Genomic DNA, 55,041 nt, shown 5'->3' with positions numbered 1-55,041 from the left:
TCCAGTGGGTGGTGGCCGCACGACCGGCCAGCAGCCCTGTTTCCGCTAGCAGGAACGCGCCCACACAGACGGAACCGAGGGTTGCCCCCGCGGCGTGGCATTGCCTGAGCCAGCGCGTGTAACTCAGGGTGGTTTCGCTGGACGGCAGGTCGGCGAGGGAGGGCGGTACGATGACAACGGTTGGATGGCTGGCAAGGGTCGGATGGCTGTCGAATACGCACTCGATCTCGCGACCTTCCGACTGCGCGCGCCAATGGCTGACCCGCAGCGTGGGCCGCTCCGTTGCGGCGTGCTGAGCGAGCATGCGGTTGGCCACGTTGAACAGGTCGGTCAAGCCATGCACGGCCGCGAGTTGCGCGCCGGGGTAGATAAGCAGGCCGATCTCGGTCATCTCGATACGGGTGTTCATTGTCAGTTTCCCCACCGATATTGTCGGTTCCACCAATCCCCGGTTTGCAACGATAGGCCTATTAATTCAGTGCAAGGCCAATGCCTTTAACCGTTGAAGGAGAAGGATATGTCCAAGCAAGCGCTTATCGTAGTCGACATTCAGAATGACTATTTCCCCGGTGGCAAATGGACGTTGAGCGGGGTTGAGGCCGCCGCTGACAACGCTGCACGGATGATCGCCGCCGCACGGGACGATGGTGATCTGGTGGTGCATATCCGCCATGAGTTTTCCAGCGCCGATGCGCCGTTCTTCGCGCCCGGTTCCGACGGCGCGCAGATACACCCCAAGGTGCTGAACCGCCCCGACGAGCACGTCGTGCTGAAAGCGCACATCAACTCGTTTCGCGATACCGATCTGAAACAGGTGTTGGAGCGTAACGGTGTTGAAGACGTGGCGATCGTCGGCAATATGAGCCACATGTGCGTAGACGGTATCACGCGCGCGGCGGTTGACTACGGCTACAAGGCCACGGTCATCCACGATGCCTGCGCCTCGCGGGACCTGGAGTTCAATGGCGTGAAGGTGCCCGCCGCACAAGCCCACGCGGCGTTCATGGCAGCGCTCAGCTTCGGTTATGCAACCGTGGTTTCCACCGATGAATACCTGGGCAGTCAGGCCAAATAATCAGGCTGGGGGGCAAACGGACGTCGGCTCGACGCGCTTGCCCGGCTTGGGTTCTATTCGACCCCAGCGTTTTTTGCCCGCCGACACTTGGCTGAAACCTGGCAGCGACTAGAGTTATGGTTCCGAGCGCAAAGCCGGGCAGTCTGCGTTCGATAACAATCGGGTTACCGGTCAATCAACCGTCGTGTTCAGGGTGCCACTGCGTGCGCTCTGGATACGTTGTTTGCTGGAGCAGAGATGAACATCAGGTCGTCTGGAGAAAGCATCGATGAGGCGCGTCGCCAGCTTCTGATCGGCGGCGCCGTCGTGGCGGCGGGGGTCGGCCTTGGTTTGCCGATGAAAGCAATGGCGGCTGAAGGCGATCAAGCCGAGGCGGCCCAATTGGGTTCCATCAACGAGGGAGTGCGCAACATGGGTACTATCACGACGAAGGACGGCACCGAGATTTATTACAAGGACTGGGGCTCCGGGCAGCCGATCGTCTTCAGTCATGGCTGGCCGCTGTGCTCCGACAGTTGGGAGTCGCAGATGTTTTTCCTGGCCTCGAACGGTTATCGCTGCATCGCCCACGACCGTCGCGGCCATGGCCGCTCCAGTCAGCCCTGGACTGGCAACGAGATGGACACCTATGCCGACGACCTGGCGCAACTGATCGAGACGCTGGATCTGAAAGACGCGATCCTGTTCGGTTTTTCGACCGGCGGTGGCGAAGTCAGCCGCTACATCGGCCGGCACGGGACCAAGCGGGTGGCGAAGGCCGGATTGATCTCGGCCGTCCCGCCACTGATGGTCAAGACCGAGAAGAACCCGAAAGGCACCCCGATCCAGGTTTTCGATGATATTCGCGCCGGCTCCGTCGCCGATCGTTCGCAGCTCTACAAGGACGTGGCCGGTGGGCCGTTCTTCGGTTTCAACCGCCCGGGCGCCAAGGTTTCGCAAGGGTTGATCGACTCGTTCTGGATGCAGGGGATGATGGCCGGCCACAAGAACGCCTATGACTGCATCAAGGCCTTTTCGGAAACCGACTTTACCGAGGACTTGAAGAAGTTCGACGTGCCCACGCTGGTTATCCACGGTGATGACGATCAGATAGTTCCCATCCAGGCGGCCGGGCTGGAGTCGGCCAAGCTGATCAAGAACGCCAAGCTGATCGTTTACCCTGGCGCCCCGCACGGGCTGACGGATACCCACAAGGAAAAAGTGAATGCCGATCTGCTGGCCTTCATCAAGAGCTAGCGTTATCGCCCGGGGCGCCGGAGCGCCCCGATCCCAAGCCTAATGACGAGGAAACTGCTGATGAGTACGCCCATTGTGATCAACACGGCCGATGGCGAGTTTTCCGCTTTCGTCGCCTTGCCGGCGACGGTTCCTGCCCCGGTCATCGTGGTGATCCAGGAGATCTTCGGCATCAACGAGGACATGCGCGAAACCTGCCGCCAACTGGCGGGCCATGGCTATATCGCGGTGTGCCCGGACTTGTACTGGCGCCAGGAGCCCGGGGTCAGCTTGAGCGACAAAACCCAGGAGGAGTGGAGCAAGGCGATGACTTTTTATACCGCCTTCGAGGTCGACGCCGGGGTGTCCGACATCGCCGCCACGATTGGCGCGGCGCTCAAACTGCCCGGCGCGTCCGGTAAGGTCGGGGCTGTGGGTTACTGCCTGGGTGGGTTGCTGGCCTACCTGACCGCCACCCGCGCGGATGTCGATGCAGCGGTGTCCTACTACGGTGTGGGCATCGACCAGCACCTGAGCGAAGCGCCACAGCTGAGCCATTCATTGCTTATGCACATCGCCGGGCAGGATGAATTTGTCTCGCCCGAGGCGCGCCAGAAGATCGTGGCTGAGCTCGAAGGCAACCCGCAGGTCGATATCCATGTCTATCCGGGCTGCAGCCATGCGTTCGCGCGTAATGCCGGCGTGCACTATGACGCGGCGGCCGCGAAATTGGCCAATGGCCGTACGGCGGAGTTCTTCGACCGGCACCTTAAGTAACCCGCTTGGCGCGCGCCCATGCTCCGGCATGGGCGCGCCGCGCCAGCTGCTGGGTTATCCGCCAGGCCGGTAACCGGCAACTAAAGGCTAGCGTTTGGCGGTTACGCGCCAGATCACGTTGCCCACGTCGTCAGCCACCAGCAGCGCACCCTGCTTGTCGAGCACCACCCCGACCGGTCGGCCATAGGCGTCGCCGTCCTTGCTGAGGAAACCACTCAGCAGGTCGATGGGCATGCCGGAGGGCTTGCCGTTTTCGAAGGGCACGAAGATCACTTTATAGCCACTGTGCGGCGTGCGATTCCACGAGCCATGCTGGCCGATGAACATACCGCTGGCAAAGGCCGCCGGCAGCGTATTGCCGGCTGAGTGAGCCAAGCCCAGCGAGGCGGTGTGCGAGCCCAGGGCATAGTCCGGGACTATCGCCTTGGCCACCAGTTCGGGTTGCTGCGGCGTCATCCGCGGGTCGACATGCGGGCCGAAGTAGCTGTAGGGCCAGCCGTAGAAGCCACCGTCGCGCACGGTGGTCAGGTAGTCGGGCACCAGGTCGTTGCCGATCTCGTCGCGTTCGTTCACCACCGTCCACAAGCGCGCACTGAGCGGCTCCCAGGCCATGCCGTTGGGGTTGCGCAGGCCGGAAGCGAAGATGCGCTGTGCGCCGCTCTTGCGCTCCACTTCCCAAATGGCCGCACGGCCTTCCTCCGCCGCCATGCCCCGTTCGCCGACGTTGCTGTTCGAGCCCACGGTCACGTAGAGCTTGCTTCCATCCGGGCTGGCAATGAGGTTCTTGGTCCAGTGGTGGTTGATCGGGCCGGCCGGCAACTCGACCACCCGAGTACCCGGCGCCGTAATGCGGGTGTCGCCTTCGGCATAGGGAAAGCGCAGCAGCGCATCGGAGTTGGCGACGTAGAGCTCGTTGCCCACCAAGGCCATGCCAAAAGGCGAGTTCAACCCGGCCAGCAGCACCGAGCGCAGGTCCGCGATCCCATCGCCATTGGTGTCGCGCAGCAGCGTGATGCGGTTGGCGCTGGGCACCGCCGCCCCGGCTTTTTTCATTATCATGCCCGCGACCCAGCCCTTGATGCCCTGGTCGTCGTCAGGCTTGGCCGGGGCGTTGGTCTCCGCCACCAGCACATCGCCGTTGGGCAGCACATATAACCAGCGCGGATGGTCCAGGTCGGTGGCGAATGCGGCCACCGCTGCGCCCGCTGCCGGCAGCGGCGTGGAGCCGCTCGGCCAACCGATGGCGGGTGCGATATTCACGATCGGAATCAGCGTCGGCTGGGGCGGTGGCAGGGTCGGCTGTGGCCCGGTGCCGGCCGATACCGGCAGTTTGGCCACATCACCGCAGGCGACCAGCGTCAAAACCAGTGCTCCAAGCAACGGTACACCTACAGGCAGTCGAACCTGCCCGAGAGTAGAGCGGGAGCGCCCCAGCTGGATTTCCTGGCTCATGATTCTCCTCGATGCAGTGGGTGGGCCGAGTTCGCGGACGCTGGAGAGGCGTATGGGTAACACGTCCGCTCTGAACGGCTGACAACGCTCGGCCACGACATAGCGATTAATTTGCTCGCCCGAGCCTACGCCGTATGCAGTGTTCCCGATAGCATCCGCCAGTCGAGGTGCATGGGGCGGTGGAGTCTGCTGCGGTTTGCACCCGAGTCGGGCCACCTACAGCAACCGACATGCCGTTGAGCTGATCGTGCAGTGCAGCAGATGGTAAGGCGAAAGCATTGGCAGCCAGTACGGACAGGGTCAGGCTCAGCAGCAGTCGGCGTTTCATGGTGGTTGCTCCACGTTCTTCTCAGTGGCTGTGGGTTTTATCCTGATCAGATGAATTTGATTGAAATGTGCAAATAAACGCTTAGAAAAATCCAATAAATAGATATTTTATTGATCCATGGCGCGCGCGCGATAAGCGCAGGTCGAGCACCAGGGTGCTGAGCGCAATCCTGCTATTCCCGTGGCATGCGCCACCGGATTGCGGGTCGGCGAGAAGAGAAAACGTCGATTGCCATGTACCAAGACCTATACACTTGCCGCACTTTTGGGCTGTAGGTCATGAGGCAATGTCTACTCGCAACTCCTTACCTGTACCGACTGAAGAGCGCGAGGTGACACTCAAGGTCCGCCATGCGATCTTTTTTGTCGTCGCGGTATGCCTGTCGCTGGCGGTAGTGGCTGTCTGGGGAGGCTGGACCTCCCGCCAATATCGATTGCATGACAAAGAAATCGCGATGTCGAATCTTGCGCAGACCCTGTCTTCGCAAGTGCAGGCGACGATCAAGCAGGTAGACACTGTTCTTCTGGGGCTGGTGGAACGACTTGAAACGGATGGCACAGGTCCTGCGCAGTTGCAAAGAATGCAGCGCCTGCTCAGCACTCAGCGTGCCGAGTTGGCTCAGATGCACGGGCTGTTCATCTACGACGAGCAAGGGCGCTGGCTGGTGAATTCGAGCGGTGTCATCCCGCCTAACGCCAACAACGCCGACCGCGAATACTTTATTTTTCATCGTGACCATCCTGACCGAGGGCCGCACATCGGGCCGTCGATCCGCAGCCGCTCCACGGGGGATTGGATCCTGACCGTCTCGCGCCGGATCAATCATCCGGACGGCAGTTTCGCCGGTGTGGCGATAGCCACCATCTACCTGGAACACTTTCTCAAGCTGTACAAAAGCCTCGATGTCGGCGGCAACGGGGTCATCAGCCTGATCTCGGCTGACGCCAGGATCCTGGTGCGTCGCCCGTTCAACGAGGTCGAGATCGGCAGTAGCGTCGCCAAAGGCCCGTTATTCACTCAACTGCTCCCCAAGGCTTCTTTTGGCACGGCAACCGTCAAATCGATCGTCGATGGTGTTGAACGGGTGGTGGGCTTTCGCCGGGTCGATGGCTATCCCTTGGTCATTTTCGCGGCATTCGAAAAGCACGAAATTCTGGCCAGTTGGCGTAAAGAGTCGCTGCTCAGCGCGGCGATAGCCTCACTGCTATTAGCGATTCTAGGCACGCTCGGCTATCGACTTATTCGCCTCATGAAGCAGCAGAATCATGTGCAGAACGCATTGCGCAACGCCCAGGAGAAACTCCTCGAGGTGAATCGAACCCTCGAGTTGCTGGCCTTGGAGGATGGCTTGACGGGTCTTGCAAACCGGCGCCAGTTCGATCTTTTCATCCACGCCGAGATGGGCCGGGCGAGGCGCAATCAGGAAACGGTTGCCTTGCTGATGATCGATGTCGATCACTTCAAGCGCTTCAACGACGAATACGGCCATCCCGCCGGCGACGAGTGCCTGCGGGTCGTCAGTGCCGTCGTCAGGGACAGCATCAAGCGCCCTGGCGATCTGGCCGCCCGCTATGGTGGCGAGGAGTTTGCCGTGGTGCTGCCCGGTACCGACTCGGTGGGCGCGTTTCTAGTCGCGGAGAAAATCCGCCGGGCCGTGCAGCAGGCGCAGATCCCGCACAGCGAAAGCCCGGCGGGCCTGGTCACCGTCAGCGTGGGCGTCAGTGCCCGCATCCCGGTGCAAGAGGACTCGCCGGAGGTTTTGATCGGTGCGGCGGATAAAGCGCTCTATGTGGCCAAGGCCAGCGGCAGGAACATGAGTGTGATCGTCAACTGAGCTCACCGATAGCGGGCCCGAATCGTTTCGAATTCACCGGCCTGTTTCATCTGCCCCCGGGTGCCTGGCCTTGAGTGCGTAATTGCATTTAGTCGACCTGCAGCCAAAAAGGCTGGCGCATTGTTCATGGACGCCCGACGGGGTTCGTTGTAAACATTTCGACCGCTTGATTTTAGAGGAGACGCAGCATGGACCGATTCACAGGCGGTTGCCTGTGCGGCAACGTCCGAATTGTGGCGTCGGGGCTCCCATACCGGGTCGGCCTTTGTCACTGTCTCGACTGCCGCAAGCATCATGGGGCCCTTTTTCACGCTTCCGCGGTGTTCCCTCAGGATGCGGTGACGATCGATGGCGAAACACGCGACTACGCCGGGCGGTTTTTCTGTCCCCGCTGCGGCTCGTCCATGTTCGCCCGCACCGCAGACGAAATCGAAGTGAACCTGGGATCCCTGGATGCCCCTGACCAACTGATGCCAACCTACGAAAGCTGGATCGTCCGTCGCGAGTCCTGGTTGCCGCCGTTTCCGCTCATGAGACGGTACGAGCGCGATCGTGACGCCACGGGTCGCTTTGAGGAGTAGGTGGCACGGTAATCCCCCCACTTTGTGTGCGTCTCAGCGTGGATACAGAGAGCAGAACTGAATCGAGTGGGGGAAGGGTATTCAAGGGCAAGGCATGCCTTGGGAAAATCACTTGGCTTCACAGCTGCCGGCAGGCTCACAGATAATTCACTCCGACCCCTTTCGATAGCACCTTTCGATAGCAAGGCGGCTATCGTGAACCGGATTATCCGCTCAGGCGAATTCCCGAAAAATTCTGAGGGGTAGGTTTAAGCCAATCTGCGCTGTACACCAAAGGACCAAAGTCCTATGAGCCATTCGGATTCTTCGCCCCCCCTCCCGGAACCGGGCCGGATTGCGCGCAGGGATACGGGCGACGATCAGACCGGTTGGGGCCGCTGGCTGCCGGGACTGCGCACGCTGCGCGGATACCAAATGGCTTGGTTGCGACACGACATTGTGGCCGGGCTGGTGCTGACCACGATGCTGGTGCCCGTCGGCATCGCCTACGCGGTGGCATCGGGCGTACCCGGCATCTATGGCCTCTACGCAACCATCGTTCCGCTACTCGCTTATGCGTTGTTCGGCCCCAGCCGGATTCTGGTGCTGGGGCCGGATTCCTCGCTGGCTGCCGTGATCCTCGCCGTCGTCCTGTCGCTGTCCGGTGGCGACCCGCATCGCGCAGTCGCCCTTGCGGGCATGATGGCGATCGTGTCGGGGATGGTGTGCATCCTGGCCGGCGTAGCGCGCCTGGGCTTCGTCACCGAGCTTCTTTCCAAACCGATCCGCTACGGATACATGAACGGCATCGCGCTGACGGTATTGATCAGCCAACTGCCCAAGTTTTTCGGCTTTTCGATTGAAACCGACGGACCGCTGAGAAACGTATGGGCCATCGCCACAGCGGTGGTGGATGGAAAGACCAACTGGACCACGTTCATGGTCGGCGCAGCCACCCTGGTGGTGATCCTGCTGCTCAGGGGCAGCAAGCGCTTGCCGGGCATCCTGATCGCCGTGGCAGGAGCGACCGTCGCCGTAGGCATGCTGGATCTTGCGGCGCGTGCTGATGTGTCGGTCCTCGGCTCGCTTCCACAAGGCCTGCCTGCGTTCGCCATCCCTTGGATCACCACCGCCGATATCGTCCCCGTCCTGATCGGCGGTTGCGCCGTCGCCCTCGTCTCGTTCGCCGACACCAGCGTGCTCTCTCGTGTCTATGCGGCGCGGACCCGTACCTATGTCGACCCGAACCAGGAGATGGTGGGGCTCGGCGTCGCCAACCTGGCCGCCGGATTTTTTCAGGGCTTCCCGATCAGCAGCAGTTCGTCGCGCACCCCCGTAGCCGAGGCCGCAGGCGCCAGAACCCAGCTGACCGGAGTCGTCGGCGCGCTTGCTGTTGCCTTACTGCTAGTGGTGGCGCCGGACCTGTTGCAGAATTTACCCACCAGCGCACTGGCTGCCGTCGTGATCGCATCGGCCATCGGCCTGATCGAGGTCACCGACCTGCGACGAATCTATCGCATCCAGCGTTGGGAGTTCTGGCTATCGATCGTCTGCACGGTCGGCGTGGCCATGCTGGGCGCGATTGAGGGCATCGGCCTGGCCATCGTGATTGCCGTCATCGAATTCCTGTGGGATGGCTGGCGGCCGTACTCCGCGGTACTGGGACGTGCCGACGGCGTCAAGGGCTACCACGACATCACGCGCTATCCCGATGCGCGCCTCATCCCCGGCCTGGTCCTGTTTCGCTGGGATGCGCCCTTGTTTTTCGCCAACGCCGAGTTGTTCCATGACCGAGTGCTGGACGCAGTGGCTACATCGCCTACGCCAGTGTGCTGGTTGGTCGTTGCGGCGGAACCCGTCACCAGCGTGGACGTGACCTCCGCCGACATGTTGGCCGAGCTGGACGAAACCTTGCGCGCGGCTGGCATCGAGTTGTGCGTGGCCGAGATGAAGGACCCCGTCAAGGACAAGCTGAAGCGATTCGGGCTTTTCGCGCGGCTTGGCGAAGCGGCGTTCTTTCCGACAATGGGGGCCGCCGTCAGCAGCTATCTCATGACTCATCCGGTGGACTGGGTGGACTGGGAGGACGGGGGGCGCTGAGCGGCGAGGCAATCCTCGACCGGCGGCTTCCATCGATTTCGGCGACGGCTCCTCATCTCCCAAGGAGGCTTCTGTGAGCACCGCCCCCTTCCGAACGCGATGCCGTTCTACCCGGTTTGGCCCTCAAGAGTGAGCTGGCCGAAGCTGGTTCACTGAACCTCATCAGCACGGTGGAGTTCTTCACGATGATGGGGCGTCAGCAAGCTGCTCACCCGCTGCCCCATAAGGCAGCGGGTAACTGGGTGTTGGCATTTCAGGCGGTTTCAAACAGTCAGCTGCGAGCGGCACTGACGCCTTCCAGCGTGGCGAAGGAGGTGTCCTTGGCGGTGAGCAGGAAGTCGCGCATGAACGGCGCATCCAGCATGTCGGTGCGGATGCCGGCGTACAGGGTAGCGAACAGGCCTTTGTCGCCGAGGCGTTTGGCCGTCACGTAGCCGCGCGAGCTGTACTCATACAGCGCCCAGTTCGGCAGGCCGCAAACGCCGCGCCCACTGGCCACCAGCTGCATCATCATCACCGTCAGCTCCGAGGTGCGCACCTGCGCCGGTTCGATATCGGCCGGTTCAAGGAAGCGGGTGAAGATATCCAGGCGATCGCGTTCCACCGGGTAGGTGATCAGGGTTTCCTTGGCCAGGTCGCCGGGCACGATGTATGGCTTGTTCGCCAGGCCGTGCTGGTTGGCCACCGCGAGCATGGCCTCGTAGGTGAACAGCGGCACATAGGTGATGCCGGCCAGCTCGATCGGGTCGGACGTCACCACCAGGTCCAGGTCGCCACGGGCCAGGGCCGGCAGCGGCGCGAAGGAGAAACCCGAGGCCAGGTCCAGCTCGACTTCCGGCCAGGCATCGCGGAACTGGTCGATGGTTGGCATCAACCACTGAAAGCAGCTGTGGCATTCGATCGCCATGTGCAACCGGCCGGCGGTGCCGCCGGCCAGCCGCGCCATGTCACGTTCGGCGGCACGCAGTTGCGGCAATAGCGCGTCGGCCAGTTGCAGCAGGCGCAAGCCGGCGCTGGAGAAGCGCACGGGCTTGGTCTTGCGCACGAACAACGGCATGCCCAGGCGCTCCTCCAGCTCCTTGAACTGGTGAGAGAGGGCGGATTGGGTCAGGTGCAGACGCTCGGCGGCATCCACCAGGCTGTCGGCCTCGCGCAAGGCGTGCAGGGTTTTGAGGTGGCGAAATTCCAGCATGCAGCGTGCCTCATGGTGATGTGGATATGCGTCGAGCTTTTTGTAGGCGCGGGTAAGTTGACTATGAATTAATCTATCGATGAACGCGAATACGTTGAGTTTGTCTCATGAAGCATGGCTTGTCGACAATGGCCCCCATCATTTGCATGGAGGTGTTTTGACATGGCCCTGGCACACAACCTTGGTTTCCCCCGTATCGGTCGCGACCGTGAACTGAAGAAGGCGCTGGAAGCCTATTGGCAAGGCGATCTCGACGAGGCCGGTTTGCGTACCGTTGGCCGCGCGTTGCGCGCCGCCCATTGGCAGGTGCAGAAAGACGCCGGCATCGAGCTGCTGCCGGTGGGCGATTTCGCTTGGTACGACCAGGTGCTCACCCATTCGCTGACCTTCGGTGTGATCCCCGAGCGGTTTCGCCCGCCGGCCGGGCTGCCGACCCTGGAGACGCTGTTCGCCATGGCGCGCGGCGCTGCTGGCAGCACGGGCGGGCAAGCCTGCTGCGGCGGCGCCCATGCGCAACCCCAGCTCGCACAAGAGCTAACCAAGTGGTTCGACAGCAACTACCACTACCTGGTCCCCGAGTTCAGCCAGGACCAGCAGTTCAAACTGAGCTGGGAGCAGTTGTTCGAGGAGGTCGAGGAGGCGCAGGCGCTTGGCCACAGCGTCAAGCCGGTGTTGATCGGGCCGCTGACTTACCTGTGGCTGGGCAAGGCCAAAGGCGCCAGTTTCGACAAGCTGGAGCTGCTCGAGCGCCTGCTGCCGCTCTACGGCGAAATCCTCGGGCGCCTGGCCGCCCAAGGTGTGGAATGGGTGCAGATCGACGAGCCGATCCTCGCGCTGGACCTGCCGCAAGACTGGAAAAATGCCTTCGAGCGCGCCTATCACCTGTTGCAGTACTCGCCGTTGAAGAAGCTGCTCGCCACCTACTTCGGTGGCCTGGAAGACAACCTCGGGCTGGCCGCCGGGCTGCCGGTGCAGGGCCTGCATATCGACTTGGTACGCGCACCGGAACAGCTGGGCGCGGTGCTCGACCGGCTGCCGACCTACAAAGTCCTGTCGCTGGGCGTGGTCAACGGGCGTAACGTCTGGCGTTGCGATCTGGAACAGGCTCTGGCGCAGCTGCAGGAGGCGCAGCTGCGCTTCGGCGACAACCTCTGGGTGGCCGGCTCCTGCTCGCTGTTGCACAGTCCGGTGGACCTGGGGCGTGAAGAGCAGCTGGATGCCGAACTGAGCAGTTGGCTGGCCTTCGCCGTGCAGAAGTGCGACGAAATTGCCGTGCTGGCCAAGGCGCTGAGCGCGCCGCAAGCCCCCGCCGTGCTCGCGGCCCTGGCTGAAAGCCGCGCGGTGCAGGCGAGCCGCGCGCAATCACCACGCATCCACAAGGCCGAGGTGCAGGCCCGGTTGGCGGCGATCACGGCCGCGGACAGTCAGCGGCGCTCGCCCTTCAGCGCGCGCATCGAGGTGCAACGCGCCCGCCTGCAGCTGCCGGCGTTTCCCACCACGACGATCGGCTCCTTCCCGCAGACCGCGGCGATTCGTCTGGCGCGCCAGTCGTTCAAGCGTGGCAAGCTCTCCCTCGGCGAGTACACCGAGGCCATGCACAACGAAATCCGCCATGCGACCGAGGCGCAGGAGCGTCTCGGCCTGGACGTATTGGTGCACGGCGAGGCGGAGCGCAACGACATGGTCGAGTACTTTGCCGAGCAGCTCGACGGCTATCTGTTCACCCGCTTCGGTTGGGTGCAGAGCTACGGTTCGCGCTGCGTCAAACCGGCGGTAATCTACGGTGACCTGAGCCGCCCGCGACCGATGACGGTGGCGTGGATCAGCTACGCCCAGGGCCTTACCGACAAGGTGATGAAAGGCATGCTGACCGGCCCGGTGACCATGCTGATGTGGTCCTTCGCCCGTGACGATGTGCCGCGTGACGTGCAGGCCCGGCAACTGGCGCTGGCCATCCGTGACGAGGTGCTCGACCTGGAAGCGGCGGGGATCAAGATCGTGCAGATCGACGAAGCGGCGTTCCGCGAAGGTTTGCCGTTGCGCCGGGCACAGTGGCAGGCCTATCTCGACTGGGCGGTGGCGGCCTTCCGTCTGACGGCCAGCGGCGTGCGCGACGAAACCCAGATCCACACGCACATGTGCTACAGCGAGTTCAACGATGTGATCGAGTCGATCGCGGCGATGGATGCCGACGTCATCACCATCGAGACTTCGCGCTCGGATATGGAGTTGCTGGATGCCTTCGAGGCGTTCGACTACCCGAACGATATCGGCCCGGGCGTCTACGACATTCACTCGCCCCAAGTGCCGGACACCGCGGCGATGGTCAAACTGCTGAGCAAAGCGGTACAGCGCATCCCCGCCGAACGGCTGTGGGTCAACCCGGACTGCGGCTTGAAAACCCGTGGCTGGCCGGAGGCCGAGGCGGCGTTGATCAATATGGTCGCGGCGGCGCGGCAGTTGCGCAGCCAGTTGGCCTGAGCCTAATGCCTGTGCGAGCTGCGCCCTGGATTCCCGCGCAAACGGGAATCCAGGGCGCAAGGTTTGTAGGCTGGGAGCCGACACGGATGAATTGGCGACAGTGCGGCGGCGTCCTTCATAGGTGCGCGCCAGCTCGCGCATACCCGTGAGGCGAAAGCAGCGCGGTCAAGTCCGCTTCCGTTGGGTTTGCGCTTTCCGCCGCACGTCTTTCAGCGGTTACTCGTCACCGATGGCATGACCGCTCGGCGGCCTTCATCAAACTGTCACGGTTCTGTGGCAGCGCGCTCGATGGAATATCACCAAACTCGCGTCCTACTGGGGTTCTGCGTTTTGGTGTTTTCTATGCGTGCGCTACTTTTCCTGGCTGCACTGGTGTGCGGCTTGCCGTCTTTTGCGGCTTCTCGCTGCGATGTCGATGTGCCGACGCAAATGGCCAACGTGGGCGAGGTGAATCTCGCTTACCAGAGCATCGGGCGCGACTCCGACCCGGCGCTGTTGCTGGTCATGGGCCTGGGTGGGCAGTTGATCCACTGGCCGGATGAAGTGGTGGCGGCTATGTGTCGGCAAGGTTTTCGGGTGATCCGCTACGACAACCGCGATGTCGGCCTCTCGACCTGGGCGCACGGCACCCCCATGGTCAATCTGACCTATGAAGTGTTGCGTTATCAGGTCGGTCTGTCGGTGTCGGCGCCTTATCAGCTGCGCGATATGGCCAGCGATGCGCTGGGCCTGATGAGTGCGCTGCAGGTGCAGAGCTTCCATGTGTTGGGCGCGAGCATGGGCGGCATGATCGCCCAGCACATGGCCGACATGGCTCCTGCCCGGGTGCAGAGCCTGACATTGGTGATGACCAGCTCCGGCGCCCAAGGCCTGCCCGCGCCGAGCCCGGCATTGATGCACTTGCTGGCCCGGCGCGAGGCACCGAGTCGCGCCGTGGCCATCGAACAGCAGGCTGATCTGCTTGCGGCCCTGGGCAGCCCGGATGTCAGCGACGAGCGCGAATTCCTCCGCCAGCAGGCGGCCATCGCCTACGACCGCGCCTTCAATCCGGAAGGGGTGCAGCGGCAGATGCTCGCCATTCTCGCCGAGCCGAGCCGTGTCGAGCTGCTCAATCGCCTGCGCGTGCCGACCCTGGTGGTGCATGGCACCGCTGACCCGCTGTTGCCGGTGATGCATGGCGTGCATGTCGCCGCGCATATCAAAGGCGCGAAACTGAAGTTGATCCCAGGCTTGGCCCATCGTTTTCAGGAGGCGTTCAAGGCGCCGCTGCTGGCCGCGGTGTTGCCCTATCTCGCGGCCCATCGGCAGCCGGTCGGGTTGGCCCAGCTATAAAAAAGCCCCGCATGAGCGGGGCGAAGGGGCTTGCAATTCAAATTTGGGAAATGGTTCAGGCCGCGTGGCTGTTTTGCGGGCGGTGCGGGTGCTCGGTCTGCAGGTAGTTGGCCAGCCGGGTTTTCTGTCCCGGGGTCATGAACAGCCCCAGCTTGGTTCGCCGCCAGAGGATGTCGGCGCTGTCGCAGGCCCACTCTTCGCGGCACAGATAATCCACTTCGCGGGTGTAGAGGCCGGCCCCCAGGTGTTCGCCGAGATCGCTCAGTTCATGCACGCCGTCGAGCAGCACCCAACTGCGGCTGCCATAGGTGCTGGCCCAGCGGCGGGCCAGTTGCGTGGGCAGCCAGCCGAAGCAGTCGCACAATGCCTCGACCAGCGCGCTGCGGCTTTCCAGCTGTTCACCGCCGGGTAGCGGAGCGTTGGCGGTCCAGCTCGGTTTCAGGTTCTGGAAATACGGAGCGAGTTGCGCCAGGGCCGACTCGGCGAGCTTACGGTAGGTGGTCAGCTTGCCGCCGAACACCGACAGTAGCGGCGCCTCGCCTGGGTAGGCCGACAACGCCAGGGTGTAATCACGGGTCACGGCGGACGGCTCATCCGATTCGTCGTCGCACAGCGGCCGCACCCCGGCAAAGCTGTGCAGGATGTCGGCACGGCTGAGCGGGTGCTTGAAGTGGGCATTGACCACCTCCAGCAGGTAGCTGGTTTCTTCCTCGCTGATTGCCACCTTGGCCGGGTCGCCCTGGTATTCGCGGTCGGTGGTGCCGATCAGGGTGAAGCGTTCCAGGTAGGGAATGGCAAAAACTATCCGGCGGTCTTCGTTCTGCAGGATATACGCCTGCTCGCCCTCGAACAGGCGCGGCACGATGATATGGCTGCCCTGGATCAGGCGGATGCCGTAGGGCGACTTCTGCTTCAGGTCATCCTGGATAAAGCGCGCCACCCAGGGACCGGCGGCGTTGACCAGGGCGTGAGCGCGAATCGAATAAAGACTGCCGTCGGCGCGTTCCAGGTGGATATGCCACAGGCCTTTGCTGCGTCGCGCGCTGACGCAGCGGGTGCGGGTATGTACATGGGCGCCATTCTCCCGTGCGGCCATGGCGTTGAGCACCACCAGGCGCGCATCGTCGACCCAGCAATCGGAGTATTCGAAGCCACGGCTGATCTCGGCTTTCAGCGGGCTGCCAGCGCCGAACCGCAGGCTGCGCGAACCGGCCAGTTGCTTGCGCTTGCCGAGGTGGTCATAGAGGAACAGGCCGGCGCGAATCATCCAGGCCGGCCGTAGGTGTGGCCGATGGGGGAGGATGAAACGCAGCGGTTTGACGATGTGCGGGGCCTTGGCCAGTAGTACCTCGCGTTCGGCCAGGGCTTCGCGCACCAGGCGGAACTCATAGTGTTCGAGGTAGCGCAGGCCGCCATGGATCAGTTTGCTGCTGGCGGACGAGGTGTGCTGGGCCAGATCGTCCTTTTCGCAAAGGAACACCGACAGGCCGCGCCCGGCTGCATCCGCAGCGATGCCGACACCATTGATGCCGCCCCCGACCACCGCGAGGTCATAGACTTCGGCAATCGAGTTGCTGGAGTTGGGGTTTGCGCGCATTGCGGGCCTCTACAGTCGAAAGTGAACGTTGTTATGTTCATTTCCGAAAATGGTAGTCGAATAGTTCGCTATTGGCCAGCTGTGCGTTCGCTTACAGGCCGAGTGGGTGTTCGCAGGGTTCCGGTGGGGCGCGGTCAGACCAGTTGCAGTTGGATCTTCTGCTGTGTCAGCAAGCGGGCCACCGCGATGGGCGGCGCGCTGTCGGTGAAGACCCGGTCGACCAGGCCGATGGAGCCCAGGCGTACCACCGCATTGCGGCCGAACTTGCTTGAGTCGGCGGCGAGGAAGACCTGCCGGGCGTTGTCGATGATCGCCTGGGAGACGCGGACTTCCTGGTAGTCGAAGTCGAGCAGGCTGCCGTCGTCATCGATACCGCTGATGCCCATCAGGGCGAAGTCGACCTTGAACTGCTGAATGAAGTCGACCGCGGGCTGGCCGACGATGCCGCCATCGCTGCGCACCGTGCCGCCGGCGACCAGGACTTCGAAATCGGCTTTGTCGCTGAGCTGGGCGGCAACGTGCAGGTTGTTGGTGATCACCTTCAGCCCGCGGTGATTGAGCAGGGCGCGGGCGATGGCTTCGGTGGTGGTGCCGATGCTGATGAACAGTGAGGCGTGGTCGGGGATCTGGGCGGCGATGGCCTCGGCGATGCGCTGCTTTTCTTCGCGCATCAGCCCGGCGCGCATGGCGTAGGCGGTGTTCTGGGTGCTCGATGCCTCGCTCGCGGCGCCGCCGTGGGTACGGCGCAGCAGGCCCTGTTCGGCCAGCTGGTTGATGTCGCGGCGAATGGTTTGCGGGGTCACGGCGAAGGCTTGCGCCAGTTCGTCGATGCTGACGTAGCCACGCTCGCGGGCCAGGTCGAGAATGTTTTGCTGCCGGGGCGCCAGGTTCATGCAGGCTTCCTTGTTTTGCTCGGCATTATAGGCTGCCAGTGTCAGAATTTTCGGCTAAGGTACGCGAACTTTGTCAGATTATTTTCACATTCGAACATGACGCCTGCCATCGACCTGTTGAAAAAAGCCCGTGCCGAGCATCGGGTGCTGAGTTACAGCCATGATCCCAAGGCCGCGTCCTATGGCCTGGAGGCGGCGCAGAAGCTTGGGCTGGAGCCGGCGCGGGTGTTCAAGACCCTGCTCGCGGCGAGCGAGAAGGGCGAGTTGCTGGTCGCTGTGGTGCCGGTTGCCGGTACCTTGGATCTCAAGGCGCTGGCCCATGCCGCTGGGGTTAAAAAGGTCGATATGGCCGATCCGGCGGCGGCGCAGCGCTCGACGGGTTATCTACTCGGCGGTATCAGCCCGTTGGGGCAGAAGAAGCGTCTGCGGACCTTTATCGATGAATCGGCCAAGTTGCATACGACGATTTATGTCAGTGCCGGGCGCCGAGGTCTGGAGGTCGAGTTGGCTGCGGATGTGCTGGCGCAGCACTGCCAGGCACAGTTCGCCGGCATCGGCCGCGATTAGCCGTTTACCGCTAAAGCGTTCGCCAGGAAACTGCTGCAACGGTTTTCAGTAAGCTCCAGCGCCGTGAAACCCCGCGTGCGCCGACGTTGTCGCACTTTTTACGCGGCCAAAATAATAAGGAAGCCATGATGTCCCAGTACCTTCTTGCCATCGACCAAGGCACCACCAGCAGCCGTGCGATTGTCTTCAGTGCCCAGGGCTTGCCGGTGGCGCGGGCGCAGCAGGAGTTCAAACAGTACTTTCCCAAGGACGGTTGGGTCGAGCATGACGGCGAAGAGCTGTGGCTGAGCACGCTCAAGGTCTGCCGCGAGGCGTTGCAGCAAGGCGGTTTGAATGCCAGTGAGATCGCCGCCATCGGCATCACCAATCAGCGGGAAACCACGCTGGTCTGGGATGCGCTCAATGGTACGCCGATCCATCCGGCCATCGTCTGGCAGGATCGACGTACCGCCGATTACTGCGCCGAACTCAAGGCGGCTGGCCATGAGGCGACGGTGGCGGCCAAGACCGGGCTGCTGATCGACCCTTATTTCTCCGCCACCAAATTGCGCTGGATTCTCCAGCAGGTGCCGGGCGCCCGCGAGCGTGCCGAGCGCGGCGAATTGCGCTTCGGCACGGTCGATAGTTTTCTGCTGTGGCGCCTGACCGGCGGCAAGTCGCACAAGACCGATGCGACCAATGCTTCGCGCACCCTGTTGTTCAATATCCATACCCAGCAATGGGATGCCGACCTGCTCGCCCTGTTCGAGATCCCGGCCAGCCTGCTGCCGGAGGTACTGGATTGCGCGGCGGACTTCGGCAGCACCGAGGCGAGCCTGCTCGGCGCCAGCATTCCGGTGCTGGGCATGGCCGGCGACCAGCAGGCGGCCTTGATCGGTCAGGCCTGCTTCCAGCCCGGTATGGTGAAAAGCACCTACGGCACCGGCTGTTTCATGATCCAGAACACCGGCGAGCAGCCCGTCGTCTCGCAGAACCGTCTGCTCACCACAGTCGGTTATCGCCTCGGCGGCAAGGTCACCTATGCGGTGGAGGGCAGTATTTTCGTCGCCGGCGCGGCGGTGCAATGGCTGCGCGATGGGATCAAGCTGATCAGCCATGCGCGCGACACCGAAGCCATGGCCGAGCAGACCGGCGATGCCTGCGGCGTGTACCTGGTGCCGGCCTTTACCGGGCTCGGCGCCCCGTACTGGGACCCGAAGGCGCGGGGGGCGATCTTCGGCCTGACCCGCGATACCGGGATCAAGGAAATCGTCACCGCCGGCCTGCAGTCGGTCTGTTACCAAACCCGTGACCTGCTCGAAGCCATGCGCCAGGACGGTGCCGCCGCACCCAGCGCGCTGCGGGTCGACGGCGGCATGGTAGAGAACAACTGGGTCATGCAGTTTCTCGCCGACATCCTCGGCGTGCCGGTTGAGCGCCCGGAAGTGACCGAGACCACGGCATTGGGTGTGGCCTACCTGGCCGGGTTGCAGGCCGGTCTCTATCCTGACCTGGAGGCTGTCGCCAGGCACTGGCATCGGCAGAAGCGCTTTACCCCGAGGATGGCCGAGGATCACCGCCGCAAGCTCTACGCCGGCTGGTTGGATGCCGTGCAGCGGGTACGCAGCGAAGGCTGAGCAGGCCCGCTCCTACGGGGATGTAAGGGCTTTGGGCGTTTTAGGAGCCCGCCTGCATCACCCCTTCATATGCGGTGGTCAGCTCGTTCATCTGCATCAGCAGGGTCTCGGTGCTGGTGGTGATCACCGTTGGCACGTAGCGCGAGTCCGCCGAGAGGCGGAAGCCGGCGCGGCAGAAGCGCCACTGCGCATCCGCCTGTTGCAGGGCCTTGCTGATCGCCGGGGTGTTCTGCTCGGCGCCCTGCAACTCCTTCAGCGCCACGTCGAACTCATCCACCGAGTTCTGGAACTGCGCATCCAGCGCGCTGACCGGCAGGTGCCAGCTCATGGCCACATAGAGTTTGGCGATACGCTGGCTGAGCATGCGCTGGCGGCCACTGCGGTTTACCAGGCGAGCATTGCTGCTGCCGGTATGGCGCTCGATCAGTTGCACCAGCTTCTCGCTCTGGGCCAGCAAGCGGTCACTCAGCTCCAGCAACTGCATGGCCCGTGGCTTGTCCGGTGTAGACAACGCCAGTTCACGGTAGTCGTTCCAGGTCAGCCGCGCGTCGTTCAACGCACTGCGAATATCAGCGGTAGGCGCGTAGTCACTGAGCGCCTGATAGTTGCTCTCGAACTTGGCCACACTCTGGTCAAGCTGCCGAATGGCCACTTCGGCCCGAATCTGTGCCCCGATCATCAGGTAATTCTTGGCGATGCGCTGACTGAGCATGCGCTGCATGCCTGACAGGTTCATGGCTTCTGCATCGCTGATCACGGCCCAGCTCGGCAGGCTGATCAGGCTGAGGCCGAACAGTAGAAGGAAACGTTTGAGCATTTGAGTGCCTCCTGCGGCGCGGTGGCATCGCCACCGCGCAGATTCAACGGTAAGCCCCGGCATGCCGGGGCTTGGGCCATCAGTAGGTGTATTGCAGTTGGGCCCAGAGCTTCTGGGTATCAACGGCAAAATCGTCGGCATCGTAGTCGGCGTATTTCAGCATCCCGACCAAGCCCTTGACCCCTGGAATCGGGTGGCTGTAGGCCACATCGAATTCCTCGCCGTACTGGCTGCTACCTTGTTCGGCGCGGAAATCGTGGTACCAGGCCTGTGCGCTGCCACCCCAGAGCGGCAGTGTGCCGCCGAAGTAGGCATCCTTGATGCCGCCTGCTGGCGTGGTGAGGAACAGGTCGGCCCAGCCCTGGAAGATGTGCTTGGTCGCCAGCGGCGTCTGGAAGGCGCGGTTGCCCGTGCCGTTGTCGCCGCCGAGCACTTCATAGCCCGCTTTCAGTGCCGCGCCTTTGACCGTGTAACCCAACTCGGCCAGGTAGTAGTCGCTGTCCAGTTCCAGCGGGTTGTCTTCGTAGTCCTTCTGCTGCGCGTATTCGAGGGCGTAGCTGACGCCGGAGAGGACGCCGTTCAGGCGCAGGCCGCTGGTCTTGCTCGACGAGGTCTCGAAGGGCGCCGCGGCGGACACCGCCAGGTTGTCCAGGCCGAGCAGGTAGTGGTAGGCCGTCACGGTCAGTTCCGGCATGGCCACGTACTGGGCGTTCAGCAGGTGGCTATGGCCTTCGATATTTGCCGGGTTGGTCTTGAAGCCGTGTTGCCCCTCCGGGCCGAAGATGCTGTTGATGTTGTCCAGGTAGGCATAGGTCAGGGTCAGCCCGCTGAGCGGTTTGAGTTGCAGCAGGGCGGCATCGTAGGTCTGCTCGTTCTGCCGCCAGGCCGAGCCGCCGACGAAGCGCTGATTGTCCAGGTTGATGCGTTGGCGGCCGACGACCGCGTTGCCGAGGCTATGGTCGTAGCGCAGCAGAGCTTGATTGATCTCGCTGCCGTCCGGGTCGGCGACCACGGCGTATTCGCTCTGACCGTTGCGGGTGTCGTTGTAGGCGGCATCACCGATGCGGCTGACATTGTCCGCCTCGACCAGGCCGGAGAAGCCATACCACTTGCCGCTCTGGAAGCCGACGCGGGTACGCAGGGTCTGGGCGTTGGCATGCTTGAGGGCGTTGTCCTGATCGACGTGCTCGTAGCGATAACGGGCGTCGAAGATGGGTTTGCCCTGGCTGAGCAGGTTACTGAAATCCTCCTCGGTGGCGGCATAAGTCAGGGCGGGGCTGGCGATGGCGAGGAACAACACGGTGCGTTTGATTGAGCACATGGGGATCTTTCCTGATGGGCCAAAATCGAAAAAAAAACGCCACAGTGCCCAAGGCTCCAAAGGAGAGGGCTACTGTGACGTCGTTGTCGGTTGTGGCAGACACGCCGTTGTGCTGACCGGGGGCTGCAATAGCAGGCACCATGCCATCTTTTGTAAGCTGCTGATTTGTTAAGTAATTGTGACTGTTGTCGATGATCTTTGGCGGGCATGGTGCACCGTGCTCGCTCAGCCCGCCTTGAGACAGTGCAGTTTTCCAACTGGTTTTTGATGGCTCGCGCGATAGGCTTGTGTAGCTGTAGCGTTGCAAAAAATCTCGACTGTATTGTTCGCCCGCCGCCTCGACGAGGCATGCTGGGCGTCGTTTTCCCTCTCAGGAATCTAAGGCCATGCACCTCGAGTTTCATCAGATCGATGCTTTCAGCGCGCGCCCGTTCGGTGGCAACCCGGCGATTGTCTATCGTCTCGATGCCTGGCTGGCGGATGAGCTGATGCAGAAGATTGCCGCCGAGCATAACCTGGCAGAAACCGCCTTTTTGGTGAAAGAAGGGGCGGCCTGGCATATTCGCTGGTTCACGCCGACGGTCGAGGTGCCGCTCTGTGGCCACGCCACGCTGGCCAGCGCCCATGCCTTGTTCGAGCTCTACGACGAGCCGGGTCAGCAGATCGATTTCATCTCCAAGTCCGGGGCGCTGAGCGTCAGCCGCGAGGGTGAGCGGCTGGTGCTGGATTTCCCCGCGCAGGTGCCGCAGCAAGCGGGTGTGACCCTGGCGCTCGAGCAGGCGCTGGGCGTGCCTGTCGTCGATGCCCTGAGTACCGACAAGCTGCTGGTGTTGTTGGACTCCGAACATGCCGTGCGCGCCTGTCAGCCGGATTTCGCGGTGTTGGCCAAGCTGCCCTGGCTGGGGGTGATTGTCAGCGCGCCGGGTGAGCAACATGACTTCGTCTCACGCTTCTTCGCTCCGGCGATTGGCATCAACGAAGACCCGGTGACCGGTGCGGCGCACTGCAGCCTGATCCCCTACTGGGCACAACGTCTCGGTAAGCAGACGCTGTCGGCCTATCAATGCTCGGCCCGTGGCGGCGAATTGCACTGCCGGCTGGAGGGCGAGCGGGTGAAGATCGCCGGGTACTCGCACTTGGTGGCCAGCGGACGTCTCTGGTTGAGCTGAGTACGTATCGACTGTCGCACGGAGCGGGTCTGGGTATACTGCCGCACCGTCCTTGGGGAGTAGGGAAGCTGATGCAGTCTCGCCACCAACTGTTGCGTGTACGCCGTATCCTTCTGGCCAGCAGCGCTTCGCTCGGCTATCTGCTGCTGTGCTGGCTGGCCTTCGCGGCTGGCTTCATGCAGTTGCAGCTAGCGGGCATGCTGCTCCTGACCTTCGCGGTGCTGGTCAGCGCCGTCGGTTTTCTGCTGTTTACCTGGACTGGCCTCAATCTGCGTTTTCGCGACCCCAGCCTGACGCTGGCGCAAATGTGCTGGGCGATCGGCATGGTGTTCGTCAGCGCCTACTTCGCCGATGGCCTGCGCTCGCTGTTTCTGACGATGGCGCTGGTGGCGTTGATGTTTGGCGCCTTTCGCCTGAGCTTGGCGGGCTTCGTCCGCGTCGGGCTGTTCACCGCGGCCTGCTATGCCGTGCTGATCATGGCGCTGCTCAAGCAGGGCGCGGCAATCGATTTGCGCATCGAGCTGATCCGCGCACTGGCGTTCTTCGTGCTGATGGGCGGGGTGTCGATGCTCGGTCTGGAGATGAGCCGGCTGAGCGAAACCCTGCAGGAGCGCAACCGCGACCTGCAGCTGGCGCTGGAACGCATCCAGCAACTGGCGATTACCGATGAGCTGACCGGGTTGTACAACCGACGCTTCGCCAAGGACATTCTCAGCCAGCAAAAGGCCTTGGCCGACCGTGGCAGCTATGACTTTGTCCTGTGCCTGGTCGATCTGGATTTTTTCAAAAGCGTGAATGACCGCTATGGACATGCCGGGGGCGACAGCGTGTTGTGTCAGTTGGCGCGCTTGTTCGAGCAGGTGGTACGCGACGTGGACTTCGTCGCGCGTCTGGGGGGCGAGGAGTTTCTCTTGGTGTTCTCTTGCACCGACGTGGCGGGCGCCCGGCAGGTGCTTGAGCGCTTGCGGCAAACCCTGCGTGACACCCATTGGCAGAACTGCCCGGAGTTGCGCCTGACCCTGTCGGTCGGCGTGAGCCGCTATTGCTCCGCGGAACCGTGGGAAGACACGATGCAGCGGGCCGACAGCGCCTTGTACCAAGCCAAGGGCAACGGCCGCGATCAGGTGGTGGTGTTGTAGCGGCGTACGCCGGAGTCTGGCCGCGCGATATGCGCGGCGACACTGCCCGGCGCCGGGAATACCACCAGGTGGTCAGCGGCGACGCGGATGCCGACGTGTTCGCCGGGCTGGTGATCGGCGTGGCTGGGGAAGATCGATTCCAGCTGGCTGCCGGTGGCGAGTTGCAGGCGGTAAAGGGTCGCGGCACCGAGGAAGGTCTTGGCGACGATCAGCGCTTTTTGCTCGCTGTCCGGGGCATAGACGATATCGTCCGGGCGTAGCAAGACATCCACTGCGCTGCCGGTTGGCCAAGTGTAGGCGCGGTTGCCGCGGATCACGCCCAGCTCGGTCTGCACCGAGTCGTGAGTCAGCAACTGCCCGCGAATGAAATAACCCTGGCCGATAAAGCTCGCGACAAAAGGTGTCAGCGGCTCGTGGTAGAGGTTGTAGGGCGTGTCCCACTGCTGCAGTTGGCCTTCATGAAAGACCCCGACGTGATCGCTGACGGCGAAGGCTTCTTCCTGGTCATGGGTGACCAGAATCGCGCTGGTGCCACGCGCCTTGAGAATGTCGCGCACTTCATGGCTCAGGCGCCGACGCAGCTCGCCATCCAGGTTGGAGAAGGGCTCGTCGAGCAGCAGCAGTTGCGGTTCCGGGGCCAGTGCGCGGGCCAGGGCCACCCGCTGTTGCTGGCCGCCCGAGAGCTCGTGGGGGTAGCGTTTGCTCAGTGCCGAGAGCTTGACCAGCTCCAGCAGTTCGGCGGTTACCCGCTCGTGCTCGGGGTGTTTGCGGATGCCGAAGGCAACGTTCTCGGCCACATTCAGGTGCGGGAACAGCGCGTAGTCCTGGAACACCATGCCGATCCGGCGCTTTTCCGGCGCCAGGGTGAAACCGGCGCGCGAGATGACCTGGTCGGCCAGTTGAATCTCGCCTTCGAGCACCGGTTCGAAACCGGCGATGGCCCGCAGCGTAGTGGTCTTTCCGCAGCCGGAAGGCCCCAGCAGGCAGCCGATATCACCGACATTCAGGTGCAGATTGAGGTGTTGCACGACGCGTTGTTCGCGGTAGCCGCAAACCAGGTCGCGCAGATTGAGCAGCAGTGGGTGGCTCATGCGTGGTGGTAGGCCGGTTCGACCAGGAATTCCAGCAGCGCCTTCTGCGCGTGCAGGCGGTTTTCCGCTTGATCCCAGGCCGCCGAACGCGGGTCGTCGAGCAAGTCCTCGCTGATTTCTTCGCCCCGGTGGGCCGGCAAGCAGTGCAGGAACAGCACGTCCGTGGCGGCCAGATCGAGCAGGGCACGGTTCACTTGATAGGGTTTGAACAGCGCCAGACGCTTGGCGGTTTCTTCTTCCTGACCCATCGACGTCCATACATCGGTGCTCACCAGGTGAGCGCCGGCCACCGCCGCACGCGGATCGCGGACGATGGTCACGCGATCGCCGGCCTGGGCGAGGAACGTGGCGTTCGGCTCATAGCCTTCGGGGCAGGCGACACGCAATTGGAAGTCGAACTGCTGGGCGGCCTCGATGTAGCTGTTGCACATATTGTTGCCGTCGCCGATCCAGGCCACGGTCTTGCCTTGGATCGAGCCGCGCTGTTCGTAGAAGGTCTGCATGTCAGCCAGCAGTTGGCAGGGGTGCAGGTCGTCCGACAGGCCGTTGATCACCGGAACCCGCGAATGCGCGGCGAACTCGGTCAGGGTGCTGTGGGCGAAGGTGCGGATCATCACGGCGTCGAGCATGCGCGACATGACGATGGCACAGTCGCTGATCGGCTCGCCGCGACCCAGTTGCGTGTCGCGTGGGGAGAGGAAGATCGCCTGGCCGCCGAGCTGGATCATGCCCGCTTCGAAAGACAGGCGGGTACGGGTCGAGGCCTTCTCGAAGATCATCCCCAGTACGCGATTTTTCAGCGGCTCGAACAGCACGCCGCGATTGCGCAGGTTTTTCAGCTCGATGCCACGACGGATCAGGCCCAGCAGTTCCTGGGGCGTGCAGTCCATTAGCGAGAGAAAGTGCCTTGCGCTCATCATTAACTACCTTTTGTACAACAGTTGCGTCGGTCGATAAGCCTGGTTTTCCGAGAAAATAGGCGGGACCGGCGGCTGGGGGCCGCATGCGGCGACGAAATGGGGAAGGCGCGATCTTATAAGTAAATGTCGCGCCCTGTCATCAGGGTTCAATAGCTGCGCGGTCTGCAGCGGCTATCGAGGTGCCTGTACCACGGGGTGTCCTTGTGCTTATTGCTCAGCAATTGCGGCCAGTGGACGTTGGAATTGCCCCTGCCCACATTCCCGAGGGGGAGCATTTGTACACTGTGGCCCGACAGGTTGGCAATGAACGCGAGCGGCAGCCGGGCTTTCGAGGCCTGTTTACAGCGGGTTGCCAGCCGGGCATCGAGCGCGCTGGGCTCAGGTTTCTGCCCATCCGTCCGGGAGCTGTGGCCGCGCCCGGATACCGCGCATACTCAACGCTAGAGCCGACCTTTTGTCGGCGAGCCTCGAACAGGAAGTCTTATGAGTCAGCGCTCTTTTGCCCATCATCTCGTCTGGAATGCGGCCAAAATCGTCGGTAAGGAGCCGCAGGCTTTTCTCGCCATCCGTCGTCAGGGCGATGACTCCGATGCGGTCTACCACCGTATCTGCACCGATCAGCGTTTCGAGTACAAGATCGACGCCGAGACCGCCGCACTGGAGGCGCTGGCCAAGGTCACCAGCATCGACAAGAACGATAACCCAGTGTTCTGAACGGCGGCTTGGCTACTCGGCATGCCCGGGTTCTGCTCGCGGGGCTGAACGTCAGGCATAAAAAAGCCCCGCACGAGGCGGGGCTTTTTTGAATCGGAACCGGGAGTCTTAGACTACCTGAACTTCTTCAGCTTGCATGCCTTTCTGGCCTTTAGCAGCCACGAAAGAAACGGTTTGGCCTTCTTTCAGGCTCTTGAAACCGTCGCTTTGGATTGCTTTGAAGTGCACGAACAGGTCAGCGCCGCCGTTGCTTGGAGTGATGAAGCCGAAGCCTTTTTCATCGTTGAACCATTTAACGGTGCCAGTTTCGCGATTAGCCATGGTGTTTCTCCTTGAACAGAGTGGATTGCGGCACGGGAAGTAACCCGGCCAGTACTGAGTGCAAAGAGTTATCGGATTCGTGTAGATGGTTGGATCGAGATCTAAACACCAAGTTGCGATTCGCGGTACACATGCAGCACAGTGGCCCAAAGATACGCACTTTGTGCGATTAATGCGACTAGCTAGAGCGTGGATATTTCATTTCTACGCAAAAAATACGCATAAAAGGGGGGGCGATGAGCTCTCCCGGGGCGGCGGCAACCCCATGAACCTCAGTGCTGGCGGTACTGGGCGGCGGTTAAATCGGTAGGCCTGATGCCTGTCGATTCATAAGACGAACGCTTCTGGCGAAGTCGTGCGGCTGGCTCCATAGTCTTCATTCCACGACCTGACGGTCGTCTCGAATAAGAAGGCCAGGCCATGACCAAGACCCTCCATCACCGTGCGTGCCACCTCTGCGAAGCCATCTGTGGTCTGACCATCGAGACCATAGCCCTGGAGGGCGGCGGCCAGCAGATTCTCTCGATCAAGGGCGACGCCCAGGACAGCTTCAGTCGCGGTCATATCTGCCCTAAGGCCGTCGCTCTGCAAGATATCCAGAATGACCCCGACCGCCTGCGCCAGCCCATGCGCCGCGTCGGCAGCGAATGGCAGGCCATCGAGTGGGATGAGGCCTTCGAGTGGGTCGCCAGTCGCTTGGCCGATATCCAGGCCCGTCATGGGCACAACGCGGTGGCCACCTACCATGGCAACCCCAGCGTGCATAATTATGGGGTGATGACCCACAGCAACTATTTCCTCGGTCAGCTGAAAACCCGCAACCGCTTCTCCGCCACCTCGGTGGATCAGTTGCCTCATCACCTGGTCAGCTTGCAGCTGTATGGCCATGGCCTGCTGTTGCCGATCTGCGATATCGACCATACCGACTTCATGCTGATCCTCGGCGGCAACCCCTTGGCCTCCAACGGCAGCATCATGACCGTGCCGGATGTCGAGAAGCGGTTGAAGGCGATCAAGGCCCGCGGCGGCAAGATCGTGGTGGTCGACCCACGCCGCAGCGAGACCGCTGCGATCGCTGATCAGCACCTGTTCGTGCGTCCGGGCCAGGACGCGGCGCTGCTCTTTGGCATATTGAATACCCTGTTCGAGGAAGGCCTGACCCGTGCCAGCCATCTGCCGGTCGAGGGGCTGGACGAGGCGCGCCAGGCCATCGCCGGATTCACCGCCGAAGCCATGAGCGAGCGTTGCGGCGTGCCGGCCGAACAGATCCGCCAACTGGCCCGCGACTTTGCGGCGGCCGACAAGGCGGTGTGCTATGGCCGCATGGGGGTCTCCACCCAGGCCTTCGGCACGCTCTGCCATTGGCTGATCCAACTGATCAATCTGGTCACCAATAACCTCGACCGGGTCGGTGGTGCGCTCTGCACCGAGCCGGCGCTGGATCTGGTGGCCAGCACCTCCGGCGGCAACTTCAACCGTTGGCAGAGCCGCGTATCCGGGCTGCCGGAATATGGCAGCGAGCTGCCGGTGGCGGCGCTCGCCGAGGAGATGCTGGTGCCGGGCGAGGGACAGATTCGCGCGCTGATCACCATCGCTGGCAACCCGGTGCTCTCTACTCCCAATGGCCGCCAGCTGGAGCAGGCCCTGGATGGTTTGGAGTTCATGCTCAGCGTCGATCTCTACATCAACGAGACCACTCGCTATGCCGACCTGATCCTGCCGCCCACCGGGCCGCTGGAGCACGACCACTACGACACCACCTTCAACATGTTCGCCGTGCGCAACGTCACCCGCTTCAACGAGCCGGTGCTGGATAAGCCCGAGGGCGCGCTGCACGACTGGGAGATTTTCGTCGGCCTGGCCAAGGCCTTTGCCGCCAGAACCGAGGTGTCGCTGAAACCGACCATGGCGCCGGCGCAGATGATCGATATGGGCTTGCGCATGGGCCTCTACGGCGACAAGTCCGAACACCAGCTGTCGTTGGCCAAACTGCGCGAGCACCCCCACGGCATCGATCTGGGCGCGCTCAAGCCCAACCTGACCGCGCGGTTGAAGACGCCGGGCAAGAAGGTCCAGGCGGCGCCGGCCTTGTTATTGAGCGATCTGCCGCGCTTCGCCGCCGACCCCGTGCCCAAGGTTGGCGAACTGGTGTTGATCGGCCGTCGCCATGTGCGCAGCAATAACTCGTGGATGCATAACTACCACCGTCTGGTGAAGGGTAAGCCGCGTCATCAGTTGCTGATGAATCCCGAGGATCTGACCCGCCGTGGCTTGACTGATGGCCAGCGGGTGCAGGTGCGTTCGCGAGTCGGTTCTATCGAGGTGGAAGTGGCGGCCAGCGAAGAAATGATGCCTGGCGTGGTCAGCTTGCCCCATGGTTGGGGGCATGGCCGCCCTGGGGTCCAGATGGCGATCGCCAGTGCGCAGCCGGGGGCCAGCGCGAACGATCTGACTGATGAGCGTCAGCTCGACGCATTGTCTGGCAACGCTGCCTTGAACGGTGTTCCGGTTGAGGTCGAAGCGGCCTGATTTCGGACGATGGGAGGCCGAGCCAAGCGCTTGGCTTTCCGTTACAATGCCGCCACCATGCCGGCCTCCGAGTCGGCCAGTTGGACAGTCAGATAGCCGCCCAGTGCTGAGGTACCCCATGGATATCATCGAAACCATCAAAGAGCAGATCGCCAACAACACTGTTCTGCTTTATATGAAAGGCTCGCCGAATGCCCCGCAGTGTGGTTTTTCGTCGAAGGCTGCGCAGGTCGTCATGGCTTGTGGCGAGAAGTTCGCCTACGTCGACATCCTGCAAAACCCGGAAATTCGCGCCAACCTGCCGAAGTACGCCAACTGGCCGACCTTCCCGCAGCTGTGGGTCGGCGGCGAACTGGTCGGCGGCAGCGACATCATGGCCGAGCTGTTCGAGAAGGGTGAATTGCAGACCCTGATCAAAGCGGCGACGCACAAAGTCGATGCCTGATTCAGTGTGCCGCGCCGGCTGACTCGCGAGCGCGCGCCGCGCAATAAAAAGCCCCGCAGTGCGGTAATGCTGTTCACTTAAGCGGAGCAGCATTGCGGTTAACTGGGTAACGGGTCTTGGAAATTTTCACCGTCCTTGGTCGTGATGGCCTTGGACGGTGATCCAGAAACAACCCTCCGATGCCCGCCCGCAAAGCCGACAAGCGTCTACCTGTTGCCGACAGTGGATTGGCAGCGGCCATCACGATCAGCTGCACGGCGATGTACTGGCAAGCCGGCTTGAAGCGTATATCGGACGGGGTGCGTCCAAACGCTACCGCCGCCTGACTCGCCTCCCGACGAATGATGTTGTAGGCCAGCAGCAATCCCCAAACTTCCTGGTAGATCAGGTCAATCTTCTTGCTGCGCAGGGTTGCGGCATTCTGCTGCATGGAGCTTTTGATATCCCTGAAGCCCAGTTCAATTTCCCAGCGCTCCTGGTACAGCTCTGCAACGGCTTCGGCGCTGTAGGCGTCGGCCGGTAGCGAGGTCAGGACGGTTTTCACTTTGCCCTGCACTGCATAGCTGACTTCACGCACGTCCCAGTAGGTTGGTAGGTCTGGGTTACGCTTTCTCGCCTGCGGTGAAACCTTCATACGCAGCAGGCGATCCTGCTTGCCGTAACGGATCACCTCCTCGCTGATCAGGCCCTGACGAGCGGGGATCAACCAGTGTCGGTTGTCACCGGCCGTGGCCACTTTCAGCAGCAAATCAGCACTCCAGAAGCCTTTATCGAACAACGTGACCGAATGGTTGGGGATCTGTTGCAAAAACTCATCGGCCAGGCGCATTTCACTGCGCCGATAGGGGCTCAGCTGGGCATTCAGAATCAAATGGGAGCGCACATTCATCAAGGCTACAAGACGCATCATGGGGAAGGGCGTCTGGCGCTCGGTGGAGGTATTGCCAGACCCGAAATGGTCCCGTAGTTCAGGCGTATCGGGCGTGCGCATGAGTGCCCCGTCCACGGCAAAAACCTGCAGCCCCCGCCAGGTGTCATCGCTATAGCGTTCGCCTCCCCATTGGCTGCCAGTTTTGCGGAACAGCCACTCGACCGGCTCGGCGCCAAGCCGCTTGCGAGCCTCAGTGACACCACTTTTGGCCAGCAAGCAATCCGAAGCCAGTCCCTGGGCACAAATGTTTAGACGCCTGGCCACCTCATGGACAGGCTCATCGCGGAAGAGCGCCATGCCTAGCACCAGCCAGAGCACCTGATCGGCAGGTAGCCGACGACGGCGGATGGTGGCCTGAGAGGAAAGATCAAGCGCGGACGCCACCCACTCGATTGGGATGTTCTGGGTGAAGGTGCTCAGGTCGGAGAAGTTGAATAGCTCGCCCAGATCGAGCAGATGCTGTTGGAAAGACATAAAAAATCCGATACCAGGAAGACTGGCATCGGATTCTCGGGGAAGCCCGGCTGGCGTTCAAATGCTTAAGTGAACAGCATTACGCACATGCGGGGCTTTTTTGTGTCTGCGTTTTATTCGTCCATCTGCGACTGCAGGTAGTTCGGCAGGCCGACCTTGTCGATCAGGCCAAGCTGGGTTTCCAGCCAGTCGATATGGTCTTCCTCGGAGCAGAGGATCTCTTCCAGCAGCTCACGGCTGGCATAGTCGGCAATGCTTTCGCAGTAGGCGATGGCGTCCTTGAGATCGATGTGAGCCTTGTGCTCGATCTTCAGGTCGCACTCAAGCATTTCCTTGGTGTTTTCGCCGATCAGGATTTTGCCCAGGTCTTGCAGGTTCGGCAGACCTTCGAGGAAGAGGATGCGCTTGATCAGCTTGTCCGCATGCTTCATCTCATCGATGGATTCGTGGTACTCGTGCTCACCGAGCTTTTTCAGGCCCCAGTCTTCGTACATGCGTGCGTGCAAGAAGTACTGGTTGATAGCGACCAGCTCGTTCCCGAGGATCTTGTTCAGATGCTGGATGACTTTCTTGTCGCCTTTCATGTCGGATCCTGCCGTGCAAGGGAATTGAGTATTTTCGGATTTTGAGCCTGTCGATTGGGGCTGTCAAATCTAAGTTATTGAATTTAAAGTAATAATTAATAAAAATACGAATGTTTTAGTTCTGCGTTTTGTCGCTAAGCACTTGAATTACAGGCATAAAAAAACCGGACACGCGGTCCGGCTTTTCGAAAGCGTTGGAATCAGGCGGCAACAAAGCCGGCCGGGTAGGCCAGAGCAGCTTGGCTGCTTTGTACCTCGGTCAGGGTTTCGCGAACCACTTGCTTGGCCAGGGTGGCGCATTTGCCGCATTGGCTGGCAACGTCCAGTGTGTTGCGGACATCGCGGTAGCTGCAGCAACCTTCGAAGATCGCATCGCGGATTTGACCGTCGGTAACACCAAGGCAGAGACAGACGTACATAGGTGGCCCAAAACTCAAAGTGGCTTGATGCGAAAGATACTAATGTTAATGAGAATGCTTGTCAAAACCTATGTTCGGCTCCTCGTGCCAGAAGCCTGACTGCCGGATGAGCGGTCATCTGTGTTGGGGCGGCCCGTAACCTGTATGCGGGGAAAAAGCGGTGGGCCTCGCTCAAAATCGAGGTGTATCATCGACGGTTCTTGGAGCGGGTCGGGTCATGGCGCTGTCGTTCGGCGGCGCTGGATGTGTATCGACTCGCGCCTCACTCATCCACTCAAGGAGATATCGAATGAGCGTACTCGTAGGCAAACAAGCCCCTGATTTCAATGTGGCCGCGGTGCTGGCCAACGGCGAGATCGTCGACAGCTTCAGCTTGTCCTCGGCAATCAAAGGCAAATACGGTCTGGTCTTCTTCTACCCGCTGGACTTCACCTTTGTCTGCCCGTCCGAGCTGATCGCTCTGGATCACCGCATCCCTGATTTCAAGGCGCGCAACGTAGAAGTGATCGGTGTTTCCATCGACTCCCATTTCACCCACAACGCCTGGCGCAACACGCCGGTAGAGAAGGGCGGTATCGGCCAGGTTCAGTACACCCTGGCTGCCGACGTCAAGCATGAGATCGCCAAGGCCTACGACGTAGAGTCCGCCGATGGCGTGGCGTTCCGTGGTGCTTTCCTGATCGACCTGAATGGCGTCGTGCGTTCGCAGATCGTCAATGACCTGCCGCTGGGCCGTAACATGGACGAGCTGCTGCGTCTGGTCGATGCCCTGCAGTTCACCGAAGAGCACGGCGAAGTCTGCCCGGCGAACTGGAAGAAAGGCGACAAAGGCATGACCGCCACACCGGAAGGCGTGGCCTCGTACCTGGCCGAGAACGCCAGCAAGCTGTAAGCCCGAAAGGCTGCTGCCTGCATAAAAAAACCCGGCTCAGGCCGGGTTTTTTTATGCAGGGGTCATTCGTTGAAGTCTTCCCAGCCGCCCATTTCTTTCCAGCGGTTGACGATGCCACAGAACAGCTCCGCAGTTTTCTCGGTGTCGTAGCGCGCGGAGTGCGCTTCGCGGCCGTCGAAGTCGATGCCGGCGGTCTGGCAGGCCTTGGCCAGCACGGTCTGGCCGTAGGCGAGGCCGGCCAGGGTGGCGGTGTCGAAGCTGGAGAAGGGGTGGAAAGGGTTGCGCTTCATCTCGTTGCGGTTGACCGCCGCATTGAGGAAGCCCAGGTCGAAGCTGCTGTTATGCCCGACCAGGACCGCGCGCTTGCAGCCGTTGGCTTTCAGTGCCTTGCGGATGCCCCGGAAGATATCGGTCAAGGCGGTCTCTTCGCTCACGGCCATGCGCAGCGGATGGTCGAGCTTGATGCCGGTGAATTCCAGGGCGGCGGCTTCGATATTGGCGCCTGCGAATGGCTCGACCCGGAAGAAGTAGGTGTGCTCGGGGAAGAGAAAGCCTTTTTCATCCATGCCGACGGTGACTGCGGCAATTTCCAGCAGGGCGTCGGTGGCGCAATTGAAGCCGCCGGTCTCGACATCGACGACTACCGGCAGATAGCCACGAAAGCGCTGGGCCATCGGGTGGCGTGAGTTGCCACCGCCACCGTTGCCTTCCTGTTCGTCGTCGTAGTTATCGTCACTCACGTGTTTTGCTCCAGCAGACGCCAGCGCAGTTTTTCACCGGCGCGCAGCGGGATTACGCTTTGCTCGCCAAGCGGCAAGCTAGTCGGGGCGGTCCATTCTTCACGAACCAGGGTGATGGTTTCGGTATTGCGCGCCAGGCCATAGAAATCCGGGCCGTGCTGGCTGGCAAAGGCTTCCAGCTTGTCCAGCGCATTACGCTGCTCGAAGGCTTCGGCGTACAACTCGATGGCGGCATAGGCGGTGTAGCAACCGGCACAACCGCAGGCGGCTTCCTTGGCGTGCTGGGCGTGGGGCGCCGAGTCGGTGCCGAGGAAGAACTTGTTGCTGCCGCTGGCCGCCGCATCCAGCAGGGCTTCCTGGTGCACGTTGCGCTTGAGGATCGGCAGGCAGTAGAAGTGCGGGCGAATACCGCCAACCAGCATGTGGTTGCGGTTGTACAGCAGATGGTGAGCGGTGATGGTGGCACCGACGTTCGCTCCGGCGGCATTGACGAATTGCACGGCCTCGCGGGTGGTGATGTGTTCGAACACCACTTTCAGCGTCGGGAAGCGCTCCACCACGCGGCTCAGGTGTTCGTCGATGAACACCTTTTCGCGGTCGAATACGTCGATTTCGCCACGGGTGACTTCCCCGTGCACCAGCAGCGGCAGGCCGACTTCGGCCATGGCTTCGAGCACATGGAAGATCTTGTCGACGCTGGTGACGCCAGAGTCCGAGTTGGTCGTGGCGCCGGCCGGATAGAGCTTGGCGGCGTGGACGAAGCCCGAGGCCTTGGCCGCGCGCACGTCTTCAGCGTTGGTCAGGTCGGTGAGGTACAGCACCATCAGCGGCTCGAAGCGGCTGCCGGCCGGGCGCGCGGCCAGAATACGCTGGCGATAGGCGTCGGCCTCTTGGGTGTTACGCACCGGCGGCACCAGGTTCGGCATGATGATGGCGCGGCCAAAGGTGCGCGCGACGTCGGCGACGGTGTGCGGCAGCAGCGCTCCATCGCGCAGATGGATATGCCAGTCGTCAGGGCGCAGCAGGGTCAGGCGGTCGGTCATGGGGGCAATACCAGATAAGCAAGCTTCAGGCGGGTAAAACTGCTGGGAATGCTACCGGAAAAGCCGCTCTCAGGCACTTGCTATCAAGTTTTGCCTGACGCAACCGATACCACTTGGGAATGCCGTTATTCCTCGTGGAGCCCGCCGTGCGCCAGCGTTATCTCGCCTTGCTCAGCCTGTTTGTCAGCTTGCCGGCTGCGGCTATTACCTTTCAGACGCGCCTGGAGAAGGTCGAATGGACGGTCGAGGGTGATCAATTCGAATGCCGTTTGTCGCAAAATATCACCGACTTCGGTGTCGGCGAGTTCGTGCGCCGGGCGGGCGAGCAAGTCACCTTCCGCCTGCAAGCCCGCGAGCAGTGGTTGGGCGCTGGCTCGGCGACCCTCTTGGCGGCGGCTGCGCCTTGGCAGCCGGGGCGTGGCGATATCAACCTGGGCATGGTCAGCGTCGGCACGGGCGAAGTGCCGTTCAACAGCTCGCAACAACAAGGCGTGCGTTTGCTCGGCGGCCTGCTCGACGGGCGCAGCCCTCTGATCCGCCATCGCACCCTGGAAGGGGGTGAGGGACTGGAAGTGCGGCTGCTGCCGGTCAAGTTCACCAAGGCCTATCACGACTACCTGGATTGCACCGCCAAGTTGCTGCCGGTCAATTTCGATCAGATCAAGCAGGCGCAGGTCGGCTTTGCGGGCGGCGGGGCGGCGCTGGACGATGTTTCCCGGGCCAAGCTGGAGATCATCCTGCAGTACCTCAAGGCCGACCCCGGCGTGAATCACATTGAGCTTGATGGTCACTCGGACAATAGCGGTAACCGCCTGACCAATCGGGACATGTCACGCCGTCGCGCCCTGGCGGTGCTGGATTACTTCAAGGCCAACGGGGTGCCGGAGCAGCAGATCGTCATGCGCTTCCATGGCGAACGCTACCCGGTGGCGCCGAACAGCAGCGAAGCCAATCGCGCGCGTAACCGACGGGTCACCGTACACCTGTCGCGTGAGCCGCAACCCGCCGAAACGCCAGCGCCAGCCGCGGTTGCACCCAAGCCGGCAGCCACCTCCTGACGGTCGCATCGACTAAAGATTTTGTCGCTTCGTCGTCACAAGCCGTCGCGCCTCTGTAAAACAGTCGGCGTGAGCAGTAGAATCGCGGGTTTTCCGTACAACCCCGTGGAGTGATGGCATGGCGGACGTAAAGAAGGTTGTCCTGGCGTATTCCGGCGGCCTCGACACTTCGGTGATTCTCAAGTGGCTGCAAGATACCTATCAATGTGAAGTGGTGACGTTCACCGCGGATCTCGGTCAGGGCGAAGAAGTCGAGCCCGCACGCGCCAAGGCAAAGGCCATGGGCGTGAAGGAAATCTACATTGACGACTTGCGCGAAGAGTTCGTGCGCGATTTCGTCTACCCGATGTTCCGCGCCAACACCGTTTACGAAGGCGAGTACCTGCTGGGTACCTCCATCGCTCGTCCGTTGATCGCCAAGCGGTTGATCGAAATCGCCAACGAAACCGGCGCTGACGCCATTTCCCATGGCGCCACCGGCAAAGGCAACGACCAGGTTCGTTTCGAGCTGGGCGCCTATGCCTTGAAGCCAGGCGTGAAAGTCATCGCGCCGTGGCGCGAGTGGGACCTGCTCTCGCGTGAGAAGTTGATGGACTATGCCGAGAAGCACGCGATCCCGATCGAGCGTCACGGCAAGAAGAAGTCGCCGTACTCCATGGATGCCAACCTGCTGCACATCTCCTATGAAGGCGGCGTGCTGGAAGACACCTGGACCGAACACGAAGAAGACATGTGGAAGTGGACCGTGTCGCCGGAAGCAGCTCCGGACGTACCGACCTACCTCGAGCTGACCTACCGCAACGGCGATATCGTCGCGCTCGACGGTGTGGAAATGAGCCCGGCCACCGTGCTGGCGACGCTGAACAAGATCGGCGGCGAGAACGGTATCGGCCGTCTCGACATCGTCGAGAACCGCTACGTTGGCATGAAGTCGCGCGGCTGCTACGAAACCCCGGGCGGCACCATCATGCTGCGCGCTCACCGGGCGATCGAATCGATCACCCTGGACCGCGAAGTCGCTCACCTGAAAGACGAGCTGATGCCCAAGTATGCCAGCCTGATCTACACCGGCTACTGGTGGAGCCCTGAGCGTCTGATGCTGCAACAGATGATCGACGCCTCGCAGGCCCACGTGAATGGTGTCGTACGCCTGAAGCTGTACAAGGGCAACGTCATCGTCACCGGTCGCAAGTCCGATGAGTCGTTGTTCGACGCCAACATCGCCACCTTCGAAGAAGACGGCGGTGCGTACAATCAGGCCGATGCGGCTGGTTTCATCAAGTTGAACGCCTTGCGCATGCGCATCGCCGCCAACAAGGGTCGCAAGCTGTTCTGACGGATTTCGACCTGCGTTGCGCAAACAACCCCGGGTATTCCCCGGGGTTGTTTGTTTCTGGGCGGTCGACTGTTGGCGATAGGGATAAATCCGTAGCCATCTGCTGCGAGTGGTCGGCTAGGGCACTGCGCAAGTGCGGCAGCTCTATCCGTTCGTGCCTGTCTTGAATCAACTATCACAGAACATGGGTATTCAATTAAGCCGCGCAAAGAGCGGGCTTGTAGCGGTAGTTGGTTGCGGCAGTGTTAACTGTGTTTTTGTATAAGTTCTATCTTGTAGCCGTCAGGGTCGGTGACAAAGGCAATGACGGTTTTACCGTGTTGCATGGGGCCGGCTTCCCTCGTTACATTGCCGCCATTTTTCTTGATGTCGGCGCAGGCCTGGTAGGCGTCCTGCACTTCGAGTGCGATGTGGCCATAGCCGGTGCCGATGTCGTACTCGCTCACGCCCCAGTTGTGGGTCAGCTCCAGCACGGCGCTGTCGTCCTCGCTGCCATAGCCAACGAAGGCCAGGGTGAACTTGCCGTCGGGGTAATCATTCTTCCTGAGAAGCGTCATGCCCAGGATGTTGGTGTAGAACTCGATCGAGCGTTCCATGTCACCGACCCGGAGCATGGTATGTAGAATTCTCAATGCTTGATCCTCGTTCAATGGCTTTGCCGGCAGTCTATCACAGCCTTTAAATGGGTCTCTTTGCGTGTCCGCTTCATATAAGTGCTGCAACTTTAAGTGTTGGATTAAAGTATATGGGTATGGGTTATAGCCCGTAGCCGGGCGTGCAAGTTCCGGGCGCGGCGCATGGTTTGTCTATCAATGCGCCGGCAGTTGCGGTGGGGCAGGTTTCAGCTGGGTTCCTTGCGGAAAAACAGCGTCAGCTGTCCGAACTCAATGCCGAACTTGGTCATGAACGAGCGGTTGGCCAGGGTGTTTTCATTGTGCCTGTACATCCAGTCGTCGAAATTGACCTGACAGGGCTGCGAATTTTTCAGCATGGTCGTTCTCCGCTTGGACAATAGGCGGCCATCACGGCCGGCCGAGCAGTTTCAGCCGCAGTTCAGGGTCGCGGCTGCGTGGGTCGAGCCAGATGGCGAAGAACGCCTGGGCAAAGGCCACATCGCGCACCTCATGCTGCAAGCGCTCGCCGACATAGAAGCGGCAGCCCTGCTCCGGCAGGAACACGCCGGTGATGCGCTGGCCGGGCTGCACGTCGATGAATGCCCGTTGCAGCTCGGCCTGCCATTTCGTCAATTGCGCCGCACTCACTTCGCTGCCGCCAAGGCGCTTGATTTCATCCAGGCTGGTTTGCACGAAATCCTCGCGGTTGATCGCTCGGTGATACGCCAGCTCCAAGGCGAAGGGGCTGTCCGTTCGAAAGCGTTGTGCCGAGCTCCACAGGCGCGCGCTGTAGATGCGAAAACCCAGGAAACGCAGGTCGCCTTCCCCCAGCAGTCGGGCGCCGGGTACCGCTTCCTGCCAGCCCGCGAGCGCGTTGCCGGCTAGCAGACAACTCAGGCACAACGCGCAGAACAGGCGCTTCAACGCGTTGTCCGCCTGTTGTCGACGAGGGTTCGAGGCGGGGTGGCGTTGCCAGCGATAGAGCAAGGCTTTGGCGCTTGGACGGTGGGCGGGACACTGCGTTTCATCAGGGCACTCCGGTTCTGCGTTGGTGGGTTCGGCATCCTCCAGTGGCTTGGCTGACGCCCGCGGTTGGCCAATTCAGCGCTCAGCGATAGCTGGCCAGGGTGATCGAGACCGATTCGGCGAAACCTGGCGCATGCGGTCGATGCGGATGCGCGCTATGCCGGGCTCCAGTGGTGGCATTTACTTGCGCTGGCCGATCAGTTGCAGAAACTCGTGGCGGGTGTTGCAGGACGCGCGGAAGGCTCCGAGCATCACCGAGGTGCTCATCACCGAATTCTGCTTCTCCACCCCGCGCATCATCATGCACATGTGTTTGGCTTCGATCACCACGGCGACGCCGGCGGCATGGGTGACCCCCTGGATGGCCTCGGCGACCTGACGGGTGAGGTTCTCCTGGATTTGCAGGCGCCGAGCGAACATGTCGACGATCCGTGCGACCTTGGACAGGCCGAGCACCTGGCCGGTCGGGATGTAGGCGACATGCGCCTTGCCGATGAAGGGCAGCAGATGGCGTTCGCACAGCGAGTACAACTCGATGTCCTTGACGATCACCATCTCGTCGTTGTCGGAGGCGAACAGCGCGCCATTGACCACCTCCTCAAGGCTTTTGCCGTAGCCGTTGCACAGGTACTGCATGGCTTTGGCTGCGCGTTTCGGCGTGTCGAGCAGGCCCTCGCGTTCGGGGTTTTCGCCGACACCGAGGAGTATTTCGCGGTAGTGGCTGGGCAGTCCTTCGTTCATCAGAAGAGTCCTTGCGGCCGATTGGTCGAGGTGTTGGCCACCGTTGACGGGAAAAGTGCTCCCGCTCACGTCTGGGTTCTGCCCGTCAACTGGAGCGGTGGCAGGCGCCGATCACAGCGTTCGCTCGGTCGATGGCAGGCTTCGTGCTGTTGGCACCGTCGCAGTCAGTGGGCAGGCGGCATCCACCTACCAGGGCAGTGGCAAGTCGGGTTTCAGTATCCTGGCTCTCGACTTGTACAGCTTTTGTACAATGTATGGCTGGAAACGCTGAGTTACAATGCCGCCACTATTCCCGCCTGGGCCGACTGCTCCATGACCGAATTCGCCAGTGCCTCGGCTCTCGCCTCGGGTCCTCTCAAGCAAGAGGAGCTCTTCCCTATTCGCGAGGTCTCGCGTCTGACTGGCGTGAATCCGGTCACCCTGCGTGCCTGGGAACGGCGCTATGGGCTGATTCAGCCGACTCGCACCGAGAGTGGCCATCGCCTGTACTCGCAGGCGGATATCGAGGCGGTACGCAGCATCCTGGTCTGGATCGATCGGGGTGTGACGGTCAGCAAGGTCGGCAGAATCCTCTCGCGGGCGGCCAGCAGCACGGCCACGACGCCGCAGTACCAGGAGGTGGCGGTCGGCGAGTGGCAGGCACGGGTGCGGCATGCCGTGAATGGCTTTGATGAAGTGCGTCTGGAGCAGGTCTACGGTCAGCTGTTTTCCACCTATGCGCTGCCAGCAGTGTTTCAGGAGGTGCTGCTGCCGTTGTGGCAGGAGTTGCTGCTGCGCCAGAGTGAGTTCGGCCAAGCCAGCGAGTGGTTGTTTCTCGACAGCTTTCTGCGTGTACGTGTCTGGCAGCGCCTGCAGTTGAATCGCGGCCAGGCCGAGGAGCGGGTCTTGTTGGCGGCGATTCCCGGGCAATGCCGCGAGCTGGAGTTGTTGGTGGCAGGCCTGCTATTGACCAGCAGTAGCGCGGAGGTCAGCGTGCTGGCGCTGGGTCAGCCGCTGGAGGAGTTGCCCCTGGTGTGCGACAAGATCCAGCCGCAAGCGCTGGTGCTCTATTCCAACCATCCACCCGGCAACCAGCAGGTACGGCTGTTGCGCAAGCTGGCGCTGAGCCTGGATTGCCCGTTGGCACTGGCGGGCGAGGCAGCGGAACTGGCCGAAGAGAGCCTGGCCGGTACCCCGATTGCCTGTCTGGGTAACGCCGGGCGGCTGATGCAGCGGCGCTTGCTGCAGTTTATTTCCGGGCACCTGGATACCTGATAACCAGCGGTTCAGGCATCAGCGGCTGGTGCGCAGGGCGGCGAGTTCGTCCTTCAAGCGTTGCAGCTCGTCTTCCAGCTCCTGGACCCGTTGCAAGGCCTGCACTTCGGCGCTGACGTCCTTCTGGATGCCGATGTAGTAGGTGAGCTGGTCGCCTTCGTTGAAGACCGGCGTGATCGACAGCTCGTTCCAGAACGCGCTGCCATCCTTGCGGTAATTGCGAATGATCTGCCGGCACGGCTTATGGCTTTTCACCGCTTCGCGAATGACATCCAGGCCAGGCTGGTCATGCTCTTGGCCCTGCAGGAAACGACAGTCCTGATAGAGGATGTCGTCGGCGGGGTAGCCCGTGAGGCGCGAAAACGCCGGGTTGACGTAGATCAGGATGTTGTCGTCGCCCTCCTGCTCGGCAACCACAATCCCGTCGTTGGAAGCGTCGATCACCAGTTGCAGCAGTTTGGCGTTGATCATCGTGAGGGTTTCCCGTGCATGTCAGTGCATTCTAAAACATCCGCCCGGGTCGAACCTCAACAACCAATGCCTTGTCGGTTTTTAATGCCTGGCGCACATGCCTCGTTCCGGCCCGTATCCGGGCGAGCCTGGCGTGCGAGCGCCGCGGCCTTTGCCCGGGCGGCCATGGGTTTTCCCGGCATTAACGAAAAAGCCCCGCAATGCGGGGCTTTGGCTTGTGGCGATTACAGATCGAAATCGTATTCGGCCAGTTGTTTGTGCAGGCGACGCTCTTCCAAGAGGTTGTCGATGATGCGCCGTTTGGTCAGATTGGTCTTGGCGACTTCAACCGGGGTGTCTGCCGCATCATCTGCCTCATCGGTGCCAGCGTCTTCGTCGAGTTCCAGATCTTCTTTGCTAGTGCTCATGACGTTCACTCCAGGCTACGGGGGCCATTTGCGCACCTTATAGCGACAAAACTGGAGCGGGTAAAAAAGTTTTTTTCAATCGAATTGATAGCTAATCCAATAGTGGCTCAATCGTCAGAGGTCTTGTGCTTGTATTCACAGAGATCTTCGATGCGGCAGCTGCCGCAGCGGGGCTTGCGGGCCTGGCACACATAGCGGCCATGCAGGATCAACCAGTGGTGCGCATCGAGGAGGAATTCTTTTGGCACAAACTTCATCAGCTGTTTCTCCACCTCCTGCACATTCTTGCCGGGTGCGATGCCGGTACGGTTGCTGACGCGGAAGATGTGGGTGTCCACCGCCATGGTCAGTTGGCGGAATGCGGTGTTGAGCACCACATTGGCGGTCTTGCGCCCGACGCCGGGCAGGGCTTCCAGTTCTTCGCGGGTCTGCGGCACCTGGCTGCCATGGCGCTCGATCAGCAGGCGACAGGTTTCGATAACGTTCTTGGCCTTGCTGTTGAACAGGCCGATGGTCTTGATGTACTCGCTCAAGCCTTCGACGCCGAGGGCATGGATGGCTTCCGGGGTATTGGCCACCGGGTAGAGCTTGGCGGTGGCTTTGTTGACGCCGACGTCGGTTGCCTGGGCGGAGAGGATCACCGCGATCAGCAGTTCGAAGGGCGATGAGTAGGCCAGCTCGGTTTTCGGTTCCGGGTTGTCTTCATGCAGGCGGCGGAAGATTTCGTGGCGTTTGGCGGCGTTCATAAGGGATCGGATTTCACGGTGAAAAAGCGGCGCCCGCCGGCCAGCAGCAGGCCGAGCAGGATAAAGGCGCCGGGCGCGAGGGCGAACAATTGCAGGCCGCTGAAAGGCGTCAGGGCGAGCGCCCAGTGTGCGGCGTTGTGGCCGAACAGCCAGTCCATATGGGCGAACAGCGTGCCGCTGCCGAGGGCTTCGCGCAAGGCACCCAGCAGCAAGGCGGTCAGGGCGAAAACCAGGCCCGGTGCCAGGCCGGAGCCGGGGTGTTGCGGTTGGCCATGGGCAAGTTGCAGGCACGGCAGGATCAGCAGCGCGAGAAACGGCCCCAGCGCGCGATGCAGTTCGAAGGCGAGGGCCTGTAGCAGCAGCTCGGCGCAACTGAGCAGGGTGCAGATGCTCAGCAGGGCGGCCAGCCAATAGGCGCCGCCGTTAAGTCGCTTGTGCATGAACGCCAGCGCCAGCCCGAGCCCCGCCAGCAGCGGTAGCCCGACCAGCGCCAGGCCGAGGGCCTTGACCAGCAGGTCGCTGGCACCCAGCAGCGGCGCCAGGCCGAGCAGGCTGAACGGCGTGCTGAGCAGGCGTTTCATGGTGCTTGCTCCGCAGGGGGGGGAGCAAGTGCTGGCGCTGCGCGTCGAAGAAACTCAAGGCCTGCTGCACGGCTTTCACCACTGCGCGGGAGGTGACGGTGGCCCCGGCGATCTGGTCGAACTGGCCGCCGTCGGCCCGTACCCGCCAGTCCGGTTCTGGCGAGCTGCTCAGCGATTTGCCGACGAAGCCGCGCAGCCAGGGGCGCTTGTCGGCCTCGGTCAGATCGCCGAGGCCAGGTGTTTCACCTTGTTCGAGTACCTTCACACCGAGCAGCCGGCCCGCCGGGCTGACGGCTAGCAGCAGGCGAATCGGTCCTTCATAGCCGAGCGCCGTGGCCGGCAGCAGCACCGCGCTCGGTGCGCCTTGCCGGGTGGCCAGGTAGGCGAACCCCGGTGCGGGAGTGCCGAGCAGCTTGCTGGCGGGCAGGGCGATGGGGTGGGCGAGCGGATGGTTGTCGTAACTGCCAGCCGGCAACAGATCGAGCAGCGCGCGCTCGGCGGCGGCTTGGCGTTGCTGCTCGATGCGCGCGCTGAGCAACTGCTGGATGCCGACCACCAGCGCCAGTCCGAGGATGGCCAGCAGGGCCAGCGCCACGCCTTGGCGGCGGCTCATGGCGTGGCTCCCGCGCTGCGTGCGGCCAGGCGTTCCAGGCTTGGCACTGCGAGGTTCATCAGCAGCACGGCGAAGGCCAGGCCGTCCGGATAACCGCCCCAGGTACGGATGACATAGACCAGCACGCCGACGCCGACGCCGAACAGCAGGCGGCCTCGTTCGCTGCTGGCGCCGGACACCGGCTCGGTAACGATAAAGAAGGCGCCGAGCATGGTCGCGCCGGAAAGCAGGTGCAGCAGCGGCGAGCCGTTGGAGTCCGAGCCCGAGCCGTTCCAGCACAGCAGGCTGAGCACGAACAGCGCGCCGAGCATGCCCAGTGGCGCCTGCCAACGGATGACCCGCTGCTGCAACAGAAACAGGCCGCCGAGGAGAAAGGCCAGGTTGACCCATTCCGTGCCGCGGCCGCCGAACGTGCCGAATGCCGGGTGGCCGGCGAACAGCTCGTCAATGGTCAGGCGGTTGTTGTGCTTGAGGCTGTCCAGTACGGTTGCCTGGCTCCAGCCGTCCACCAGCCCGGAGCCGAAGCCGAACACCTGTTGCAGCGCCGCCGACAGGCCCTGGCCGCCGTCGGGCGCCGGCCATTGGCTGATCTGCACCGGGAAGGCCGCCAGGGCGAAGGCATAGCCGAGCATCGCCGGGTTGAACGGGTTCTGCCCGAAACCACCGAACAACGACTTGCCGAACAGGATGGCGAAGGCGCTGGCGGTCACGGCCAGCCACCAGGGCGCGTAGGGCGGCAATGCCAGGGCCAGCAGGGTGGCGCTGACCAGCGCACTGCCTTCGGCGAAGGCGCTGATGCCGAACAGGGATTGCGCGTGGTCGAGTGGTTGGTGGCGCAGCTGGCGTACCAGGGCTTCGCAGGCGAGGGCGGCGGCCAGGGCCAGCAGCAGTTGCAGCAGGCTGCCCCAACCGTACAGCCAGCACAGCGCCAATAGGCCGGGCAGGCAGGCCAGCAGCACCCGTTGCATGCTCGGGCTCGGGTCGAAGCGGGGCAGGTCGCTCACAGGCTTGCCTCTATGCAGGCGAGCGCTGGCCGTAAGCCGGGCAACTGGCTGGGGGCGCCAGCCGGACTATGCCGGGGCATATGCATGCAACTGCCGCTCGGCCTCGGCCAACCGGGCTCGGGCCTGGCTCAGGCTGTCCGCGTCGGTCTCGCGGCGGTGTTCCAGCTTGCTCACTTCGGCGCGGGCATAGGCCAGCTCGGTCTTGAGTGCGCGTAACTGCACATCGAGCGGTTGCTTGTCGGTGCGCAGCAGTTCTGGTGGCCGCTTGCCGCTGGCATCTTCGGCCGCGTGCAGGGCCTGTTCGGCATCCTTCAGGGCGGCGCGTAAAGGCTGCAGTTCGGCTTCCTCGGCGCCATTGCGTTCGGCGCTTTTCAGCTCGGCTCGGCGCACGGCAAGGGTGATTTTCGCCTTTTTCAGCGCGGCCTCACCGGCGTCGCTGGTGGTTGGTGCCTGGGCCGCCTGCAGGGCCGCCTGCGCGGCGAGGGCGGCGGCGCGCAGCTCGCTGACCTGGGATTCAAGCGCCGGCGTGCCATGGCTGGCCAGCTGCTTTTCGGCCTTGCTCAACGCGACCTGGGCCATGGCGGCCGCAATCTTCAAGCGCTTCTGCTGCTCGCTCAGGTTGCCAGTGGCGGCCTGTTGCGCCTTGACCCGCTCGATTGCCGTTTGGATCGGGTCGCTGGCTGCTGCGCTGTGCTGCTGTTCGGGGTGTGTCACGCGCGGGCTGCGGGCCTGGCGTTCGGCCTGTTTGCGCGCCTCTTCCCGTTCCAGGCGGGCCTGATGGGTTTCGAAGCGCTGGCGGAACTGGTCGGCGCGCTGGCGCTGGGCCTGGGCTGCGGGCTCGGGCAGCGGGAGGATATCGATGCAGTCCACCGGGCAGGGCGCGACGCAGAGCTCGCAGCCGGTGCATTCGTCGCTGATCACCGTGTGCATCAGCTTGGCCGCGCCGACTATGGCATCCACCGGGCAGGCCTGGATGCACTTGGTGCAGCCGATGCATTCGGCCTCGCGGATAAAGGCGATCTGCGGCGGGATCGGCGCAATCTCGGGCGGCAGTACCGGTACCTGCATCAGCTCAGCCAGGGCCTGGATGGTCGCCACGCCGCCGGGTGGGCACTTGTTGATCGCTTCGCCCTCGGCAATTGCCAGGGCGTAAGGCTTGCAGCCCGGGTGGCCGCACTTGCCGCACTGGGTCTGCGGCAGCAGCGCGTCGATGGCCTTGATCGGGATCAGGCTGCTCACGAGGCCACCAGCGCGTTGATGCCCATGCCGTTGAAACCGAGAAAGGCCAGGCCCATCAGGCCGGCGCCGATCAAGGCAATCGGCGCGCCCTTGAACGGTTCCGGCACATCGGCAGCTTCGATCCGCGCCAGCAGGTCGGCCAAGAGCGTCAGTGCCAGCCAGAAGCCCAGGCCGCCGCCGAGACCAAGGGCCAGTGCTGGTCCAAAGCCTGCTGTCGGCTGACTGGCCAGCAGCATCGCGCCGAGGGCCGCGCCGTTACCGAGCAGCAGCGGCCAGAGTCCGTCCTGGGGCAGCTGCGGGCGCAGGCGCGCCAAGAGTCGCAGACCCAGCCAGGTGAGCAGCGCCAGCAGAGGCAGGAAGATAAACAAGCGCAGGTAGGCGAGCGCGAATGGCTCGAGCAGCAGGCGTTGCAGCAGCCACGCCAGCGGGCTGGCGAGCAGGATCAGCAGGGCGCTGGCCGGGCCCAGCAGCCGCACGCGGGCGGAGCGTAAAACATCGGCGCCGGCGGGCAGCATCAGAACGAGGTTGTTGACCAGTGCTGCGCCGATCAGGGCGAGGAAGAGTTCGGTCATGACCGTACGCAGAGCCCGTTGAATGAGGTGAGTGAATTATCGTCGCTGGGTCGCGAAAGTGGTAATCGAGCGACAGTGCCCACCGAAGTGGGCTCGGCTCGTGATGGGTGCCAATCGCGAGCCGGGCCCGTTCCTACGCAGGCCGGCTTACTTGACCCGCTGGCCCGGCTTGGCACCGTTGTCGGGGCTGAGCAGGTAGATTTCTTCGCCGCCGGGGCCGGCAGCCAGGACCATGCCTTCGGATATGCCGAACTTCATCTTGCGCGCGGCCAGGTTGGCCACGTACAGGGTCAGGCGGCCTTCCAGCTTGCTCGGGTCCGGGTAGGCGCTCTTGATGCCGGAGAACACGTTGCGCTTGGCGTCGCCGATATCCAGGGTCAGGCGCAGCAGCTTGTCCGCGCCCTCGACGAACTCGGCTTTCTCGATCAGGGCGATGCGCAGGTCGACGGCCGCGAAGGCGTCAAAGCCAATCTCGGCAGCCAGCGGCTCTTTGCTCAGCTCGCCGTTACCAGCAGGGGCCGCGCTTTCGGTGGCGGCCAGGTCTTCTTTGGAGGCGTCGGTCATGGCTTCTACGGCTTTGGGGTCGATGCGGGTCATCAGAGCTTCAAAAGAATTGATCTTGTGATCAAGCAGTCGGTGCTCAAGGTCACTCCATTGAAACGGGGAAACGTTAAGAAACTGCTCCGCGTTTTTAGCGAGGTTGGGTAGTACGGGTTTTAAAAGCACGACTAGGTAACGGAACAAATTGATTCCGACAGTGCAAATTTCCTGCACTTTCTTGTGTGCCTGGCTACCAGGGCCAAGCGCTTTTGTTGTATTCCACGGTGCTTCCTCAGCGATCCAGGCGTTTGCTGTATCAGCCAGGAGCATGATTTCACGCATAGCTTTTGAGAACTCACGCTTCTCGTACGCTTCCGCAATGCTTGGGAATGCCTCCTCGTACTGTTTCCAAAGGGCATTCCCGTAAGTGTCTTCCGCCGCTAGGTAGCCAGTTTTAACCAGAGGATTGTCGATTTCAGGCAGTCGATGGATAAAACCGGCGCAACGGCTGGCGATATTCACCACTTTGCCCACTAGGTCGGAATTGACCTTCTGCACGAAGTCTTCGAGGTTCAGGTCGAGGTCTTCTACACCACGGCTGAGCTTGGTTGCGTAGTAGTAGCGCAGGTATTCCGGCGACAGGTGATCGAGGTAGGTGCGGGCCTTGATAAAGGTGCCGCGCGACTTGGACATTTTCTGCCCATTCACGGTCAGGTAGCCGTGCACGTTGATCCCGGTCGGCTTGCGGTAACCCGCGCCTTCGAGCATCGCCGGCCAGAACAGGGCGTGGAAGTTGACGATGTCCTTACCGATGAAGTGGTACAACTCGGCCGTTGAATCCTTATTCCAGAACGCGTCGAAATCCAGCTCCGGCGTGCGCTCGCAGAGGTTCTTGAAACTGGCCATGTAGCCGATCGGCGCATCCAGCCAGACGTAGAAGTATTTGCCCGGCTCGTCCGGGATCTCGAAGCCGAAGTACGGCGCATCGCGGGAGATGTCCCACTCTTGCAGGCCGGAATCCAGCCACTCGGCGATCTTGTTGGCCACGGCGTCCTGCAAGGTACCGCTGCGGGTCCAGGTCTTCAGCATGGCCTCGAAGTCCGGCAGCTTGAAGAAGAAGTGCTTGGAGTCCTTGAGCACCGGCACGGCGCCGGAGATGGCGGAGCGCGGGTCTTTCAGGTCGGTTGGCGCGTAAGTGGCGCCGCATTTTTCGCAGTTGTCGCCGTACTGGTCCTCGGTGCCGCATTTCGGGCAGGTGCCCTTGATGAAGCGGTCGGCGAGGAACATGCCTTTTTCCGGGTCGAAATACTGGGTCACCGAGCGGGTGGCGATATGCCCGGCGTCACGCAGCTTCAGGTAGATGGCCGTGGACAGCTCGCGGTTTTCGTCCGAGTGAGTCGAGTGGAAGTTGTCGAAGTTCACCAGGAAGCTGGCAAAGTCGGCGCTGTGCTCGGCCTTGACGTTGTCGATCAGCTGTTCCGGGGTGATCCCTTCCTTCTCGGCACGGAGCATGATCGCCGAGCCGTGGGCATCGTCCGCGCAGACATACACGCATTGGTTGCCGCGGTGCTTCTGGAAGCGCACCCAGATATCGGTCTGAATGTACTCGAGCATGTGGCCAAGGTGAATCGAACCGTTGGCGTAGGGCAGGGCGCTGGTGACGAGAATCTGGCGGGGCTCGGACATGGGGCTCGGCTACTGATCTGAATGAAACGGAGGTCGGCCACTATAAAGGCCCGGGGTTTTTTTTTCACCCGCTGAGGCTTGCTGGTTCTGCGCCTATTCAACGGCCCTTTGTAGGATCGGGCCATGCCCGCGACAAGCACCAACGCAAGAGCATCGCGGGCATGGCCCGCTCCTACAGGTTTTGCGCTTCAGCAGCAGGCGGCGCGCCAACACTAACCAGGGCATGATTCATGCGCGAATGGGGTGCCTGGAGTACGATAGCGGCCATCCGTTTCATGCCTGCCAGGATTCCCTTATGTCCACGATCACCCGCCAAGCAGTGGAAGCCGCGCTGCGTCAATACACCGACCCGCATTTGAACCAGGACCCGGTCAGCGCCGGCTGCGTGCGTGATATCGCCATCGACGGCGACCGCGTCAGTGTGCGGCTGGAGCTGGGGTATGCCGCCGGCCTGTTCAAGAGTGGCTGGGCGCAGATGCTGTCCATGGCTCTGGAAAACCTCGATGGCGTGGCCAAGGCCACGGTGCAGGTCGACTGCGTCATCGCCGCGCACAAGGCCCAGGCGCAGGTGCCGGCTTTGGCCAACGTGAAAAACGTGATTGCCGTGGCCTCCGGCAAGGGCGGGGTGGGCAAGTCCACCACCGCCGCCAACCTGGCGCTGGCGCTGGCCCGCGAAGGTGCCAAAGTCGGCATCCTCGATGCGGATATCTACGGCCCGAGCCAGGGCATCATGTTCGGCATCCCGCAAGGCACCCGCCCGCAGGTCAAGGACCAGAAGTGGTTCGTGCCGATCAAGGCCCATGGCGTTGAAGTCATGTCCATGGCCTTTCTCACCGACGACAACACGCCGATGGTCTGGCGTGGGCCGATGGTCTCCGGCGCCTTGATCCAGTTGGTGACCCAGACGGCTTGGGGCGATCTGGACTATCTCGTCGTCGACATGCCGCCGGGCACCGGTGATATCCAGTTGACCCTGGCGCAGAAGGTGCCGGTGGCCGGCGCGGTGATCGTCACCACCCCGCAGGACCTGGCGCTGCTGGATGCGCGCAAGGGCGTGGAGATGTTCCGCAAGGTCAATATCCCGGTGCTCGGCGTAGTGGAGAACATGGCCGTGCACATCTGCTCCAACTGCGGGCATGCCGAGCATCTGTTCGGCGAAGGTGGCGGCGAGAAGCTGGCGGCGCAGTACGGTGTCGACCTGCTGGTTTCCCTGCCGTTGTCGATGGCCATCCGCATCCAGTCCGATGGCGGCAAGCCGACCACCATTGCCGATCCCGAGAGCCAGATCGCCATGCTCTATCAGGAAGCGGCGCGCACCGTCGGTGCCCGTATCGCCCAGAGCGAGCAGGGCGCAGCGCCAATGCCGAGCATCAGCGTCAGCGACGACTGAGGGTGGCCCGGGGCCGGCGACCTGCCGGCCCCGACGCCTTGATTTTCAATCTCCGCCCCCGCCGCAACCGCCACTATCGCCAGCCGCTTCGCCCGAGCCGTCGCCTTCATAGCTATCGGTAGCCGTGCCGCTTCCGCCATCGGCACTGCTGCTGGACAGGTCGCTGCCGCAATGAATCACACCGCCCTCGCTGCCATTGGCCCCCAGTTTGCGCACGGACTCGCAGTCAGCGACATAGCTGAAGCCGTTGCTGATTCCGAGTTTGCCATCCAGGGCGAAGAGCAATGGCAGACGGGTCGGCGAGCGCGGGTTGATATTTTCTTCGCGACAGGCGTGCCACCAGCAGCGCCGCAGCCCTGCGTCACTCTGCTGCCGGCCATTGCCGAGCACCGCTGCGGGTGTGTGGTGCAGGAAACGGCCGAAGGCTTTCTGGCAAAACGCCTGATAGTCGTGGGTGTGGAGGATGAACGCGTGCCAGAGATCATCCGCGGCCTGTGACGGCATGGACACGTAGCGGTGTCCGCTCTTCAGGTAGGCCAGGAAAAACTGGCGCAGGCCCTGGGCGACCAGTTGGCAGTCTTTCAGCGTGAGTTGCGGGTGCTGCGCGCGCAACGGCTCGAACAGCCGTGGCGGCAAGCTGAAACTGCGGATGAAGGCTTCGCGGCGCAGCGCGTTCAGGGCCTGCTGGCGCCGCCAGAGGACTAGAGCAAGCAGCAGGCAGGGGATGATGACGAATGCGATCATGGGCGGGCTCTGAGAGCATGGCTGGGGCGCGCCCCAGCATGTTGCCAGGGCGTTCGAGGACGGACAGTGGCGCACTGAGCTGGATCGTTCAAGTGCGAAATCGCGGGTCTGGGCGCTGCGCCGCAGTCCTTGGTCGCACGACCGGCCACCGGGTGGTGGCGCCAGGCCTTTGCCCCGGAGCCTGCCTACCGGTAAGATTCGCGATCACTTTTCACCACCCTCACAGGACGCCCGCCATGAGCATCAAATCGGACAAGTGGATTCGCCGCATGGCCCAGGAACACGGCATGATCGAACCCTTCGTCGAGCGCCAGGTGCGCGGTGAAGGTGCCGATCGGGTGATTTCCTACGGGGTGTCCAGTTACGGTTACGACGTGCGTTGCGCCGACGAATTCAAGGTGTTCACCAACATCAATTCGGCCACCGTCGACCCGAAGAACTTCGATGAAAAGAGCTTCGTCGACATCAAGAGCGACGTCTGCATCATCCCGCCGAACTCCTTCGCCCTGGCGCGCACCGTCGAGTTTTTCCGTATTCCGCGTGATGTACTGACCATCTGCCTGGGCAAAAGCACCTATGCGCGTTGCGGCATCATCGTCAACGTCACGCCGCTGGAACCGGAGTGGGAAGGTCACGTGACCCTGGAGTTCTCCAATACCACCACCTTGCCGGCGAAGATCTACGCCAACGAAGGCGTGGCGCAGATGCTGTTCCTGCAGTCCGACGAAGCCTGTGAAGTGTCGTACAAGGATCGCGGCGGCAAGTACCAGGGTCAGCTCGGCGTTACCCTGCCGAAGGCCTGAGGTTCGCTGCGCATGAAAAAGCCGGGCATTTGCCCGGTTTTTTTATGGCTGTGTCTGCGTTAGCTGTTGCAACGCTGGAGGGCATGGCCACATTGCCTGCCTGCCTGCCTGCCTGCCTGCGTTGCTCGCTATGCTCGCGGGCCCCCCCCCGGCGAGGATGACGGTGCCAGGCAAACTTCCCCGTCAGGCTCGTCGTTCCCGCGAAAGCGGGAATCCAGTAAGCGGAAGGAGCGCTCGGTCTGAATGGCTGGCAACACTCAACTACGGCATGGCTTTTTCATGGCTGTTGCAAAGGCCAGGGAGCCTTGCTTGCCGTTGGCCGTGAGAGGTCGGCGGTGCTGGAGTCGTTCCGGGCAGCAAACGGCAGGCAAAAAAATAGGCGCCTAATAGTGGCGCCCGGAGAATCAAACGATGCACAGGTTCTGAGTGGCCTATGCCGGGAAAGTTCAAAAAATGATGTGATTTTGCCAGTATCGAGCGTTCCGGGCGCAGTGCGTGGCCTCGGGACATGCTCGAGCGGCTTTTGCGCGGGCAAAAGAAAGGGCGCCCGAAGGTGCCCTTAAAAAGATCTATGGAGTAAGTCCACTTACTCAGAGCGAACCGCCGAGGCTTTAGTTCAGCGGTGCTCGACGAACGGTCATTTGCCCGGTGTCAGCAGCAGGCGCTTGCTGCCGTAGGTCTTGTCCAGGTTCTGCGACTGGAACGGGAAGCTCATGTAGTGCCCCTTCAGCCAGGCGTCGATGCCGTCGGCGTAGTGCGGGCTGGCCGGGTTGCCGGACTGGCCAGTGCTGTTCACGCCGATCATCGGTTCGGCGCGGCCGAAGTCGACGACGATGCGCATGGCCGGAATCAGCCAGGTGTCGAAGTCTTTACCCCAGTGGTAGGCCGAGACGTTCAAGGTGGTGTGATCGCCGCCGGCCGGATAGGGGCCGCGGTCGAGGTAGCCCTTGAGCGCATTGATTCCGGCGCTGTCGCCACTGCTCAGGTATTTCGCCATTTGGGTGGTTTCGGTGGCCCAGGTGTAACTGTGCAATTTGCCCCACTGCCAGGCGTTGCGGTTTGCCCCGAGCTTGGCTTCGCAGAAGCTCACGGCGGCCGCCAGGCTGCGGGCGAGGATCGCCGGTTTGTCTTCCTTCTGCGCGGTTTTCAGGTCATCCCAGAACGGGCTGTCCTCGCGGCCGAGCAGGTGGTCGGCCTGGGCCGAGTAGGAGAGGTCGGCGGTCTGGACCAGCGCCTGCCAGGCCGGGTTGGTTTCCGGGCCCAGTTCGTCGAGGAAGGTCTGCCGCGCGCTTTCCTGCAGGAAGGCTTCATACAGCGCGGCATTCGCCGAATTTGCCGCCAGCGTACCGTCGAAGGCCAACAGTCGCTCATAGGCTTCGCGCGCTTTGGCGCGTTCGGCGGCTGGCAGAGTGTCGATGGCTTTTTTCAGCGGCTGGGCCATGCCAGGTGCTTTAAACATACCCTGCAGCTTGGCGACGAACAGCGATTTTTGGTCGTACTGCATGGCGATCATGCTTTGGCTGTCGTGTTTGCCGCTGCCGGCCAGCTCGGCGATGCGTTCGGCCCGTTCCGGGTAATACCAGGAGTTGGACAGCTGCATGCCATAGCCACGCGGTACGCTGCGCTGGTTGGCGCTGCCGAGCCAGCCTGCCGGCGGGTCTTGGTCGTAGGGGTGGAGCATCGCGTCGGCGTAGCCATCCCAGTCGTAGCGGCCATCCCAGCCGGGCGAGGGCAGCAGGCCGACGCCGGCGCGGCGGTTGGGGTAGCGGCCGGTGACTTGCCAGCCGATGTGCTGGGCATCGGCGAACACCAGGTTCAAGGGGATGGCGCGAATTTCCCGGGTGGCCTCGAAGGCCTGTTCGACCGACTGCGCGCGGGACAGATTGAAGAACGCATCGAGGCTCTTATCGTCGTCGAATTTCGCGCTTTGCAGCGCCAGGCCATAGCCGCTGGTCATCTCCATGGGTTGCAGCATGTGCTTGCGTTCACCGAGCACGCTGTTCAGCAACGGCCCGTGGCGGGTCTCGAAAATGCTTTCGCGGATCGGCCGCTGGCCCTTGATGAAAAAGGTTTCCTGGCGTTCGCGGGCTGGCTGCCACTTGCCGTCAACTTGGTAGTAGAGCGTGTTGCCCTGGCGTTTGATTTTCTCCAGGAACAGGTCCTGGTTATCGCCCATGACCATGGTCATGCCCCAGGCCAGTTTGCCGTTGAAGCCGGCGACCACGGCCGGGACGCCGGCGATGGAAACTCCGGCGGCCTGGAATTTCGGGGCGCGGATCTGCACGAAATTCCAGGCCGAGGGCATGGAAATCGGCAGGTGCGTATCGTTGGCCAGCAGGCTTTTGCCGCTGCGGCTGCGTTGCGGGGCGATGGCCCAGTTGTTCGATGCGGCGACACCGAGCATGTCGAGTTGGGCGATCTGGTCGGCGGCGGCGTTGACCGCGCTCAGCCCCTGGATCTGCCCGCCGAGAACCAGCCCTTTGAGCTTTTCGGCTTCTTCGAACGGTAGCGGTTCGTCCGGGTAGCTCGGCGTCAGCCAGGCCAGCTTGTCGGCACCGACTTTCTGCGCCAGTACCAGGGAGGCGATTTCTTCCTGCAGGTTCACGGCCAGGCCGAAGTTCATCAGACAGAACACCAGTACCGAGTCTTCCGGCTTCCAGTAGGCCGGCTTGTAGCCGGACTCGGCCAGGTCCATCGGCAGCTTGTTCTGGTAGCGGAACAGGTAGGCATTGACCCCGCGGGCGTAGACCTCGAAGAACTTCTTCATCCGGGGCGACGCGTTCTTGTACAGCACCTCAGCGCTTTGCTTGAGGTTCACCGCCCGCATGAAGCGGTCGATCTCCAGCGCGCCGGGACCAACCATCTCGGCCAGCCGGCCTTCGGCCATCAGGCGCATGCCGACCATCTGGCTCAGGCGGTCGCTGGCATGCACATAGCCGAGGGCGAACAGCGCGTCATGGAAGGTGGTGGTTTCGATCAGCGGCATGCCGAGGGCGTTGCGGCGGATCGATACGCTTTGCGCCAGGCCTTTCAGCGGTTGGATGCCGGAGGTGGGTGGCAGGCTGTCGGCATAGTGGCTGTCCAGCCAACTCTGGCAACCCGTGAGGCTGACCATGGCGGTGAGCGCGGCGGCGGCAGCGAAACGGGGAAGGAAGCGCTGAAAGGCTGGCGAAGCCATGGCGTGAAGCTCCTGCGGGCGGGGTGGCATTGGGCAGGCGCTACGTTAGTGAGGCGTCCGCCGCGGCGCAAGCGGCGACGGACGTGCTGTGCAGCTTTCTTATCGGTTTATGGCTTGGGCTGTGGCGGATTGACCTGTTCCACCAGCGCATAGGCGCGCTCGGTAGCCGGGCGCGCCTTGATTGCCGCGAACCAGCGCTTGAGGTTGGGGAAGTCGTCGAGGTTCTGCTCCTGCCACTGGTGCGGGACGATCCAGGGGTAGATTGCCATGTCGGCGATGCTGTAGCCGGCACCGGCGACGAATGCGCGATCAGCCAGACGCTTATCCAGTACGCCATACAAACGGGCGGTTTCCTCCACATAGCGCTTGATCGCGTAGGGGATTTTTTCCGGGGCAAACCGGTTGAAATGGTGGTTCTGCCCGGCCATCGGGCCCAAGCCACCCATTTGCCAGAACAGCCACTGCAGGCA

General features: G+C 62.3%; 52 protein-coding genes (2 of these 52 running past the window's edge). 21 read left to right on the top strand and 31 right to left on the bottom strand.

Annotation, left to right across the window (positions count from 1 at the left end; translation table 11 throughout):
• Positions 1-409, bottom strand: partial view of a GlxA family transcriptional regulator gene (locus tag AC3IYG_RS17040; RefSeq protein ID WP_489310386.1) — the 5' end (the start) only. Its footprint begins 611 nt before the window's first position; the window shows 409 of its 1,020 coding nt (coding positions 1-409); the start codon lies at positions 407-409; the stop codon falls past the left edge of the window.
• Between the two features lie 108 nt (positions 410-517).
• Between AC3IYG_RS17040 and AC3IYG_RS17035 the strand changes: the two genes are divergently transcribed.
• From AC3IYG_RS17035 to AC3IYG_RS17025, 3 genes are all read left to right on the top strand, one after another.
• Positions 518-1,075 carry a cysteine hydrolase family protein gene (locus AC3IYG_RS17035; RefSeq protein WP_489310384.1) on the top strand — a complete coding sequence of 186 codons (558 nt, stop codon included), beginning with the start codon at positions 518-520 and terminating at the stop codon, positions 1,073-1,075.
• Between the two features lie 411 nt (positions 1,076-1,486).
• A complete protein-coding gene (locus AC3IYG_RS17030) occupies positions 1,487-2,311 on the top strand; it encodes an alpha/beta fold hydrolase (protein ID WP_489313942.1) in 825 nt (274 codons plus the stop codon).
• Positions 2,312-2,371: 60 nt separating this feature from the next.
• On the top strand, positions 2,372-3,067 hold the full coding sequence (locus AC3IYG_RS17025) for a dienelactone hydrolase family protein (RefSeq protein WP_489310382.1): 696 nt from the start codon (positions 2,372-2,374) through the stop codon (positions 3,065-3,067).
• An 87-nt stretch (positions 3,068-3,154) separates the two neighbouring features.
• Here AC3IYG_RS17025 and AC3IYG_RS17020 read toward each other — a convergent pair whose 3' ends face one another.
• Positions 3,155-4,519 (bottom strand): PQQ-dependent sugar dehydrogenase, encoded by a 1,365-nt coding sequence (locus AC3IYG_RS17020; RefSeq protein ID WP_489310380.1) that lies wholly within the window; start codon positions 4,517-4,519, stop codon positions 3,155-3,157.
• Positions 4,520-5,133: 614 nt separating this feature from the next.
• Here AC3IYG_RS17020 and AC3IYG_RS17015 point away from each other — a divergent pair.
• The 3 genes from AC3IYG_RS17015 (at position 5,134) to AC3IYG_RS17005 (ending at position 9,341) form a co-directional block, all read left to right on the top strand.
• Positions 5,134-6,681 carry a sensor domain-containing diguanylate cyclase gene (locus AC3IYG_RS17015; RefSeq protein ID WP_489310378.1) on the top strand — a complete coding sequence of 516 codons (1,548 nt, stop codon included), beginning with the start codon at positions 5,134-5,136 and terminating at the stop codon, positions 6,679-6,681.
• A 188-nt stretch (positions 6,682-6,869) separates the two neighbouring features.
• Entirely contained in the window at positions 6,870-7,262 is a 393-nt protein-coding gene (locus tag AC3IYG_RS17010; RefSeq protein ID WP_489310376.1) for a GFA family protein, read from the top strand.
• 288 nt (positions 7,263-7,550) lie between these two features.
• On the top strand, positions 7,551-9,341 hold the full coding sequence (locus AC3IYG_RS17005) for a SulP family inorganic anion transporter (protein WP_489310374.1): 1,791 nt from the start codon (positions 7,551-7,553) through the stop codon (positions 9,339-9,341).
• A gap of 271 nt (positions 9,342-9,612) precedes the next feature.
• Here the strand turns inward: AC3IYG_RS17005 and metR are convergent, their stop codons facing one another.
• Positions 9,613-10,533 (bottom strand): transcriptional regulator MetR, encoded by a 921-nt coding sequence (metR, locus tag AC3IYG_RS17000; RefSeq protein ID WP_489310372.1) that lies wholly within the window; start codon positions 10,531-10,533, stop codon positions 9,613-9,615.
• Between the two features lie 162 nt (positions 10,534-10,695).
• On the opposite strand from metR, the gene metE reads away from it, so the two are divergent.
• Together metE and AC3IYG_RS16990 are read left to right on the top strand one after the other, a co-directional pair.
• Positions 10,696-13,014, top strand: a complete 2,319-nt coding sequence (metE, locus tag AC3IYG_RS16995) for a 5-methyltetrahydropteroyltriglutamate--homocysteine S-methyltransferase (protein WP_489310370.1) — start codon at positions 10,696-10,698, stop codon at positions 13,012-13,014.
• Positions 13,015-13,356: 342 nt separating this feature from the next.
• Entirely contained in the window at positions 13,357-14,346 is a 990-nt protein-coding gene (locus tag AC3IYG_RS16990; RefSeq protein ID WP_489310368.1) for an alpha/beta fold hydrolase, read from the top strand.
• A gap of 55 nt (positions 14,347-14,401) precedes the next feature.
• Here AC3IYG_RS16990 and glpD read toward each other — a convergent pair whose 3' ends face one another.
• Entirely contained in the window at positions 14,402-15,943 is a 1,542-nt protein-coding gene (gene glpD / locus AC3IYG_RS16985) for a glycerol-3-phosphate dehydrogenase (RefSeq protein WP_489310366.1), read from the bottom strand.
• A gap of 134 nt (positions 15,944-16,077) precedes the next feature.
• Complete coding sequence (locus tag AC3IYG_RS16980) at positions 16,078-16,836, bottom strand: DeoR/GlpR family DNA-binding transcription regulator (RefSeq protein WP_489310364.1); 759 nt, start codon at positions 16,834-16,836, stop codon at positions 16,078-16,080.
• A 96-nt stretch (positions 16,837-16,932) separates the two neighbouring features.
• On the opposite strand from AC3IYG_RS16980, the gene ybaK reads away from it, so the two are divergent.
• On the top strand, positions 16,933-17,403 hold the full coding sequence (gene ybaK, locus AC3IYG_RS16975) for a Cys-tRNA(Pro) deacylase (protein WP_489310362.1): 471 nt from the start codon (positions 16,933-16,935) through the stop codon (positions 17,401-17,403).
• A gap of 128 nt (positions 17,404-17,531) precedes the next feature.
• The gene (gene glpK, locus AC3IYG_RS16970) at positions 17,532-19,019 is read left to right on the top strand and encodes a glycerol kinase GlpK (protein WP_489310360.1); all 1,488 of its coding nucleotides are present in this window, start codon (positions 17,532-17,534) and stop codon (positions 19,017-19,019) included.
• Positions 19,020-19,059: 40 nt separating this feature from the next.
• On the opposite strand, the gene AC3IYG_RS16965 is transcribed toward glpK, so the two are convergent.
• Positions 19,060-19,836 carry a type IV pili methyl-accepting chemotaxis transducer N-terminal domain-containing protein gene (locus AC3IYG_RS16965; RefSeq protein WP_489310358.1) on the bottom strand — a complete coding sequence of 259 codons (777 nt, stop codon included), beginning with the start codon at positions 19,834-19,836 and terminating at the stop codon, positions 19,060-19,062.
• Positions 19,837-19,915: 79 nt separating this feature from the next.
• Complete coding sequence (locus tag AC3IYG_RS16960) at positions 19,916-21,157, bottom strand: alginate export family protein (protein ID WP_489310356.1); 1,242 nt, start codon at positions 21,155-21,157, stop codon at positions 19,916-19,918.
• Between the two features lie 386 nt (positions 21,158-21,543).
• Here AC3IYG_RS16960 and AC3IYG_RS16955 point away from each other — a divergent pair, with 386 nt between their 5' ends.
• Entirely contained in the window at positions 21,544-22,326 is a 783-nt protein-coding gene (locus AC3IYG_RS16955) for a PhzF family phenazine biosynthesis protein (protein WP_489310354.1), read from the top strand.
• Positions 22,327-22,397: 71 nt separating this feature from the next.
• Positions 22,398-23,465, top strand: a complete 1,068-nt coding sequence (locus AC3IYG_RS16950; protein WP_489310352.1) for a GGDEF domain-containing protein — start codon at positions 22,398-22,400, stop codon at positions 23,463-23,465.
• Here AC3IYG_RS16950 and AC3IYG_RS16945 read toward each other — a convergent pair.
• Together AC3IYG_RS16945 and argF are read right to left on the bottom strand one after the other, a co-directional pair.
• Positions 23,447-24,556: an ABC transporter ATP-binding protein gene (locus tag AC3IYG_RS16945; RefSeq protein WP_489310350.1), complete on the bottom strand. Its 1,110-nt coding sequence runs from the start codon at positions 24,554-24,556 to the stop codon at positions 23,447-23,449. The genes AC3IYG_RS16950 and AC3IYG_RS16945 overlap by 19 nt on opposite strands.
• Positions 24,553-25,473 (bottom strand): ornithine carbamoyltransferase, encoded by a 921-nt coding sequence (gene argF / locus AC3IYG_RS16940; protein ID WP_489310348.1) that lies wholly within the window; start codon positions 25,471-25,473, stop codon positions 24,553-24,555. Before argF ends, AC3IYG_RS16945 begins: the two co-directional genes overlap by 4 nt.
• Before the next feature lie 486 nt (positions 25,474-25,959).
• Between argF and AC3IYG_RS16935 the strand changes: the two genes are divergently transcribed.
• The gene (locus AC3IYG_RS16935; protein WP_489310346.1) at positions 25,960-26,190 is read left to right on the top strand and encodes a hypothetical protein; all 231 of its coding nucleotides are present in this window, start codon (positions 25,960-25,962) and stop codon (positions 26,188-26,190) included.
• Positions 26,191-26,298: 108 nt separating this feature from the next.
• Here AC3IYG_RS16935 and AC3IYG_RS16930 read toward each other — a convergent pair whose 3' ends face one another.
• The gene (locus tag AC3IYG_RS16930; RefSeq protein WP_108097521.1) at positions 26,299-26,511 is read right to left on the bottom strand and encodes a cold-shock protein; all 213 of its coding nucleotides are present in this window, start codon (positions 26,509-26,511) and stop codon (positions 26,299-26,301) included.
• A gap of 420 nt (positions 26,512-26,931) precedes the next feature.
• On the opposite strand from AC3IYG_RS16930, the gene AC3IYG_RS16925 reads away from it, so the two are divergent.
• Positions 26,932-29,040 carry a molybdopterin oxidoreductase family protein gene (locus AC3IYG_RS16925; RefSeq protein ID WP_489310344.1) on the top strand — a complete coding sequence of 703 codons (2,109 nt, stop codon included), beginning with the start codon at positions 26,932-26,934 and terminating at the stop codon, positions 29,038-29,040.
• Positions 29,041-29,158: 118 nt separating this feature from the next.
• On the top strand, positions 29,159-29,485 hold the full coding sequence (grxD, locus tag AC3IYG_RS16920) for a Grx4 family monothiol glutaredoxin (protein ID WP_489310342.1): 327 nt from the start codon (positions 29,159-29,161) through the stop codon (positions 29,483-29,485).
• 73 nt (positions 29,486-29,558) lie between these two features.
• Here the strand turns inward: grxD and AC3IYG_RS16915 are convergent, their stop codons facing one another.
• The 3 genes from AC3IYG_RS16915 to AC3IYG_RS16905 all read right to left on the bottom strand — a co-directional run bounded on the left by AC3IYG_RS16915 (position 29,559) and on the right by AC3IYG_RS16905 (position 31,893).
• A complete protein-coding gene (locus tag AC3IYG_RS16915) occupies positions 29,559-30,890 on the bottom strand; it encodes an IS4 family transposase (RefSeq protein WP_489309617.1) in 1,332 nt (443 codons plus the stop codon).
• 113 nt (positions 30,891-31,003) lie between these two features.
• Positions 31,004-31,474: a bacterioferritin gene (gene bfr, locus AC3IYG_RS16910; RefSeq protein ID WP_489310340.1), complete on the bottom strand. Its 471-nt coding sequence runs from the start codon at positions 31,472-31,474 to the stop codon at positions 31,004-31,006.
• A gap of 200 nt (positions 31,475-31,674) precedes the next feature.
• Positions 31,675-31,893, bottom strand: a complete 219-nt coding sequence (locus tag AC3IYG_RS16905; protein WP_489310338.1) for a bacterioferritin-associated ferredoxin — start codon at positions 31,891-31,893, stop codon at positions 31,675-31,677.
• A gap of 289 nt (positions 31,894-32,182) precedes the next feature.
• On the opposite strand from AC3IYG_RS16905, the gene AC3IYG_RS16900 reads away from it, so the two are divergent.
• Positions 32,183-32,785: a peroxiredoxin gene (locus AC3IYG_RS16900; RefSeq protein WP_489310336.1), complete on the top strand. Its 603-nt coding sequence runs from the start codon at positions 32,183-32,185 to the stop codon at positions 32,783-32,785.
• Positions 32,786-32,847: 62 nt separating this feature from the next.
• On the opposite strand, the gene rnt is transcribed toward AC3IYG_RS16900, so the two are convergent.
• Both rnt and pyrC read right to left on the bottom strand, forming a co-directional pair.
• Positions 32,848-33,525: a ribonuclease T gene (gene rnt / locus AC3IYG_RS16895; RefSeq protein WP_489310334.1), complete on the bottom strand. Its 678-nt coding sequence runs from the start codon at positions 33,523-33,525 to the stop codon at positions 32,848-32,850.
• Entirely contained in the window at positions 33,522-34,568 is a 1,047-nt protein-coding gene (pyrC, locus tag AC3IYG_RS16890) for a dihydroorotase (RefSeq protein WP_489310332.1), read from the bottom strand. Before pyrC ends, rnt begins: the two co-directional genes overlap by 4 nt.
• Positions 34,569-34,714: 146 nt before the next feature.
• Between pyrC and AC3IYG_RS16885 the strand changes: the two genes are divergently transcribed.
• Positions 34,715-35,626, top strand: coding sequence for a flagellar protein MotY (locus AC3IYG_RS16885; RefSeq protein ID WP_489310330.1), 912 nt, complete (start codon positions 34,715-34,717; stop codon positions 35,624-35,626).
• 118 nt (positions 35,627-35,744) lie between these two features.
• Positions 35,745-36,962, top strand: a complete 1,218-nt coding sequence (locus AC3IYG_RS16880) for an argininosuccinate synthase (protein WP_489310328.1) — start codon at positions 35,745-35,747, stop codon at positions 36,960-36,962.
• A gap of 245 nt (positions 36,963-37,207) precedes the next feature.
• Here the strand turns inward: AC3IYG_RS16880 and gloA are convergent, their stop codons facing one another.
• The 4 genes from gloA to folE form a co-directional block, all read right to left on the bottom strand.
• Positions 37,208-37,594, bottom strand: coding sequence for a lactoylglutathione lyase (gloA, locus tag AC3IYG_RS16875; protein ID WP_489310327.1), 387 nt, complete (start codon positions 37,592-37,594; stop codon positions 37,208-37,210).
• Between the two features lie 209 nt (positions 37,595-37,803).
• Positions 37,804-37,953 carry a DUF3833 family protein gene (locus AC3IYG_RS16870; RefSeq protein ID WP_489332125.1) on the bottom strand — a complete coding sequence of 50 codons (150 nt, stop codon included), beginning with the start codon at positions 37,951-37,953 and terminating at the stop codon, positions 37,804-37,806.
• 31 nt (positions 37,954-37,984) lie between these two features.
• Positions 37,985-38,500, bottom strand: coding sequence for a chalcone isomerase family protein (locus AC3IYG_RS16865; protein WP_489310325.1), 516 nt, complete (start codon positions 38,498-38,500; stop codon positions 37,985-37,987).
• A gap of 282 nt (positions 38,501-38,782) precedes the next feature.
• Complete coding sequence (folE, locus tag AC3IYG_RS16860; protein ID WP_489310323.1) at positions 38,783-39,343, bottom strand: GTP cyclohydrolase I FolE; 561 nt, start codon at positions 39,341-39,343, stop codon at positions 38,783-38,785.
• A gap of 312 nt (positions 39,344-39,655) precedes the next feature.
• Between folE and AC3IYG_RS16855 the strand changes: the two genes are divergently transcribed.
• Positions 39,656-40,597 (top strand): MerR family transcriptional regulator, encoded by a 942-nt coding sequence (locus AC3IYG_RS16855; RefSeq protein WP_489310321.1) that lies wholly within the window; start codon positions 39,656-39,658, stop codon positions 40,595-40,597.
• 18 nt (positions 40,598-40,615) lie between these two features.
• Here the strand turns inward: AC3IYG_RS16855 and AC3IYG_RS16850 are convergent, their stop codons facing one another.
• From AC3IYG_RS16850 to metG, 9 genes are all read right to left on the bottom strand, one after another.
• Positions 40,616-41,068, bottom strand: a complete 453-nt coding sequence (locus AC3IYG_RS16850) for a PAS domain-containing protein (protein WP_489310319.1) — start codon at positions 41,066-41,068, stop codon at positions 40,616-40,618.
• Positions 41,069-41,292: 224 nt separating this feature from the next.
• Positions 41,293-41,475 (bottom strand): PA3496 family putative envelope integrity protein, encoded by a 183-nt coding sequence (locus tag AC3IYG_RS16845; RefSeq protein WP_489310317.1) that lies wholly within the window; start codon positions 41,473-41,475, stop codon positions 41,293-41,295.
• Positions 41,476-41,582: 107 nt separating this feature from the next.
• Entirely contained in the window at positions 41,583-42,221 is a 639-nt protein-coding gene (nth, locus tag AC3IYG_RS16840; protein ID WP_489310315.1) for an endonuclease III, read from the bottom strand.
• A complete protein-coding gene (locus AC3IYG_RS16835; protein ID WP_489313941.1) occupies positions 42,218-42,715 on the bottom strand; it encodes an Rnf-Nqr domain containing protein in 498 nt (165 codons plus the stop codon). The genes nth and AC3IYG_RS16835 overlap by 4 nt, the downstream gene beginning before the upstream one ends.
• A complete protein-coding gene (locus tag AC3IYG_RS16830) occupies positions 42,645-43,415 on the bottom strand; it encodes an RnfABCDGE type electron transport complex subunit G (protein WP_489310313.1) in 771 nt (256 codons plus the stop codon). Before AC3IYG_RS16830 ends, AC3IYG_RS16835 begins: the two co-directional genes overlap by 71 nt.
• Positions 43,412-44,383: an RnfABCDGE type electron transport complex subunit D gene (locus AC3IYG_RS16825; protein WP_489313940.1), complete on the bottom strand. Its 972-nt coding sequence runs from the start codon at positions 44,381-44,383 to the stop codon at positions 43,412-43,414. Before AC3IYG_RS16825 ends, AC3IYG_RS16830 begins: the two co-directional genes overlap by 4 nt.
• A gap of 102 nt (positions 44,384-44,485) precedes the next feature.
• Positions 44,486-45,649, bottom strand: a complete 1,164-nt coding sequence (locus tag AC3IYG_RS16820; protein WP_489313939.1) for an RnfABCDGE type electron transport complex subunit B — start codon at positions 45,647-45,649, stop codon at positions 44,486-44,488.
• 5 nt (positions 45,650-45,654) lie between these two features.
• Positions 45,655-46,230 (bottom strand): Rnf-Nqr domain containing protein, encoded by a 576-nt coding sequence (locus tag AC3IYG_RS16815; protein WP_489310311.1) that lies wholly within the window; start codon positions 46,228-46,230, stop codon positions 45,655-45,657.
• Positions 46,231-46,377: 147 nt separating this feature from the next.
• The gene (gene metG / locus AC3IYG_RS16810) at positions 46,378-48,456 is read right to left on the bottom strand and encodes a methionine--tRNA ligase (protein WP_489310309.1); all 2,079 of its coding nucleotides are present in this window, start codon (positions 48,454-48,456) and stop codon (positions 46,378-46,380) included.
• Positions 48,457-48,751: 295 nt separating this feature from the next.
• Between metG and apbC the strand changes: the two genes are divergently transcribed.
• Positions 48,752-49,846 carry an iron-sulfur cluster carrier protein ApbC gene (gene apbC, locus AC3IYG_RS16805; protein WP_489310307.1) on the top strand — a complete coding sequence of 365 codons (1,095 nt, stop codon included), beginning with the start codon at positions 48,752-48,754 and terminating at the stop codon, positions 49,844-49,846.
• Positions 49,847-49,891: 45 nt separating this feature from the next.
• On the opposite strand, the gene AC3IYG_RS16800 is transcribed toward apbC, so the two are convergent.
• Positions 49,892-50,590, bottom strand: coding sequence for a glycine-rich domain-containing protein (locus tag AC3IYG_RS16800; protein ID WP_489310305.1), 699 nt, complete (start codon positions 50,588-50,590; stop codon positions 49,892-49,894).
• A 236-nt stretch (positions 50,591-50,826) separates the two neighbouring features.
• Between AC3IYG_RS16800 and dcd the strand changes: the two genes are divergently transcribed.
• Positions 50,827-51,393, top strand: a complete 567-nt coding sequence (gene dcd, locus AC3IYG_RS16795) for a dCTP deaminase (protein WP_489310303.1) — start codon at positions 50,827-50,829, stop codon at positions 51,391-51,393.
• 637 nt (positions 51,394-52,030) lie between these two features.
• Here dcd and AC3IYG_RS16790 read toward each other — a convergent pair.
• Together AC3IYG_RS16790 and AC3IYG_RS16785 are read right to left on the bottom strand one after the other, a co-directional pair.
• Entirely contained in the window at positions 52,031-54,571 is a 2,541-nt protein-coding gene (locus AC3IYG_RS16790; RefSeq protein ID WP_489310301.1) for a penicillin acylase family protein, read from the bottom strand.
• A gap of 107 nt (positions 54,572-54,678) precedes the next feature.
• Positions 54,679-55,041, bottom strand: the 3' portion of a protein-coding gene (locus tag AC3IYG_RS16785; RefSeq protein ID WP_489310299.1) for a glutathione binding-like protein. 288 nt of this gene lie beyond the right edge of the window; only the last 363 of its 651 coding nucleotides appear in the window; the start codon falls outside the window, past its right edge — the gene reads right to left on this strand; it ends in the stop codon at positions 54,679-54,681.

This window comes from Pseudomonas sp. KH_027, assembly GCF_057838565.1.
The sequence above is the reverse complement of the archived record's forward strand: the minus strand, read 5'-3'. Positions and strand labels throughout refer to the sequence as shown.

What these genes read in the sequence shown, in the direction of transcription:
- AC3IYG_RS17035 (WP_489310384.1), top strand. Translation starts at nt 518, where the DNA reads ATGTCCAAGCAAGCGCTTATCGTAGTCGACATTCAGAATGACTATTTC.
- AC3IYG_RS17030 (WP_489313942.1), top strand. Translation starts at nt 1,487, where the DNA reads ATGGGTACTATCACGACGAAGGACGGCACCGAGATTTATTACAAGGAC.
- AC3IYG_RS17025 (WP_489310382.1), top strand. Translation starts at nt 2,372, where the DNA reads ATGAGTACGCCCATTGTGATCAACACGGCCGATGGCGAGTTTTCCGCT.
- AC3IYG_RS17020 (WP_489310380.1), bottom strand. Translation starts at nt 4,519, where the DNA reads ATGAGCCAGGAAATCCAGCTGGGGCGCTCCCGCTCTACTCTCGGGCAG.
- AC3IYG_RS17015 (WP_489310378.1), top strand. Translation starts at nt 5,134, where the DNA reads ATGTCTACTCGCAACTCCTTACCTGTACCGACTGAAGAGCGCGAGGTG.
- AC3IYG_RS17010 (WP_489310376.1), top strand. Translation starts at nt 6,870, where the DNA reads ATGGACCGATTCACAGGCGGTTGCCTGTGCGGCAACGTCCGAATTGTG.
- AC3IYG_RS17005 (WP_489310374.1), top strand. Translation starts at nt 7,551, where the DNA reads ATGAGCCATTCGGATTCTTCGCCCCCCCTCCCGGAACCGGGCCGGATT.
- metR (WP_489310372.1), bottom strand. Translation starts at nt 10,533, where the DNA reads ATGCTGGAATTTCGCCACCTCAAAACCCTGCACGCCTTGCGCGAGGCC.
- metE (WP_489310370.1), top strand. Translation starts at nt 10,696, where the DNA reads ATGGCCCTGGCACACAACCTTGGTTTCCCCCGTATCGGTCGCGACCGT.
- AC3IYG_RS16990 (WP_489310368.1), top strand. Translation starts at nt 13,357, where the DNA reads ATGCGTGCGCTACTTTTCCTGGCTGCACTGGTGTGCGGCTTGCCGTCT.
- glpD (WP_489310366.1), bottom strand. Translation starts at nt 15,943, where the DNA reads ATGCGCGCAAACCCCAACTCCAGCAACTCGATTGCCGAAGTCTATGAC.
- AC3IYG_RS16980 (WP_489310364.1), bottom strand. Translation starts at nt 16,836, where the DNA reads ATGAACCTGGCGCCCCGGCAGCAAAACATTCTCGACCTGGCCCGCGAG.
- ybaK (WP_489310362.1), top strand. Translation starts at nt 16,933, where the DNA reads ATGACGCCTGCCATCGACCTGTTGAAAAAAGCCCGTGCCGAGCATCGG.
- glpK (WP_489310360.1), top strand. Translation starts at nt 17,532, where the DNA reads ATGTCCCAGTACCTTCTTGCCATCGACCAAGGCACCACCAGCAGCCGT.
- AC3IYG_RS16965 (WP_489310358.1), bottom strand. Translation starts at nt 19,836, where the DNA reads ATGCTCAAACGTTTCCTTCTACTGTTCGGCCTCAGCCTGATCAGCCTG.
- AC3IYG_RS16960 (WP_489310356.1), bottom strand. Translation starts at nt 21,157, where the DNA reads ATGTGCTCAATCAAACGCACCGTGTTGTTCCTCGCCATCGCCAGCCCC.
- AC3IYG_RS16955 (WP_489310354.1), top strand. Translation starts at nt 21,544, where the DNA reads ATGCACCTCGAGTTTCATCAGATCGATGCTTTCAGCGCGCGCCCGTTC.
- AC3IYG_RS16950 (WP_489310352.1), top strand. Translation starts at nt 22,398, where the DNA reads ATGCAGTCTCGCCACCAACTGTTGCGTGTACGCCGTATCCTTCTGGCC.
- AC3IYG_RS16945 (WP_489310350.1), bottom strand. Translation starts at nt 24,556, where the DNA reads ATGAGCCACCCACTGCTGCTCAATCTGCGCGACCTGGTTTGCGGCTAC.
- argF (WP_489310348.1), bottom strand. Translation starts at nt 25,473, where the DNA reads ATGAGCGCAAGGCACTTTCTCTCGCTAATGGACTGCACGCCCCAGGAA.
- AC3IYG_RS16935 (WP_489310346.1), top strand. Translation starts at nt 25,960, where the DNA reads ATGAGTCAGCGCTCTTTTGCCCATCATCTCGTCTGGAATGCGGCCAAA.
- AC3IYG_RS16930 (WP_108097521.1), bottom strand. Translation starts at nt 26,511, where the DNA reads ATGGCTAATCGCGAAACTGGCACCGTTAAATGGTTCAACGATGAAAAA.
- AC3IYG_RS16925 (WP_489310344.1), top strand. Translation starts at nt 26,932, where the DNA reads ATGACCAAGACCCTCCATCACCGTGCGTGCCACCTCTGCGAAGCCATC.
- grxD (WP_489310342.1), top strand. Translation starts at nt 29,159, where the DNA reads ATGGATATCATCGAAACCATCAAAGAGCAGATCGCCAACAACACTGTT.
- AC3IYG_RS16915 (WP_489309617.1), bottom strand. Translation starts at nt 30,890, where the DNA reads ATGTCTTTCCAACAGCATCTGCTCGATCTGGGCGAGCTATTCAACTTC.
- bfr (WP_489310340.1), bottom strand. Translation starts at nt 31,474, where the DNA reads ATGAAAGGCGACAAGAAAGTCATCCAGCATCTGAACAAGATCCTCGGG.
- AC3IYG_RS16905 (WP_489310338.1), bottom strand. Translation starts at nt 31,893, where the DNA reads ATGTACGTCTGTCTCTGCCTTGGTGTTACCGACGGTCAAATCCGCGAT.
- AC3IYG_RS16900 (WP_489310336.1), top strand. Translation starts at nt 32,183, where the DNA reads ATGAGCGTACTCGTAGGCAAACAAGCCCCTGATTTCAATGTGGCCGCG.
- pyrC (WP_489310332.1), bottom strand. Translation starts at nt 34,568, where the DNA reads ATGACCGACCGCCTGACCCTGCTGCGCCCTGACGACTGGCATATCCAT.
- AC3IYG_RS16880 (WP_489310328.1), top strand. Translation starts at nt 35,745, where the DNA reads ATGGCGGACGTAAAGAAGGTTGTCCTGGCGTATTCCGGCGGCCTCGAC.
- AC3IYG_RS16870 (WP_489332125.1), bottom strand. Translation starts at nt 37,953, where the DNA reads ATGCTGAAAAATTCGCAGCCCTGTCAGGTCAATTTCGACGACTGGATG.
- folE (WP_489310323.1), bottom strand. Translation starts at nt 39,343, where the DNA reads ATGAACGAAGGACTGCCCAGCCACTACCGCGAAATACTCCTCGGTGTC.
- AC3IYG_RS16855 (WP_489310321.1), top strand. Translation starts at nt 39,656, where the DNA reads ATGACCGAATTCGCCAGTGCCTCGGCTCTCGCCTCGGGTCCTCTCAAG.
- AC3IYG_RS16850 (WP_489310319.1), bottom strand. Translation starts at nt 41,068, where the DNA reads ATGATCAACGCCAAACTGCTGCAACTGGTGATCGACGCTTCCAACGAC.
- AC3IYG_RS16845 (WP_489310317.1), bottom strand. Translation starts at nt 41,475, where the DNA reads ATGAGCACTAGCAAAGAAGATCTGGAACTCGACGAAGACGCTGGCACC.
- nth (WP_489310315.1), bottom strand. Translation starts at nt 42,221, where the DNA reads ATGAACGCCGCCAAACGCCACGAAATCTTCCGCCGCCTGCATGAAGAC.
- AC3IYG_RS16830 (WP_489310313.1), bottom strand. Translation starts at nt 43,415, where the DNA reads ATGAGCCGCCGCCAAGGCGTGGCGCTGGCCCTGCTGGCCATCCTCGGA.
- AC3IYG_RS16825 (WP_489313940.1), bottom strand. Translation starts at nt 44,383, where the DNA reads ATGCAACGGGTGCTGCTGGCCTGCCTGCCCGGCCTATTGGCGCTGTGC.
- AC3IYG_RS16815 (WP_489310311.1), bottom strand. Translation starts at nt 46,230, where the DNA reads ATGACCGAACTCTTCCTCGCCCTGATCGGCGCAGCACTGGTCAACAAC.
- metG (WP_489310309.1), bottom strand. Translation starts at nt 48,456, where the DNA reads ATGTCCGAGCCCCGCCAGATTCTCGTCACCAGCGCCCTGCCCTACGCC.
- apbC (WP_489310307.1), top strand. Translation starts at nt 48,752, where the DNA reads ATGTCCACGATCACCCGCCAAGCAGTGGAAGCCGCGCTGCGTCAATAC.
- AC3IYG_RS16800 (WP_489310305.1), bottom strand. Translation starts at nt 50,590, where the DNA reads ATGATCGCATTCGTCATCATCCCCTGCCTGCTGCTTGCTCTAGTCCTC.
- dcd (WP_489310303.1), top strand. Translation starts at nt 50,827, where the DNA reads ATGAGCATCAAATCGGACAAGTGGATTCGCCGCATGGCCCAGGAACAC.
- AC3IYG_RS16790 (WP_489310301.1), bottom strand. Translation starts at nt 54,571, where the DNA reads ATGGCTTCGCCAGCCTTTCAGCGCTTCCTTCCCCGTTTCGCTGCCGCC.